The sequence below is a fragment of the Acinetobacter harbinensis genome (assembly GCF_000816495.1).
GTDB lineage: Bacteria > Pseudomonadota > Gammaproteobacteria > Pseudomonadales > Moraxellaceae > Acinetobacter > Acinetobacter harbinensis.
The window spans coordinates 2,073,046-2,115,906 of sequence record NZ_JXBK01000001.1; the positions used below are offsets into that span (position 1 = coordinate 2,073,046).

At 40.7% G+C, this 42,861-nt stretch carries 43 protein-coding genes and 1 tRNA gene; 22 read left to right on the plus strand and 22 right to left on the minus strand.

Annotated features, from left to right (window positions below; all coding sequences use genetic code 11):
- Positions 1 to 215: 215 nt before the first annotated feature.
- Positions 216 to 341, minus strand: coding sequence for a hypothetical protein (locus SE27_RS14200; RefSeq protein ID WP_264673629.1), 126 nt, complete (start codon positions 339 to 341; stop codon positions 216 to 218).
- Between the two features lie 121 nt (positions 342 to 462).
- On the minus strand, positions 463 to 660 hold the full coding sequence (locus SE27_RS09700) for a hypothetical protein (RefSeq protein ID WP_039622920.1): 198 nt from the start codon (positions 658 to 660) through the stop codon (positions 463 to 465).
- 931 nt (positions 661 to 1,591) lie between these two features.
- Here SE27_RS09700 and SE27_RS09710 point away from each other — a divergent pair.
- The 4 genes from SE27_RS09710 (at position 1,592) to SE27_RS09725 (ending at position 3,130) form a co-directional block, all read left to right on the plus strand.
- Entirely contained in the window at positions 1,592 to 1,936 is a 345-nt protein-coding gene (locus tag SE27_RS09710; RefSeq protein WP_039622922.1) for a hypothetical protein, read from the plus strand.
- The gene (locus SE27_RS09715; RefSeq protein WP_039622924.1) at positions 1,936 to 2,181 is read left to right on the plus strand and encodes a hypothetical protein; all 246 of its coding nucleotides are present in this window, start codon (positions 1,936 to 1,938) and stop codon (positions 2,179 to 2,181) included. Before SE27_RS09710 ends, SE27_RS09715 begins: the two co-directional genes overlap by 1 nt.
- Positions 2,182 to 2,763 (plus strand): HNH endonuclease signature motif containing protein, encoded by a 582-nt coding sequence (locus SE27_RS09720; RefSeq protein WP_039622926.1) that lies wholly within the window; start codon positions 2,182 to 2,184, stop codon positions 2,761 to 2,763.
- A 76-nt stretch (positions 2,764 to 2,839) separates the two neighbouring features.
- Complete coding sequence (locus SE27_RS09725) at positions 2,840 to 3,130, plus strand: hypothetical protein (RefSeq protein WP_039622928.1); 291 nt, start codon at positions 2,840 to 2,842, stop codon at positions 3,128 to 3,130.
- 26 nt (positions 3,131 to 3,156) lie between these two features.
- On the opposite strand, the gene SE27_RS09730 is transcribed toward SE27_RS09725, so the two are convergent.
- From SE27_RS09730 to efp, 8 genes are all read right to left on the minus strand, one after another.
- Positions 3,157 to 4,158, minus strand: coding sequence for a tyrosine-type recombinase/integrase (locus tag SE27_RS09730; RefSeq protein ID WP_039622929.1), 1,002 nt, complete (start codon positions 4,156 to 4,158; stop codon positions 3,157 to 3,159).
- Positions 4,159 to 4,322: 164 nt separating this feature from the next.
- Positions 4,323 to 4,399, minus strand: a tRNA-Val gene (locus SE27_RS09735).
- 31 nt (positions 4,400 to 4,430) lie between these two features.
- On the minus strand, positions 4,431 to 6,443 hold the full coding sequence (locus tag SE27_RS09740) for a transglutaminase family protein (protein ID WP_039622930.1): 2,013 nt from the start codon (positions 6,441 to 6,443) through the stop codon (positions 4,431 to 4,433).
- A gap of 3 nt (positions 6,444 to 6,446) precedes the next feature.
- Positions 6,447 to 7,352, minus strand: a complete 906-nt coding sequence (locus tag SE27_RS09745; protein ID WP_039622933.1) for a DUF58 domain-containing protein — start codon at positions 7,350 to 7,352, stop codon at positions 6,447 to 6,449.
- Between the two features lie 12 nt (positions 7,353 to 7,364).
- A complete protein-coding gene (locus tag SE27_RS09750) occupies positions 7,365 to 8,354 on the minus strand; it encodes an AAA family ATPase (RefSeq protein WP_081406915.1) in 990 nt (329 codons plus the stop codon).
- 75 nt (positions 8,355 to 8,429) lie between these two features.
- Complete coding sequence (locus SE27_RS09755) at positions 8,430 to 8,732, minus strand: YbdD/YjiX family protein (RefSeq protein WP_039622935.1); 303 nt, start codon at positions 8,730 to 8,732, stop codon at positions 8,430 to 8,432.
- Positions 8,729 to 10,822: a carbon starvation CstA family protein gene (locus SE27_RS09760; protein WP_039622937.1), complete on the minus strand. Its 2,094-nt coding sequence runs from the start codon at positions 10,820 to 10,822 to the stop codon at positions 8,729 to 8,731. Before SE27_RS09760 ends, SE27_RS09755 begins: the two co-directional genes overlap by 4 nt.
- A gap of 185 nt (positions 10,823 to 11,007) precedes the next feature.
- Positions 11,008 to 11,577, minus strand: coding sequence for an elongation factor P (gene efp, locus SE27_RS09765; RefSeq protein WP_039622939.1), 570 nt, complete (start codon positions 11,575 to 11,577; stop codon positions 11,008 to 11,010).
- A 70-nt stretch (positions 11,578 to 11,647) separates the two neighbouring features.
- Here efp and epmB point away from each other — a divergent pair, with 70 nt between their 5' ends.
- From epmB to SE27_RS09780, 3 genes are read left to right on the plus strand one after another with little or no spacing between them, the layout of a single operon-like run.
- Positions 11,648 to 12,664 (plus strand): EF-P beta-lysylation protein EpmB, encoded by a 1,017-nt coding sequence (gene epmB, locus SE27_RS09770; protein WP_039622941.1) that lies wholly within the window; start codon positions 11,648 to 11,650, stop codon positions 12,662 to 12,664.
- 14 nt (positions 12,665 to 12,678) lie between these two features.
- The gene (locus tag SE27_RS09775) at positions 12,679 to 14,424 is read left to right on the plus strand and encodes a hypothetical protein (RefSeq protein WP_039623964.1); all 1,746 of its coding nucleotides are present in this window, start codon (positions 12,679 to 12,681) and stop codon (positions 14,422 to 14,424) included.
- A complete protein-coding gene (locus SE27_RS09780) occupies positions 14,406 to 16,523 on the plus strand; it encodes an EAL domain-containing protein (protein ID WP_039622943.1) in 2,118 nt (705 codons plus the stop codon). Before SE27_RS09775 ends, SE27_RS09780 begins: the two co-directional genes overlap by 19 nt.
- 82 nt (positions 16,524 to 16,605) lie before the next feature.
- On the opposite strand, the gene rpmE is transcribed toward SE27_RS09780, so the two are convergent.
- The 4 genes from rpmE to SE27_RS09800 form a co-directional block, all read right to left on the minus strand.
- On the minus strand, positions 16,606 to 16,833 hold the full coding sequence (gene rpmE, locus SE27_RS09785; RefSeq protein ID WP_039622945.1) for a 50S ribosomal protein L31: 228 nt from the start codon (positions 16,831 to 16,833) through the stop codon (positions 16,606 to 16,608).
- Between the two features lie 203 nt (positions 16,834 to 17,036).
- Entirely contained in the window at positions 17,037 to 18,044 is a 1,008-nt protein-coding gene (locus SE27_RS09790; RefSeq protein ID WP_148308933.1) for a bile acid:sodium symporter family protein, read from the minus strand.
- A gap of 142 nt (positions 18,045 to 18,186) precedes the next feature.
- Positions 18,187 to 18,588 (minus strand): lactoylglutathione lyase, encoded by a 402-nt coding sequence (gene gloA, locus SE27_RS09795; protein WP_039622947.1) that lies wholly within the window; start codon positions 18,586 to 18,588, stop codon positions 18,187 to 18,189.
- A 1-nt stretch (position 18,589) separates the two neighbouring features.
- Positions 18,590 to 20,749 carry an AmpG family muropeptide MFS transporter gene (locus SE27_RS09800; RefSeq protein ID WP_039623966.1) on the minus strand — a complete coding sequence of 720 codons (2,160 nt, stop codon included), beginning with the start codon at positions 20,747 to 20,749 and terminating at the stop codon, positions 18,590 to 18,592.
- Between the two features lie 181 nt (positions 20,750 to 20,930).
- On the opposite strand from SE27_RS09800, the gene SE27_RS09805 reads away from it, so the two are divergent.
- Positions 20,931 to 23,591 (plus strand): Lon protease family protein, encoded by a 2,661-nt coding sequence (locus tag SE27_RS09805; RefSeq protein ID WP_039622948.1) that lies wholly within the window; start codon positions 20,931 to 20,933, stop codon positions 23,589 to 23,591.
- A 70-nt stretch (positions 23,592 to 23,661) separates the two neighbouring features.
- Here the strand turns inward: SE27_RS09805 and grxD are convergent, their stop codons facing one another.
- Complete coding sequence (gene grxD / locus SE27_RS09810) at positions 23,662 to 24,003, minus strand: Grx4 family monothiol glutaredoxin (protein ID WP_039622949.1); 342 nt, start codon at positions 24,001 to 24,003, stop codon at positions 23,662 to 23,664.
- Between the two features lie 161 nt (positions 24,004 to 24,164).
- Between grxD and SE27_RS09815 the strand changes: the two genes are divergently transcribed.
- Positions 24,165 to 25,376: an aspartate aminotransferase family protein gene (locus SE27_RS09815; RefSeq protein ID WP_039622950.1), complete on the plus strand. Its 1,212-nt coding sequence runs from the start codon at positions 24,165 to 24,167 to the stop codon at positions 25,374 to 25,376.
- 59 nt (positions 25,377 to 25,435) lie between these two features.
- On the opposite strand, the gene SE27_RS09820 is transcribed toward SE27_RS09815, so the two are convergent.
- The 3 genes from SE27_RS09820 to surE all read right to left on the minus strand — a co-directional run bounded on the left by SE27_RS09820 (position 25,436) and on the right by surE (position 28,156).
- Entirely contained in the window at positions 25,436 to 26,365 is a 930-nt protein-coding gene (locus tag SE27_RS09820; protein WP_039622952.1) for a LysR family transcriptional regulator, read from the minus strand.
- Between the two features lie 92 nt (positions 26,366 to 26,457).
- Positions 26,458 to 27,270 carry a peptidoglycan DD-metalloendopeptidase family protein gene (locus SE27_RS09825; protein ID WP_039622954.1) on the minus strand — a complete coding sequence of 271 codons (813 nt, stop codon included), beginning with the start codon at positions 27,268 to 27,270 and terminating at the stop codon, positions 26,458 to 26,460.
- 109 nt (positions 27,271 to 27,379) lie between these two features.
- The gene (gene surE, locus SE27_RS09830) at positions 27,380 to 28,156 is read right to left on the minus strand and encodes a 5'/3'-nucleotidase SurE (protein WP_039622957.1); all 777 of its coding nucleotides are present in this window, start codon (positions 28,154 to 28,156) and stop codon (positions 27,380 to 27,382) included.
- A gap of 354 nt (positions 28,157 to 28,510) precedes the next feature.
- On the opposite strand from surE, the gene SE27_RS09835 reads away from it, so the two are divergent.
- The 13 genes from SE27_RS09835 (at position 28,511) to SE27_RS09895 (ending at position 38,576) form a co-directional block, all read left to right on the plus strand.
- Complete coding sequence (locus tag SE27_RS09835) at positions 28,511 to 28,885, plus strand: MCR_0457 family protein (RefSeq protein WP_039622959.1); 375 nt, start codon at positions 28,511 to 28,513, stop codon at positions 28,883 to 28,885.
- Between the two features lie 230 nt (positions 28,886 to 29,115).
- Positions 29,116 to 29,502, plus strand: coding sequence for an MCR_0457 family protein (locus tag SE27_RS09840; RefSeq protein WP_039622960.1), 387 nt, complete (start codon positions 29,116 to 29,118; stop codon positions 29,500 to 29,502).
- A gap of 117 nt (positions 29,503 to 29,619) precedes the next feature.
- On the plus strand, positions 29,620 to 30,768 hold the full coding sequence (gene dacC / locus SE27_RS09845) for a D-alanyl-D-alanine carboxypeptidase PBP5/6 (RefSeq protein WP_039622961.1): 1,149 nt from the start codon (positions 29,620 to 29,622) through the stop codon (positions 30,766 to 30,768).
- 118 nt (positions 30,769 to 30,886) lie between these two features.
- Positions 30,887 to 31,417 (plus strand): gamma carbonic anhydrase family protein, encoded by a 531-nt coding sequence (locus SE27_RS09850; protein WP_039622962.1) that lies wholly within the window; start codon positions 30,887 to 30,889, stop codon positions 31,415 to 31,417.
- Between the two features lie 432 nt (positions 31,418 to 31,849).
- Positions 31,850 to 32,053 carry a hypothetical protein gene (locus SE27_RS09855; RefSeq protein ID WP_039622964.1) on the plus strand — a complete coding sequence of 68 codons (204 nt, stop codon included), beginning with the start codon at positions 31,850 to 31,852 and terminating at the stop codon, positions 32,051 to 32,053.
- A 111-nt stretch (positions 32,054 to 32,164) separates the two neighbouring features.
- Positions 32,165 to 32,431 (plus strand): hypothetical protein, encoded by a 267-nt coding sequence (locus tag SE27_RS09860; RefSeq protein ID WP_039622966.1) that lies wholly within the window; start codon positions 32,165 to 32,167, stop codon positions 32,429 to 32,431.
- 419 nt (positions 32,432 to 32,850) lie between these two features.
- Positions 32,851 to 33,066: a hypothetical protein gene (locus tag SE27_RS09865; protein WP_039622971.1), complete on the plus strand. Its 216-nt coding sequence runs from the start codon at positions 32,851 to 32,853 to the stop codon at positions 33,064 to 33,066.
- A 188-nt stretch (positions 33,067 to 33,254) separates the two neighbouring features.
- Entirely contained in the window at positions 33,255 to 33,491 is a 237-nt protein-coding gene (locus tag SE27_RS09870) for a hypothetical protein (protein ID WP_039623968.1), read from the plus strand.
- Positions 33,492 to 34,025: 534 nt separating this feature from the next.
- On the plus strand, positions 34,026 to 34,511 hold the full coding sequence (locus SE27_RS09875; RefSeq protein WP_039622972.1) for an NUDIX hydrolase: 486 nt from the start codon (positions 34,026 to 34,028) through the stop codon (positions 34,509 to 34,511).
- Between the two features lie 4 nt (positions 34,512 to 34,515).
- The gene (gene mnmA, locus SE27_RS09880) at positions 34,516 to 35,649 is read left to right on the plus strand and encodes a tRNA 2-thiouridine(34) synthase MnmA (RefSeq protein ID WP_039622973.1); all 1,134 of its coding nucleotides are present in this window, start codon (positions 34,516 to 34,518) and stop codon (positions 35,647 to 35,649) included.
- 15 nt (positions 35,650 to 35,664) lie between these two features.
- Positions 35,665 to 36,396 (plus strand): high frequency lysogenization protein HflD, encoded by a 732-nt coding sequence (gene hflD / locus SE27_RS09885; RefSeq protein ID WP_039622974.1) that lies wholly within the window; start codon positions 35,665 to 35,667, stop codon positions 36,394 to 36,396.
- Positions 36,397 to 36,451: 55 nt separating this feature from the next.
- A complete protein-coding gene (gene purB, locus SE27_RS09890; protein WP_039622975.1) occupies positions 36,452 to 37,840 on the plus strand; it encodes an adenylosuccinate lyase in 1,389 nt (462 codons plus the stop codon).
- A 94-nt stretch (positions 37,841 to 37,934) separates the two neighbouring features.
- Positions 37,935 to 38,576 (plus strand): DUF2238 domain-containing protein, encoded by a 642-nt coding sequence (locus SE27_RS09895; RefSeq protein WP_039622978.1) that lies wholly within the window; start codon positions 37,935 to 37,937, stop codon positions 38,574 to 38,576.
- Between the two features lie 57 nt (positions 38,577 to 38,633).
- Here SE27_RS09895 and sohB read toward each other — a convergent pair whose 3' ends face one another.
- From sohB to pstC, 4 genes are all read right to left on the minus strand, one after another.
- Entirely contained in the window at positions 38,634 to 39,596 is a 963-nt protein-coding gene (gene sohB / locus SE27_RS09900) for a protease SohB (RefSeq protein WP_039622980.1), read from the minus strand.
- 299 nt (positions 39,597 to 39,895) lie between these two features.
- Complete coding sequence (gene pstB, locus SE27_RS09905; protein WP_039622981.1) at positions 39,896 to 40,810, minus strand: phosphate ABC transporter ATP-binding protein PstB; 915 nt, start codon at positions 40,808 to 40,810, stop codon at positions 39,896 to 39,898.
- 13 nt (positions 40,811 to 40,823) lie between these two features.
- Positions 40,824 to 42,212, minus strand: a complete 1,389-nt coding sequence (gene pstA / locus SE27_RS09910; RefSeq protein ID WP_039622982.1) for a phosphate ABC transporter permease PstA — start codon at positions 42,210 to 42,212, stop codon at positions 40,824 to 40,826.
- On the minus strand, positions 42,209 to 42,861 hold a 653-nt coding region (pstC, locus tag SE27_RS14500; protein WP_455549985.1), incomplete at its 5' end, for a phosphate ABC transporter permease subunit PstC. The genes pstA and pstC, both read right to left, overlap by 4 nt.

The following is a 42,861-nucleotide window of genomic DNA, read 5'->3' on the forward strand; positions in this document are numbered from 1 at the left end:
TTATTATTGTGTTTAGTGATGTTTAATTTGAGTTACTATTTGTGTGATAGATTAAGAGAAAATGCAATATATATCATTAATTTAAAGTAGAAAATGACCCAGTTCTCTTTTTTAATTGCTTAACTCCACCAGTTTAAAAGTATCGAATTCGATCCAATTAAAGAGCGCTTACCAAAAAGAGTGCCTAAGCACTCTGTATCATTAAAAAATTTAAGTTATTTATCTTTATCCATTGAATGAGGTGATGTTGAGCCATCCTGCTTGTTTGTATCTGTATCTCTTTTCTGACAAGCAGTTAAACCAACCATTACAACCAAACTCAAAATCGCAAATATTTTCATGATGCGTCTACACTGGCTAAAAATTAAACTTATCAAAATATAGTTATTTCAATGTTTGTTTTATGAAACAAAAAAGCCCACCTTTCGATGAGCTTAATTTTATGTGTGCTTATTCGATAGGTTACTTATTCGCATAAAGAACCACAGGGTTAAGAATTGCTAAATTATTTTCCACTTCATTGCCTGCAGCTATGCTGATAACTTTACTCTCATCGATTACACCATTAGTGCATATATCCTCAGCATTGACTAGCATTGTCTTGTCACCGACATCAGTCTTGTAAGCAATTTTTAGCTTAAGTTCATTCTCAATATTCATTTTTGTTATCCCCTATTGTTAATATAAGAAATCACAATAACACATTGTAATAAAAGTGAAAATGATGTGGTGATCAGCCACATCATTGCCTTAGATTACGATATTAATCAGCTCGGCAACTGACCTACCGCTACTCACAATCACACACACCTAACATGCACGGCCTGCTTTACTTGCTTTCAATCCTTTTGGGTCGGGGTGCCAAACCCTATTTTGGTTTCTTTACTCAAGGCATGTTCTGCAAATTGGCTTTTTGCAGGCATTAAAAAAGCCCGATTAATGACCGAGCTTTCGTTGTTATATCTGGGTGGCGGCACTCATCTTAAACAAAGAAGAAAGGGCTTGTAATCAAAAATATCCATCAAATATTAAGCTATTAGCTCAACACATTTACACAGGATTTATTATGTAAAAGTAAACCGACAACACTAACAATAAAGCAATAGCCCCCACTAAATAGCTATCTATGATATTAAAACTCTTAATAAACTTCCACATATAAAAAACCAAATTATAACATTTGGTAAAATATACAATACACAATCTACATATTCAATGCCGATTTAATGATCAGAAGCGCTATTTGAATAATTTTTAGACATTAAAAAAGCTCACCTTTCGATGAGCTTATTTATGGAATCCTACGGTGTAAATCATAACAACTTGCCACCATACACTAAATCTACACAAACATGGCTGCCAAGTCAATCACTAAAAACCTCTATTTTTCCATCAAGATAGGCCAATCCTTTATCCACCTCTGACCGCACTTTTGCCCTACTACATCCATGTGCATTCGCTATAGATTGATCCGACCAATCGTTTTCAAACTTTAAGATGAGAAACCAAGCACGTTCAGCCCGTATCGGGATATCAATCTGTTTGGGATTGAGGATTGTATTAAGGATTTTGTGAATAGCTGGAGACCGCGATGAATCCAAAACCTGAGTTTGTTGGAACGGTGAATCGTTTGCCGAATGCCCTATGCGCTGCTTTCATCCAGTGGCTTTTAAATGGTGGTTATGTGACCAAGTCGAAGAAGGATGGCATGCACCTGAAACGCGGTGACAAGGTGGTCATTATTTACTGCAAAAATGGCGTGGTTGAGCCGAGTTATTTAATGAATGACTGCGGTGTAGACCGGTTCAAATTGTTCTCGAAACAGTGGCTTTTGGCGGATAAAAGATTCGTTGAAGGCTTGAGTAATTCGATGTGTGCCAAGTTTTCTGAAATTAAGGCATTTGCAATTGATAAGCAATATTTGAAGGTGGCGTGATGAGTACATTAAAAGATTTGAACAAGCATCTTTTTGATCAATTGGGTCGTTTAGCTAAGGCTGACAAAGAAGGGCTTGAAACTGAGGTTAAACGCGCTCAGACAATTCAAGGCATTAGTGCTGAGATTATCAAAGCGCACGCTACTCAATTGGATGCGGTTAAGTTGGTCGCTCAATACAAGGGCTTAAACCAAGAACAACAAGCCCCGCGCATTGCGCTTGGCGATATGGATGTCGAGGTTTAAATGAAGTTTAAATACACGCCTGAAATGGATGCTTTTTTGATTAAGCATACAACCATGCCCCGCAAGGAATTAACTGAGCTTTTTAATGCTGAGCTTGGTGTGAGCGTCAATGTGGATCAGATAAAGGCTCACTGTCTCAGAATTGGCGCTAAAACTGGCCGCACTGGTCGCTTGGAAAAAGGTCATGTTACTTGGAATAAAGGCATGAAAGGTTATAAGCCAAGCCCTGAAACCTTGTGGAAAAAAGGCAATGTTCCTCATACAGCGGCACCAGTGGGTCATGAGTACATCACGAAAGATGGCTACATCGAGTGCAAGTTTGAGGGTGAGCGTCAAATGAAGCTCAAGCATAAGTACCTATGGGAGAAAGCTAATGGCCCTATCCCTAGTGGCCATGCACTGATCTTTAAAAACGGCATTAAAACTGATTGTCGCTTAGATAATTTGATGTTGGTAAGCCGTGCTGAATTGCTTGCAATGAACCGCAAATTTAAAGAATTGCAGCGACCTGAAACGAAAGAAACTGTTGCGCTTTTAGCAAAGCTTTATGTGCGAAGTCAGAATATTGGAAAGGTGGCGTGATGGATATTAGTGAGAAGTTTTTAGAATACCTTGAGGCAAACCCAAAGGCCAGTGCAACTGTTATGGAGGGATTGTGATGGGAGTTTTAAGATATTCATACACGGTTGAATCGGATACACCTCCAGCGCTGTATCTTGGTGATAAAATCGGTGATGCCACGATTGTTGAAATGCGGCTTGAGCCGGTTGAATTGGTATCAAACGCATGGCTTGCTGAAAGATACTCAATATCGGTTGATTCAGTTAGAAGAAAGTGTGCGGCTATTAATCAAGGCACTACCGGAAAGGCTTTATACAATCCAAAACTTGCCGATGCTATTTTGAAGAATGAGATCAAAAGTAAGCGCGGTGCCAGAAGAAAGAATTAAACCTCAGCCCCTTAATTGGGGCTTTTTTATAGCATGTCTGCAATATCATCAGCGTGCGGATTGTAATAAGTATTCAGTAGAATCTTGATAGTTCTATGCCCTGTTATTTTTGCCAATATCTCAACCGGCACTTTACGTTGATTGACGAGCCTTGTAATCGCTTCGTGTCGCGTGTCATGGAAGTGTAGATCACTCAGTCCAATCTTTGCTTTAGTGCGCTCAAACAGAAGCCTAAAAGCGTTCTCTGATTGTGGTATGAGCTTATCGCCATCGTGCTGTATCAGTTTGAGCATTTCACGCGCCTGCGGTGTCAGTGGTACATTTCGAGCTTCGCCATTTTTTGTATCAGGCAAATGCACATACTTCTCAAATATATCGCTCATTTTAATATTGAGCAGCTCACCTCTACGCATGGCGGTTTCAAGTGCAAATAAGAAGCCCCATGCAACATAATGATGTGGAGTGACTGGCACCTGTCCACGACTATAATTAAATGCTGCAATAATTTTATCTATTTCATCATCGGTAATTCTGCGGTCACGCGCTTTAGGCTTTTTAGGCTTTGACACAGAAAAGAATGGATTTGTGTCAAGAATGAATAATTCCTTTTGAGCATAAGAAAAAATAGCGCTATAGAGACTCATCTCCTTAAGCACAGTATTGGCATTCACTTCTTTGCTGCGACTATTGCGCCAGTTGGTTAAGTGTTTTGGTGTGATGTCGTAAATAGATGCTTCAGCCAGTATGCCGAATTTATCATTAAAGTTTTTAAGTTGACCGTAGATCCACGGCTTAGACTTCTTGTGTCTACCTTCATCTTTATAATACTTATCGAATAATTCTCTAAATGTATATTGTGGGCGATTATCCACAGGCACATCTTTGTTTTCTTTTTCAAGTATCTTTTGTGCTACCGCCCATTGCGTACATTCTTTTTCTGTATCGCGGGTGCAATATTCACGTTTGCCGTTCAACATGACAGAGATCGACCACGCATTGCCGCGTCGTCTTGGCTGTGGGATTTTCATATAAGTAGACGAGTTTAGATTCCTGACACAATCTTGACACAAACCGCCCCAAAAGTTGCTGCATATTCTTAATTTTTTGCAGCAAATGCAGCAAATGCAGCAATTACAGGCATAAAAAAAGACCTACAAGTTATTGATTCTAACCGTAAGTCTTTGATTTAATTTGGTAGGTATAAGCAGACTCGAACTGCTGACCTCTACGATGTCAACGTAGCGCTCTAACCAACTGAGCTATACACCTAAGTGGTACGAATCATATGCATTTTCATTTTTTAAGACAAGGGCTTTTTGCTATTTTTAAGTGCGTATGCACAAGTTTTAAGCATTTTCTTAAATTGTTGAACATCTTGATCGGTATTCAGCGCTGAAAATTGCTGAATTTGATAATACTCAGCGGTCTGCTGAAAAAGAAGTCTTTGTTCTATTTCGACCTGTTGCGCTAGACGATTCATCCAAGCATAGAAAGTCTCAGCCGCTTGCTGGCGTAAATCCAGCGGTAATTTCTGAGAAAACTGTTGAATGGCACGCACATAAGCTGAAACAGCATATCGACTACGAACATAAAGCCAAATAAAATAAAGCGCCACCAGCAATAAAACACTTATGAGTAAAACAATAACGCTGGCATAAACGGACTTTAGACCTAATTTAGCCAACCAACTGCTTTGCTTTTCAGCATCATAGCCCACGACTTTACTTTGCCACTGATAACCAAGGTAATCACTCCAAATACGAACATTCTTAATCAGAGTAAATTGGCGATATTTCCACTTTTGTTGTTGATTGCCCAATATACTGCGATCACTGTCAATGTAATCTTGCATTCCGACATCAATACGCTGCGGCGCAACCATTGCTGTCGGATCAATACGCTGCCACTGACCATTTAACTGCACCTCGGTCCATGCATGTGCATCGAGTTGACGCACCTCCCAACTTTGTTGATCAGGTGCAAGCTGCCCACCTTGATAGCCCACCACCACACGCGCAGGAATCCCGACATAACGCATCAGCATGGCAAAACTGGAGGCATAGTGTTCACAAAAACCCTGCCGTGATTGAAACAAAAATTCATCTATACGATTCCCACCCAACACACCGGGCGTCAAGCTATAGACAAAATTATTTTGCTGATACCAGTGCAAAACATTACGCACATATTCAGTGGGCTGCTGTGCACTTTGTGCAAATAAATCCGAAGCCAATTGCCGTGATTTTCGATCTAAGCTTATAGGATATGCAGTATTGATTTTTTCCAGCATATTCGCTTGAGATGTGGTTTGCCCAGCTATTTTTTGTACGCCCAACCAACGCAGAGCAATCGGCTGATTACGCACCATTTCCCGCATTGGAATAATACTGCCATCTTGTTTTAATTGATAATTCGGCTCAACAGGAACGGACTGCTCTAATCCCATTATCCACAGCACGCGATTGTCCGCAGCCAAGTATTGATAATCAAAACTTCGTGTAGATGTTTGAGCTAGATTATTTTTCACACTTAACTGTTGATTGATCACGCTGCTGGTCCATGTTTTGCCATCATATTGATCTAACACCATCGCGCGCCAATACAGTTGCTCACGTGCTGGAAATTTATCAAGATTGCCTAGAATTCGAAAAGCCAAACTGGAAGATTGTGAAAGCTGTGCAATGTCGCCCGGTGACATGGTGTCGCTTAAACCGGTCACGCCTTTTTGCTCTGGAATTGGAATATGCCAAAGCGGCGGTAAGCGTGGAAAAAACACAAACAATAAAACAAAAAATGGCAAAGCCAACAGCAGAAATTTAGCAACGTGTTTGGCATCGGTTTTTAAAGCGCTACTTTGATTTTGAGCATCTTTAAATTCACTGCTCTGTAAGCGATACAGTCCAATTAAACAACTGAATAAGCACAGCAGCACCATGATTGCCATCCAGATGGATTGACTGTATAAAAATGAACTGGCACTAACAAATAAAGCAAAATTCAACAAGATAATCGTGTCGCGTTTATTTTTAGTTTCTAATGCTTTGGCAAATAAAAAAGTTGATAAAACCGCAACGCCAGCTTCAACGCCAATAAAACTGTGATAGTGAAAATAAATAACCCCTAAAGCCAAAATAGTGAAGCCAAAGGTCCATATTTTTGACAATGTTGCAGCTGATTTTTTAAAACCAAAGAATAAGCCAAGTAACATTAAAGCCAAAATAATGCTTAAGCCCAGTGGATTAAACAGTGCCTGTGCCATCAGCACCAACAACAGCGTGATTAAAATCGAGGTTCGAACATCAGCATGAATCATTATTTAAGCCTGTGCCAAAAGTTTTTTTGCATCTCGCAATTGCATTTCACCCATGCCAACTGTCAATTGAGCCTGAGGCAACAGCACGGTATATGCACACTGTATCTGTTCAGATTGTTCAACCAAGCCCATCATTAAACTGAGTTTCTGTTCGTGTGAGTCCGCAGGCATTTCCGCATAATCAATGTGCAGCGTGCTGTGATCTTGATGTTGTTCGAATACTTTTACATACAAGCCTTGTCCACGTGCGGCTTGTTTCCACGACACCGCTTGCAAAGTATCTCCAAGAGTGAAATTACGCAATTCGCGAAACTCATCCATATCTAACTCAACACTGGGCTGTTGATGCTTATACTGTGCAGGATAAAAAGCGGCTTTGGGTGCAATCCATGCATACTTGTTTAAATAAAAATAGCTCCATGCTCGCACCAATCCAAACGGATAAACTGAATAAATTTGCAAGGTTGGATAATGAAACTGTCCACGCTGCTGAGGCAAAAAAGACAAGCTGATGTGCTGGGTGAGTTCAGTGATTAGAATTTTTTGGAGCTGATTCTGAGTATTAATCCATAAATAACGTGGCTGTTTTTGTACTTGCTTAAAATACAATTTCAGATCGAGGCTCTGTCCGACTTGTCCTATTTCATCTGCAACAATTTCAATTTCAAGCCCATGTAACTGCTTAAAAGTTAAATAAAAGCTAATACATAAAATGGCACTGACCAAAAAACAAAACCCCAAAACTAAGTTATTGGCATAATTAATTCCGGCAATAAAAGTGATGAGGATAAGCACTAAATACAAATAGCCTTGTTGATAAATAAAAATCAGAATATCTTTTTGTGACAGCTGTTTAACTGTTTCAAACTGAAAGCGTTTTACTAACCATTTTTGCCAAGGCTTATTCAAACTGACCTCCCTTTAATGAATACTGACATGTTGCATAAGCTGTAAAGTTTCAGCTTCACTGAGTCCAATACGATGCGCAGCCACACTCACAAACACCGCTTGCACATCATCGGGCGTGACAAAGCTACGCTGTTCAATAAAGGCATACGCTTGTGCTGATTTTTTTAAAGCCAGAATCCCACGCGTAGACAGGCCATGACGATTTTTACGGGTTTCAGTGGCCAAATCCAACAGATAATCCAGTACACCATCGGCCAAATAAACTTGGCTGACCAACTGTTGTATATCTAAAATGTCTTGCTGATCAAAGATAGGCTGTAGTGTGGCAATTAAGCGATAACGAGATTCTTGCTGTAGCAATAATTTTTCAGCGGCACGTGATGGATAGCCGAGCGATAAACGCATTAAAAATCGGTCAAGCTGCGACTCAGGCAAACTATAGGTGCCGCTTTGAAAAAGTGGATTTTGTGTGGCAATCACCCAAAAAGGTTGCGGTAACACATAACGCACGCCATCGACAGTGACCAAACCCTCTTCCATCGCTTCAAGTAAAGCACTTTGGGTTTTCGGGCTACAGCGATTGATTTCATCTGCCAGTAAAATCTGGGTAAAAATTGGCCCATATTTAAACTCAAACTGATGCTCTTTTTGATTAAACATATTCACCCCAATCACATCACTGGCCAGCATGTCATTGGTAAATTGAATACGCTGAAATTTTAGTCCTGCAAGGTGTGATAAAGCACTAGACAATGTGGTTTTACCCAAGCCGGGTAAATCCTCAAACAGTACGTGTCCGCCTGCAAACAGACAGCTTAGGGCCAATTTGGTTTGCTGCGATTTATCTAAAATAATACTATTGATTTGTGTTAAAAAACTCTCAACCTTTGGCGCATAAGCTTGTACTTTTTCATTGAACTGCTGTTGCTGCGCTGTCAGTTGTTGTTTTTCAACCTTATTTACGGCCCAAATCACACTTTTCCCCAATAAAAAACGGTGCATGATTAACATACACCGTTTTATGATTTTTCCAAACCCAAGCGAGCAGCTCAGATCTTTAGATGTGAGCTTAAGCGACTAGCACGGACATCTTTTCATGCCACTGCCTGCACTGGGATAGCGTGCATCAACGCAATAACGATAAAAAGTCTTATCGTCCATCGGAGTTAAATCTGCATGGTGCTTGGCCATATGCTGTAAATACGTTTGATAATCAGGCACACCCACCATCAAACGAAAGCTTTGCTGTAGACGCTGCCAAATCAGTTGAATGGTCTTCAGACTTTTCAACATTAAAAACTGCTTGGGCTGCGCCAGTACAGTAAATTTAATAATTTTACCCATCGCCAGTTTTTGACGAATTTGATCTTTTAGACTCATTTCACCTCTCCTACCGCAACGTCATCACGATAAATGGCTTCGGACTCATGCACACTTGGATTTGGATCAGCCAAAGCACGGCGGATGGCTGCGATGGCCGCAAACAACATCACCACAGCCACAATCATAAAGAAACCGCAGAGCATGGCATTAATTTGGTTTGAGAATACAATGGTTTGCATTTCCGCCACGTCTTTGGCCGGTTTTAACACCTCATTTCGGGCAATCGCATCGGAAAAACGATTGGCCTGCGCCAAGAAACCAATTTTAGGATTCTCATGGAAGATTTTTTGCCAACCAGCGGTCATAGAGGTAATGAACAAGAAGATGGTCGGTACAATCGTCACCCACGCATATTTCTGCTTTTTCATCTTAAACAGAATCACAGTACCTAAAATGAGCGCCATCGCGGCTAAAATTTGGTTACCAATGCCGAATAACGGCCATAAGCTGTTAATCCCACCAAGTGGATCGACCACCCCTTGATAAACAAAAAAGCCCCAACCAGACACAGCTACGGCTGTACCGAGTAAATTACCAAAGAAATTATGCGAGTTTTTGACCGCAGGAATCACAATACCCACTGTATCTTGCACCATAAAACGACAAGCACGTGTTCCAGCATCCACAGCGGTTAAAATAAATAAGGCTTCAAACAAAATCGCAAAGTGATACCAAAAGGCCATCATGGAGCGGTTGTTGAAAATTTCGGTAATAATATGTGCCATACCAATGGCAAACGTTGGCGCACCACCCGTACGCGATAAAATAGAGGTTTCACCCACTTCTTTGGCCAGCAAAGTTAGGGCTTCTGGGGTAACCACAAAACCCAAGGTACGGACCGCTTCAGCAGCACTTTCAACGGTGGTGCCCAGTATTGCAGCGGGCGCATTAATTGCAAAATAAACCCCCGGTTCTAAAATAGTGGCACAAATCATTGCCATCACTGCAACGAAAGATTCCATCAACATGCCACCATAACCAATCACACGAATATCGACTTCGTTATCAATCAGTTTAGGTGTCGTGCCTGAAGCAACCAAGGCGTGGAAACCGGAAATCGCACCACAAGCAATGGTGATAAACAAGAATGGGAACATTGAACCAGCAAAAACAGGACCTGTACCATCAATAAATTGAGTCACGGCAGGCATTTTCATTTCTGGCAAGGCCACCATAATGCCAATCGCCAGTCCAACAATCACACCAATTTTTAAGAAGGTTGAAAGATAATCGCGCGGTGCAAGCAGCAACCACACCGGTAAAGCAGACGCCACAAAACCATAAACAATTAAACACCACGTTAGCTGCGTACCTGAAAGGGTAAAAATAGGCCCCCAATAGGCATCCGCTGCGACATTACCGCCATAGACAATCGCAAGCATCATCAGCACGAAACCAATAATCGAGACTTCGGCAATTTTCCCTGGACGGATATAGCGCATGTATACGCCCATAAACAGCGCAATTGGAATGGTCGCAGAAATGGTAAACACGCCCCATGGGCTATTGGTTAAGGCTTTGACCACCACCAAGGCCAAAACAGCCAAGATAATAATCATCACGCCCAAAGCACCCAGCATGACAATGATACCGGCAAAGGTACCCAATTCCTGCTTGGCCATTTCACCCAGTGAACGTCCGTCACGACGGGTTGAAATAAACAACACCAAGAAATCTTGTACCGCGCCGGCTAAAACCACACCCACCAACAACCAAATGGTGCCGGGTAAATATCCCATTTGTGCAGCGAGAATCGGACCGACTAAAGGCCCTGCGCCGGCAATGGCGGCAAAATGATGCCCAAACAACACATATTTATTGGTCGGCACATAATCTAAACCATCTGCCAAACGATGTGCAGGCGTTAAACGCCGTGCATTGAGTTCAAAGACTTTATTGGCAATAAACAAACTGTAAAAGCGATAAGCAATGCTATACACACAGATTGCAGCTAACACCAGCCAAACCGCATTTACATGTTCGCCGCGACTAAGTGCCAGTGTCCCAAAAGAGACTGCACCTAAAATGGCAACCAGTATCCAAACTATTTTTGAAGTCGTGGTTAACTTCGATTGAATCACATCCATATTAATTCCTCATATCCTGTGCATAAATCAGCGGGCATTTTTATTGTTGGGCGTACTGCTGTTTTTCCTTTGCAACAATGCTCCTTATACTCTACATTTCACATTTTGATTTTGCTCTAATACTTTGGCATAAAAAAAGGGATGATTTACATCATCCCTTTCGATCATAGTCTATTTTTAAACGATTATGCACGCTCTAAATAATCGCCTGTACGCGTATCAACACGCACACTTTCTTCTTGCTGTACAAACAGTGGCACACGTACAACTGCACCAGTTTCCAGCTTAGCAGGCTTACCGCCACCACCTGAAGTATCACCACGTACACCTGGATCAGTTTCAATGATTTTCAAGGTAACGAAGTTAGGCGCATTCACTGCCAATGGAACACCATTGAACAGCATAATGGTACATTTTTCGTTGGAATCATCTTTTAACCATTTGGCTGCATCGCCCATTGCCACTTTATCTGCAGCAATTTGTTCGAAGCTCACTGGATCCATAAAGTTCCAAAGTTCACCATCGTTATATAAATACTCCATTTCAAGTTCAACAATGTCAGCACTTTCTAGTGTTTCATTGGATTTGAAGGTTTTTTCCAACACTTTGCCACTTCTTAGGTTGCGTAGTTTCACCCGGCTAAATGCTTGGCCCTTCCCTGGTTTTACGTATTCATTTTCCAGGATTGAACATGGATTACCATCATGCATGACCTTAAGGCCTGCTTTAAAATCATTTGTCGAATAATTGGCCATGAAAGGCTCGCTCCAAACTTACTAACTCAAATCTATTAATGCTAGACTAGCATCATTTTTTACATGCCGCATGATAAACTATTTGTATCAAGAGCAAAACTGGCAATCTCAACTTAGCGACCTGATTACTGATCCTTTAGAGCTACTTGAACTGCTCAAGCTATCGCCTGAACAGCTATTATCAGGGGCAATACTGGCATCTGAACAGTTTAAATTGCGTGTCCCTCGCGCGTTTGTCGCAAAAATGAGCAGCAACAATCCGCTCGACCCACTTTTATTGCAAGTTTTACCCCATCATCTTGAACTTGAAGACCATGCTGGATTTGTCACCGACCCTTTGGGCGAAGAACAAGCCAATCAGCAGCCGGGTGTATTACATAAATATAAATCACGTTTTTTGCTGACACTTACAGGCGCTTGTGCCATTCATTGCCGTTATTGTTTTCGCCGGCATTTCCCCTATCAAGAAAACCTACCTAAAAACGATGATTGGCTAAATATTAAAGCCTATATTGAGAGCCAACCTGACATTAATGAGGTCATTTTTAGTGGCGGTGACCCACTAACCCTGTCAAATCGTAAATTAAAATTGTGGATTGAGCGCTTAGAATCGCTGCCACAAATTAAATTTCTGAGAATTCATTCACGGGTTCCGATCGTAATCCCCAACCGTGTCGAAGAAGAGCTAATTTCACTTTTAAAAAATAGTAGGCTGCGCATTATTGTAGTGGTACACTCAAATCACGCCGCTGAGTTGGATGATTTTACTTGCACCAAACTTGCACTTCTGGTTCAAAATCAAATCACCGTACTCAATCAAGCAGTTTTGTTAAATGGGGTTAATAATTCTGCGCAGGTTTTAGTCGATTTAAGCTATCGTTTGTTCGATGCAGGCGTGATGCCATACTATTTACATGTATTAGATAAAGTAAAAGGTGCGCATCATTTCGATTTAGAGACTGATCAGATTAACCTTATATATAAAGAGGTTTTAGAGAACCTTCCGGGATATTTGGTTCCTAAGCTTGTCAGGGAAATAGCGGGTGAAAAAAATAAAACACCGCTTTTTGGGGTTTCAACTTTTTGAGTTAAATAATAACGATGTTTATGAGCACTTCAGATATTTTTCAAACGCCAACAGAATTAAAGTTAGATAAACTCAGCTTTTGCCCCTCTAATGCAAAAGGGCTGCAAGAGTGGGTGTCTAACCTGTCTATTTTACAGCTTGGAAATTCTTCAAAAGAGCTTTTTAATGCGTTACTTGAAATCTCTGAACTGAAGTGCCCAGAAATGCTGCGTTTTGATTTAATTCAAATCTTGCATCCCACTTTAGACAATGTCTTGGGCAGCTTAGAAAAACACTTTTTTAATCAGGGTTTAATTACCAGCGATCGGAATGACCAAATTATTGAATTGGCTATGCTGTTGCGTAGCCATTTTACTAAAATTTATATTGATATCTCTAAACGCTGCAATACCCAACTGAGTTTACAAAAGTTTTCATTGTTTGCTTTTAATCAAAAGAAAAGCTTACAAACGGCTAGAATCGCGTCGACTTATTATGCGCTGCAACAATTGGCTTTATTACTTTATCAACAACACTTACTCTATAGCACCCCTTTATTTGGGCAATGGTTGGTTGCACATCAACTACTAGACTGTGCAATGAGACACAACTCGCATCAGACCAATATTAATCAGCTTTTAAATACCCAGCATCCCCTGCAAACCATTACTCAAGTTTATGCACAACTGATCTTATTGGATATTTTTAACACCCATCAGATCCGTCCTTCTGAGATGCAGGGTTTGTATTTATGTAGTTTTGATTGGGCAAAATTGGTGCATATCCTACCCAAAGAAACCACGCTTTCACGCTATATTGTCGATATTAATAAAGATTGTCCACCTACATTTAACAATGATCAATCGAGTTTATATAAACCCACAATTTATATTTCCACACAAAATTTACTCGATCATTTATGTGACACGCAAAGCAAAAAATCAGGTTATTTATCACGTAATGAAAAACTGTTTTTAACCCCTGCACTGCACTTTCATATTCATACCTTATTGACCACCAATACTGAACGTCGTGATGAGCGTTATGAATATTCAGCGCAATTGAATCTGTGTTTTAGTCTTTCTGTGGCACATTTTTACTTGTCTAAAGGTAAAAACTTTCACGAAACATTGGATTTAGACAATAATTATCAATTCCAAAATGAAAGCAACTTGATTAACTCAATGAACTCTAATATTCCTCTTGAAGTTAGCAGCGCTAAATTACTCGATCGCGAAGCCAAACAAATCTATTCAACCGAAGTTCTCGATATTAGTGTGAATGGTTATAGAATCAAATGGACGGGGGTTACGCCGCCTCATCTTAAAACTGGTGAATTTATTTTAATTCAAGAAAATTCACGTGACTCATGGCGCGGTGGCGTGATTCGTTGGATTAAGCAATCTACAGAAAAAAGTTTGGAGTTGGGACTTGAGGTGTTGGCACAGGATTTATTTCCTTGTGCGGCCATGGTGAAAACAGAGCGCAATAGCAACAATTATCAACCTGCCCTTCTTGTACAAAGTTCTGCGCTAGAGAGCGATTCAGTCACCTTAATTGTTTCAGGTTCACATCTGTTTCGAGAAAAACAAACCATCCACTTACGCTTAGGCAAAGATGAACTGAAAATCTACTTAACCAAAGCGCAACTGATTACACAGAGTTTTATCCATTTTGAATTTGAACTGTTGAATGATCAACAACAAAGTCTGGTGCAAAACTTTATCAACAAACAAACAAATGAAATCAAAAATCAAGATTTATGGGAAGCATTAAAGTGAGAAATCCATTACTGTCTAAAAAATTAAAACGTACTGAGACCCGCTTACTCATTATCGATGACAATCAAATACGTTTTAATCAAATTTGTGATCTGCTCACTACAAATGAGCACGTGGTACAAGCCATCTTATTGGATGATTTGCAAAGCTTTGAAAAGCAATTACAGCAAAACTGGGATTTAATTATTTTTGGTCGTGCCTACGACTTAAAATATGAACAAGCGCTCAGTCTAATTCAATTATCTAAACAACCCAACTTGCCGATTCTCTTGCTTAAACCAGAGGATTATCAAGCGGAACAATACGCACATTATATGCGTAAAGGTGTTTACGATATTTTAAATCTAGATTTTGCAGACCGGTTTTATTTGGGACTGCTGCGCGCACTGTCTTTTAGCCGTTTATCGCTGATGCAACAGCAATTAATCGATGAGCTAGAATCTGCACAAACCCATGCTCAATCATTGGTACAAGACAGTAATAAAGCGGTTGCTCTGATTCAAGAAGGTATTCATATTGAAGCCAATTCTGAATATCTACAGCTCTTTGGCATTAAAAATCAAGACGATATTATTGGACTTCCTTTACTTGATCTTCTACAACCCAAAGATATTCAGGACTTTAAGTTACGCTTTAAGAAAATTAGCCAAGGTCAATTTGATTTAGCTCGTTTTGATATCAACACATTAAACACGCAAGTTGTACAGGCTAATCCGCTTAAAATTGAGTTCTTATCCTCAACTGATGAAGATACCTTACAAATCACCATTGATATGGATAATGCTGAATCTAGCGATGAGACAACCACATCGGCACAAAAAAATATACAAGGGTTCAATACCTATCAATTGATTAATCGAAGCATCCTTCAGCAGCCGTCTAACATTAACGCTTTGGTTATTTTCTCTTTAGCCTCTTGCCCAGAAATTATTTTTAATAGTGATTGGACCACCTCTAAAAACTACTTCCAACACGTTAAAGATTTTGTCAAAGATCAAATTAATATTCCTTTATTTAAAGTGGGTATTGGTATTTTTATTGGCTTATTACAAGGCGACTCCAAAGCAAAATTAGACTCTAAATTGATTGGTTTGGGCGCGTTAACTAAGCCTCAACTGTTACAGATCAATGAAGCGAGCTATCCGCTTAATCTAAGAATCGGTTATACCCAACTAGACACAGAAATTCATGATGAGCAGCACTTTGAACAGCTGATTAATGCAGCCTATACTACCGCATTACCTCAAAACGAACCTGCACCGCAGATTGAATTGACCACTCAGATTGATATTCCGAACATTGAATTTCAGCAACCAGAGATTAAACCGGTACATATAAGCGCTGAATCTTCTTTGATTCGCGCATTACAACAGAGTTTAGATCGTGGTGAGATTCATCTTAAATATCAACAGCTATACGATAAACAAGACACCAACCTCTATACCTATGAAGTGACCAGCGGCTTTATCTTTGACAGTGCTTGGAAAGACTTATCTGATGTTAGAGAATTGGTTGAAGATCCTGAATTATCGATTAAGTTAGACCGCTGGATCTTGGTTGAGTCATGTAAGCAGTTACATAACTTTATTACGCAATATCCTGAAGCAAAATTAATTGTTAACTTAAACAAAGAAATTTTATTCTACGATCAAACTTTCCCTGAATTTATTGCTAAGCTGATTACCATTATCGGCAGCAAACTGTCTCATCCGCTTATTTTACAATTTTCAGAACAAGATATTGCTCATAATATTCCAGAAGCGCAAAAACATATTGCACAATTACGCCAATTTGGTGCTGAAGTGGCATTAAGAGATTTTGGCAATACCATTTACAGTGAAGCTGCTTTACGTCAACTTGATGTCAACAGCCTGACCTTACACCCCGCTTTAACTGAAATGTTAAATAACGAACAGTCGACCGAGGCGTTACAAGAAAAAATTCTGGTCTTGCATGAAATAAAACCTGTTGAAATTATGCTGCGTGGCCTAAATGATATGACTCTTTTTGCCAATGCTTGGAATGTGGATGCACGTTTTATTCAAGGTGAGTACTTCCAGAAAAAACTCGATCATTTGATTGATGTACAAGACCAATAGGTCTTGTACCTATTTTTAACTTGAAAGCTTAAAATTTAGACATAAAAAAACGGGCTTAGCGCCCGTTTTTTTATTCTGTGTATTAATCGCGTTTGATAGAACGTGACATACCAGAAAAACGTTGTTTGAACTTGTCGATACGACCGCCAGTATCCACATTCTTTTGTTTACCAGTATAGAATGGGTGGCAAGCTGAACATACGTCTAGATAAAGAGTTTCTTTACCAGATGCTGAACGAGTTTCGATAACGTTACCACATGAACAGGTAGCAACTAGTTTTTCATATTTTGGATGGATATCGGCACGCATGGTCGACTACTCCTAGGTTAAGAAAGGCTTAAGCTGTCATCGCAATTGATCACTCTCATTATTCATGAGGAAAAAAGTTTTTCCCAAGAAAAACCAGATCAACACCACAACAGACCATTCTTTTGGCCCACCGAAACGGATACCGTCAGGGCTAAGCACAACAAGTGGCAATTATTATACGTTAAAAAAGCCCGTATTGCGAATTATTCTTTAATCTCAGCCGTGGTCATGCATGCTTCATCCGGCATTTTTTTAGACCAATAATTGGCAATTACACCGCAGACCATTAATTGAATTTGATGAAAAATCATAATTGGTAATACAATCATCCCCACCGGCTGACCAATAAATAAGATCTGCGCCATCGGCACACCGCTGGCCAAGGTCTTTTTAGAACTACAAAAGAACATGGCAATTTGGTCGGCTTTATTAAAACCTAGCCATTTAGGGATATAAAAAGCCAGCAGCATAATTACGGTTAAAAAAACCGAACAGGCTAAGGTGAGAATCAACAAGGTCTGCCAACTGACCATTTGCCAAAGTCCAGCCACCACCGCACTACTAAACGCACCATACACCACCATCAAGATGGTGCCCTGATCAAACATTTTCACCAAATTAGGAATTTTAAGCATATAAGGATAAATATATGAACGTAACAACTGTCCTAAAATAAAAGGCACCAACAGTAACAATGCAATCTGAATGACCGATGAGGTCGGATCAAAATCATGTTGCGCTTGACCAAGAATAAAAAAACTGACCAGTATAGGTGTAATAAACATTCCCAATAAATTGGAAAATGAGGCGCTACACACTGCACTGGCGACGTTGCCTTTTGCAACAGAGGTAAAGGCAATAGAGGATTGTACGGTTGAGGGCAAGAAGCACATAAACAAAAAGCCCCAATACAGCTCTTGACCTAAAAGTGGCAATAACAGCGGTTTCGCCAGCAACCCTAACAGTGGAAATAAAGCAAAGGTAAATGCAAAAACCACCACATGAAATTTCCAATGCAGAACGCCATCAACCAGTGCTTCTCTGGAAATTTTCGCCCCATGTAAAAAAAACAAGATGGCAATTGCGATCGACGTGATAATGCTGAAACCATGTTCAGCAATCCCCGATACCGGTATAATAGTTGCCAGTATCACCATCACAATCAGCAAAATTGTAAAGCGATCCAACGCCAATAATTTTAACATTACCATTCCTTGTAATAATGAAAAGATATAAAAAAGCCCAATAAGCAATTTTACCTAAGAGTAAATTTTTATCTTAATGGGCTGACTAGATAAAGCTAGTTTTTTAAATCAATGTTCAATATTTAGTTTATCTATATAACACGTTGCATTAATTATTACGGGCATTGAGGTCTTGCTGAATCAGTTCAATTTTATAACCGTCTGGATCTTCAACAAAAGCAATCACCGTTACTCCGCCCTTCATTGGACCAGCTTCACGCACCACTTTACCGCCACGCGCTTTGATTTCTTCGCAGGCCTGATACGCATCATCAACGGCAATGGCAATATGTCCATACGCTGTACCTAGCTCATAACTGCTGATATCCCAGTTATAGGTCAATTCCAGCACGGTATGATGCTGCTCATCGCCATACCCGACAAAAGCCAAACTAAAACGTCCCTCTTCATAGTCACGCTGACGCAGTAACGTCATTCCCAAGACTTCGGTATAGAACTTTAATGATTGTTCTAAATTACCAACACGTAACATGGTATGTAGCATGCGCATTTTATTCACCCTTTTCAATTTTTATCTGTTGATGTTCAGCCAATAACTTTGCAACCCAGACCACCAAAATTAAAATTGGAATTCCAATTAAAGTGGTCATCAAGAAGAAGTTTGGATAACCAATATTGCTGACTATAGTACCTGAATAGCCACCTAAAATCTTAGGGGTTAAGGTCATCAGTGAGCTAAAAATTGCATACTGCACGGCGGTAAATGAGACACTGGTGAGACTGGATAAAAATGCAATAAAGGCTGCACCTGCAAGTCCGGATGCCAAGTTATCAACAATAATGGCAAAGTATAACCATGAAGAACTATACGGCTTAATGACCTTGCCGCTAATTTCCACTGGATCGCTGGATTGGGTGTTAATCATGGGCAAAGGCTGCACTTCAATATCTAAGTCTTTTGCTGCCGTCGTTTGCATATTGCTGCTGTAACGATGCTCGGCGCTGAATAAAACCTGATTGTTCTGTAGTACCTGAGCGACTATTTTTTTAGCGCGTGAATTCAGCAAAAGCTCTGCTGGAATTGCGGCACTAAAGATGCCTGCTTTATCTAAATTAGCAGTAAAAGTTTGATCATCTAATTTTAAGATAATCTGTTCAGACTCAGACAAAGGCTGTCCAAAATATTGACCGCGCACCACCACGCTATTATTTTGCTCTGCTGGTGTAATGACATTGTCACTGGTTACAGGCAAAAGTTGTAAACCACTTTGGTGCTCAAGCCCTTCTAAATAAGGCAATGTCGTGACTGCTGGACTTTGTCCATTGTGTTGATATTGCACTGCGACTTGTAGTTGATCGGCTTGAGCCAATACTTGACTCGGTACTTTGAGTTTCCAGTATCCCACTTCATCAGACTCAACCGTATATTGCTGCTGCCCGATAGTGATATTGACATCATTGGTTTGCTGTCCTGATTTCACTAAACCAATAAAGATCAGATTGGTTGAACTGGCCAAAATTGCGCCCACAAACATCAACTTCATAATGTTCATGCGCTGTGCCAACAAACCACCAAGGAAACCGCCAACCAAACTAAAAATCACCCCGTAAATCTTAACTGCTTCTGCAATTTGCTGTTTGGTGAAGTTTAAATCTTGATAAAAGACATTAGAGATTACACCGGCAATAATATCGGAGATACGATAGAAACCGATCAACAGCAACAACACCAAGGCTAATTTTACGCCATAGCGTCTAAAGAAATCGGCAATCGGATTGACCCACGTTTCAAAGGCCATTTCTTTATTGACTGCGCCCATTTTGACCAGCAAAGCACCGATCAAGACCGCAACAACCGCAGAGCCAATAAAACGCAATGCTTCAAAACAGAACAGCAAAAAAGAATCGGAGATTGCAAATTGCGCTTTAACGGCTTCAGTTAAGCTGCCGGATAAAATATAACTCACCACAAAGCTGATGACCGCCACAAAAAACACCGCCACCAAACGGTAGTAATCGCTACGTTTATAATCTTTATATCGTCGATTCACTGTTGGTTCACGAATGACCAAAGTGGTGATAATTCCCACCAGCATCACCGCGGCCATGGCCAGATAGGTAATTTTCCACGCACTGTAAATGTAGTTGCCTTTGGCTGTGCCCAGTGAGGCGGCTAAAAACAACGCCCCTGCACCGGCCACAATCATGCCGATACGATAACCGGCATTATAGGTCGATGCCAATACGGTCTGCATTTGTGTTTCTGCCAGCTCAATGCGATAAGCATCAATCACAATATCTTGCGTGGCCGCAGAGAAGCCCAATAAAACCGCCCCGATTGCCATTTGATATAAAGAGCTTTGTCCTAACGCGGGATTGGAAAATGCCATCAAACAAATTGAGCAAATAATTAATAGTTGCGCAATGAACAGCCATGCACGACGTCGCCCTAAAATTTTGGTCAGTACCGGCACGGGTAATTCATCAATCAGTGGCGCCCAGACAAACTTAAAGGAATACCCCAATGCGGCCCAGCTAAAAAATGTTACGGCGCTTTTATCAATGCCTGCTTCACCTAACCATAATGACAGGCTAGAGAAAATCAGCAGTATCGGAATACCGGCAGAGAAGCCCAAAAACAGCATAATCAGCGCGCGGCGATCAAGAAATGCGGTAAAGGCCGATTTCCATCCAGTAGATTGTGTGGTCATTGCTTTATTATATTCTGCAAACTTAATGGCGCTATTCAAACGCTTAATCAAATAGGTTTCAATAACATTTACGAAATCATTGTTTTATTTTCTGCATTTAAGTGAGCTGTCGGCTTGAATTTTTCAAACAAACCTGTATACCTTTAAATCTCTATCGTAATATTTCGTTTTGGATTTCACAGTGACGCAAAAACCTGAGCAACCGAATACTGCTTTATCTACCCAGACTATTAGCACCAATGAACAACCCAACCAAAACATTTTAACGTCCGCCTTTGAACAACCAGAAATACAAATCACTTTAGAAAAAACAAAACTAAAAGCTGAACAGCTAACCCATATTCCTGATTACGATAACATTCCAGCCTCTACGCGCAGGCTTAAACCGCTGAATAATTTTTTAGGACAAGACCGCGCGCGCGCGTCGGTTGAAGCCGGCATTTCTTTACCCTATTCCGGCTACAACATTTTTGCGGTTGGCACGGCAGGCTTGGGTAAACGCACCATGATTAAGCGTCTGTTGCAGCAACACGCCAAAACCATGCCAACGCCAAACGACTGGGTGTATGTCAACAACTTTAAACATCCGCGTCAACCGATTGCGCTAGAACTTCCTTCAGGTCAAGCGGCGAAATTTCAAGCCATGCTGCATCAAACGTGGCAAACCATTTTAAAACAATTAGAACGTCGCTTTAGTGCCGAGATTTATCACAATCGTATTGAAATGATTCGACAACAAATTGGCGATGAACAGCATCAGGCCCTGATTGATTTAACCAAAGAAGGTGCTGAACTGGATTTGAAGCTGGTGACTCGACATGAAGAACACTGTTTTGTTCCGGTCCACTTTATTGATGATGTGCCAGAAGAAATGACTTTGGCGGAAATTAATGCACTGAACAGTAAAGATCGGGCAGAGATTTCAACTCACATGCAATATATGGATAAAAAGTTAGAACGTTTAGGCTTACATTTAGGCGATTTAGAAGATGAAGCCCGCGATAAAGTACAAATTTTAAATCGTGAGATTGCTAAAAAAGTGGTCACGCCACGAATTGAACAACTGCTGAATAAATTTACTGATGTAAAAGGCCTGAAGGATTATCTACATCTATATGCCGAAGACATCATTAACAATGTCGAAACAGTGATTGAACAAGAAGAAGATGATTTTACCCCAGGGCTATTTAGTCGCATCCCTGCGCGCTATCAAGCCAATATTATTGTCTCTTATAAGCCCAATTCTGGCGCGCCAGTTATTTTTGAAGACTTCCCCACCCATTACAAGTTACTTGGTCATGTTGAGCAGCGTACGCAAAATGGCACCATCACCACCGATTTCACTCTGATTCGCTCTGGTACGCTGCACAAAGCCAATGGCGGTTTTTTAATTTTAGAAGCCGAACAACTGCTAGAGCAGCCTTATGCATGGCAAGGCTTAAAACGTGCCTTAAAATCCGGTCAAATCAAACTGTCGTCTTTAGAGCATATGCTGACGTTAACCGGCAGTATTTCCATTGAACCGCAAGCCATTCCACTGGACCTCAAAGTGGTGTTACTGGCAGAACCTGAAGTTTATTATGAAATTTTAGAGGTTGAACCAGAACTGGGCAGTGTCTTTAAAATTCGGGCAGATTTCACCGATACCTTACAACGCAATGACAGCAATGAGCAGGCTTATATGCAGCTGATTGCCGACTATGTACAAGCGGATAAATTGCTGCCGTTTGAACGCTCAGCTTTGGCGGCACTGCTCACCGATTCAAGCCGCCAAGCGGAAGACCAAAGCTCATTGTCATTGCATGCTTTAACCTTGGGTGACTTAATTCGCGAGGCGCATCATCACGCAGCCAAAGCCGGTGATAAAAGCGTATCTGACAAACATATCAATACTGCACTCGATCATCGTAAGTATCGTTTGGGATATTTACGTGAATTGTACTGGGAAGACTTATCACGTGGCACACAGCTGATTGAAACCAAAGGACATCGCTTGGGACAAATCAATGCCCTGTCCGTGATTCAATATGCCGATGTGGAATTTGGTTTACCGTCACGCTTAACCGCATCGGTTTATCAAGGTGGCGGCGATATTTTAGATATTGAACGCAGTGTCGAACTGGGCGGCTCATTACACGCCAAAGGCGTGCTATTGATGTCCAGCTTCTTAAAAGCCCATTTTGGCCGTGAACAAACCTTACACTTTTCAGCCGCGCTGGCCTTTGAACAAAGCTATGGTCAGGTCGATGGTGACAGCGCAACCGTGGCGGAACTCTCTGCACTGTTATCTGCCATCAGCCAACTGCCAATTGATCAGTCTTGGGCCATTACCGGCTCTATGAATCAATTGGGTCAAGTTCAACCGATTGGCGGCGTGAATGCTAAAATTGAAGGCTTCTTCGATGCCTGTAAACTGCAAGGCTTAACCGGCAGACAGGGCGTGATTATTCCGCGGCAAAATATGCAACATTTAATGTTACGTCAGGATGTGATTGAAGCGGTAGAAAAAGGTGAATTTCATATTCATGCCATTCAAACCATCGATCAAGCGCTTGAAATTTTGATGGCACGTCCTGTAGGCACATTGAATAAAAAAGGCCGTTATAGTAAAAATTCAATTTATGCTGCCGTTTTAGAGCAATTGGAATACTGGCAAGCTATTGAAGATGGTGCTGCATTTGAAGAAGACAGCAAAAAGAGTAAGAAAAAGAAAAAAAAGAAAAAAGCTAAAAAGAAACTCAAAAAGGAAGCCAAAAAACAAGCGTTGGCGGTGGAGTTGTTAAAGGCTGAAAATGTGGTCGATGCAGAGAATTTGGCAGACACCCCAAAAGAGGCCAAATAACACTCAGCCCTATAAAAAATCACCATAAAAAAAGCGCCCTACGGCGCTTTTTTTATCTATGAGGTCTGAATTAAGCTTCAGGCGCTGGACTGCATTCTTCTATTAAAGATTTCAATTCGCCTTTTTGGAACATATCCATCATGATATCGCTACCACCAATTAATTCGCCATTAATCCACAATTGTGGAAAAGTTGGCCAATTGGCAATTTGAGGTAGAATCGTGCGAATATCTTGATTTTCCAAAATATTAACATAAGCAAATGGACGACCAATTTGACTGAGTGCTTCAACCGCACGTGCAGAAAAACCACATTGTGGAAATTGCGGCGTTCCCTTCATATAAAGAAGTACAGCATGTTTTGCAATTTGGTCACGAATTAACGCTTCAGTATCGCGTACTTGTTCAGTCATTGATAAATCCTCAACTCATTTGGTGGGCATTATACCGAAAACTTAACAAAACAGTACGACTAAAGCAATATTTCCATTTTTATTTGCATTTGGGCTTTTATTCTGTAGTGGATTTTGCTTATATAAACTTTTAATTTCCTCCTAACAGATAAGAGTTAGTCATGAATAACATTACCCTTGCACCCATACAAGTTGATCAACCTTCTCATTTGATGCCAGTCTTTGGCCGTCAGCCGATCAGCTTCGTCCGCGGTCGAGGTTCTTATCTTTATACTGCAGATGGCACGGAATACTTCGATGCGCTGACCGGTATTGCGGTTTGCGGTTTAGGTCATGCACATCCCGTGATTGCCGACGCCATTGCCGATCAAGCGGCTACGCTGATTCATACCAGTAACTTATTTGAAGTGCCATGGCAAACGGCGGCGGCACAAAAGCTTGCCGAAGTCTCTGGCATGGAAGAAATTTTCTTTTCCAATAGTGGTGCAGAAGCCAACGAAGGCGCTATTAAAATTGCCCGTAAATTTGGTTGTATGCAAGGCATTGCTCGCCCTAAAATTATTGTGGCTGATCGCTCTTTTCATGGCCGTACCATGGCCACGCTAGCTGCCACTGGCAATAAAAAAGTTCAAGAAGGTTTTGGCCCCTTGGTTGAGGGCTTTATTCGTGTGCCGTTTGGTGACTTAGACGCCATTAAAGAAGCTGCTGTTCATCATCCCGATATTGTGGCTGTGTTTGTCGAGCCGATTCAAGGCGAAGGTGGTGTCAATACCGCACCTCAAGGATTCAGCTATTTAGAAGAAATTCGTCAGCTGTGTAATCAACATCAATGGTTAATGATGCTTGATGAAGTGCAAACTGGCAATGGACGTACAGGTCAATATTTTGCCTATCAACATACGCAAATTGTGCCGGATGTTTTAACCACCGCAAAAGGATTGGGCAACGGCTTCCCTATTGGCGCAGTCATGACCCAAGGCCGCGGTGTGGGTGTATTAACCGCGGGCAACCATGGCTCAACCTATAGCGGCAGCGCACTCGGTTCACGTGTGGTTTATACCGTCATTGATTTGATCCAAAAAGAAAATTTAGTTGAAAATGCAGCCCATATGGGGGCTTATATTGTTGAGCAACTCAAACAACAATTGGCCGATCAACACGTGATAGTCCGTGGCTTTGGTTTAATGATTGGGATTGAGTTGCCGAAAGCTTGTGCGCAGTTGGTCGATATTGCACGTGATGAACATCAATTAATTATTAATGTCACCGCCGGTTCAGTCATTCGTTTATTGCCGGTGTTGAATATTACGCAAACACAGGCCGATCATTTGGTTGATACACTGGTGAAAATGATTAAAAGTTTTCTAGCCTAAATATTCCTGTATAAAAACACAAAAAGCCGCAAATCGCGGCTTTTTTATAGACAGCTGTTTTATGAAACGTCTTTATACATTCTACCGCCGGGTAATTGGCAGAAATATTGTTTTAAGGCATCTAAACAGCGCTGAACTTTCATCGGTTGTTGATCTAATTTGCACACAATCGCAGATAAATTAAAATTAGGCAGTTTCCATTCTGGCAATACTTCAACCAATGCACCGCTGATTAGATCTTTTTGTACATCCAAATATAAAATACGAGCGATTCCATGCCCCTGTTGACACAAGGCTTTGGTGACCAAAACATTATTTGAGCTTAAACGTGAATTCATTTCCAAATGCACGATTTCATCGGTGTTATTGTGTTGAAAAGTGAAATATTGACAATCTTTCCTCACATTAATCGGAATTAAGTCATGCTGTTTTAAATCTTCAGGACGTGAGATGGGCGCACTCTGATTTAAATAACTCGGCGAAGCCACCAAAACCTGATCAACGCGCGCCAGTGGCACCACATGAAAGGGGGATTCTTCCAGTTTAGAACTTAAGCGTAGCGCAATATCAATGCGCTGCTCCATCAGATTGACACATTGATTATCGGCTTCTAAATGAACGGCTAAACCCCGATGTGCAGACATCCAATGAGATAATGCAGGCACAATGTGGTTTGCAGCCAATTCGGGGGTGGTGGAAATGCGCAACTCTCCCACTAAGTCATCGCGTAATTCATTAATGCGTATTCTACCGCGCTCTGCAGCGGCCAACATTTCTTGGCAACTGTGGAAAAAAGCTTGTCCGGCTTCAGTTAGACTCAACTTTCTGGTAGAGCGATATAAAAGGGTCACTTCCATCTCTTGCTCTAAAGAACGAATTTGTTGACTGACTGCACTGGTGGTAATGCCCAAACTACGCGCCGCACCACTGAATGAGTTTTTTTCCACAACACAAGCAAATACACCCATTGCTCGAAGTTGATCTAACATAAATTCCCCTTTGAAATTATGGGCCGCTTTATCTTTCGATAAAACCAACCCATTGTATTATACGGTGAAATTCAGCTATTGCATTATTTTATTTAGTTAATTGGTAAAACTTGAACTGGATCAATAGGCTTACCATCTAAACGAACTTGAAACTCAAGCATGGTACGTGTAGTTCCAGTTGAGCCCATTTCTGCAATTTTCTGTCCAGCCACGACATTATCACCACTTTTCACATTCATTTTATTGTTATGTGCATAGGCGGAAATATAGCCATCAATATGTTTAATTAAAATTAAATTACCATATTCTTTTAAGCCATCTGCAGCATAGACCACTTGACCATCTGCGGCGGCATAAATGGCATCGCCCACATTACCGGCATAGCGAATCCCTTTAATATTATTGGCCAAACTGAAGTTTTGAATCACGGCTCCCATACTTGGTTTGACCCAGCGTAAAGCTGATGCTTTAGATGATGCCACCGGAACAGTCGGCAGATTTTTAACCGCAGGCGCTGTTGTGGTCTTGGCTGGATAAGTCGCGACGGTTTGACGTTGAATCGGTGCCGCTTGCGTGACCGCTTGAGTGCTGGTCGTTGGGCGAGAAGCCGAGGTTTTTAAACGCAACGATTGCCCGACGTAAATACGATATGGCGGCGCAATATCATTCATCTCTGCCACGCTGACATATCCTAATCCATAACGCGCAGCGATGGCGCTTAACGTATCGCCAGATCGAACGGTATAATAACCGGGCGCAGTGGCATAACGTGTGGTGTTATTCACTTGCGGTTTAGATGCACAGCCAGTCAAAATTACCGTAGACAGCGCAGCGCTAGACAATAGAATAATTTTTAACAACCCTGAAGGCCGAGCAAATAAGCGATACGCAGACAATAAGTGCATTAATCTTCCTCTGTACATATAAATGTATTTATTGATTTGCGCTAAGGTTAACAAAAAAGTATATGAAAAATTATTTCGGTTGTACATTTTCACAAAGTTATAACACTACTCAATCCGATTTAGAAAACTGCGTATGTAATGTATGCAAAATTTCATAATTGGTGGCATCCATTTGAATTGGAGTAATACTGACAAAGCCATGCGCTACTGCAAAAAAGTCCGATTCAATTTCAGTCATGCCCTTTTTCGGCTCTGTCACAGCTTCACCGGATAAGCCAATCCAATACACTTGACGACCACGTGGGTCAACATGACTGGTGATTGGCTTGGACTGACTGCGCTGTCCTTGATAGGTGATTTTTGCACCTTGTAGCTCAGCGACATCAGGAATATTAATATTTAAAATATGCCGTGGCGGAACTGGGGGTAAACCTGCTTCAATAAAATCATGTACCCATTTTGCCGCTTGTGCGTAATCTTGAGCGGTATCATAAGAACGTACATTATGCCCCGCCAAAGATACTGCGATGGCGGGTTGCTTCATTAAACGCCCTTCAAAAGCCGCGCCGACGGTGCCTGAATACAGCACGTCATCCCCTAAATTAGCACCACTATTAATACCACTGACCACCAGATCAAATTCAAAATCAAATAAGCCATTCATGGATAAATACACGCAATCGGCTGGTGTGCCGTTAACCGCCCAGACATCGGGTGAGATTTGAATGGGCCGTAAAGGACGATCTAAAGTTAATGCACTGGAAAAACCACTGCGTTCACTTTCAGGGGCAACCACCACCACACGTCCCAGCGGCGCTAAAGCGTGTGCCAGTGCCTGAATACCGGGAGCAAAAACACCATCATCATTGGCAATTAATATATTCACTTAAAAACTCTCAAAAGGTGGATTAAATTGTTCAGTTAAGGTCTGGGTTAAATTTGGCTGTAAGCCATCTATATATGAAAGCTTACGCCATTAAAAAATATGCGCGCAAGCAAAAGTGCGGTTTGCTGTTTGAACCGTTAAAATGAATGACCATTGCAGATCAACATCAATCAAGCAAAAAGTCATCCCACGGCTTTAAAACCAAATGCCATCTTTACACAGTTAAAGCCAACTGCATCACCAAATACGCAGTTTTTAAGGTTAAAAAATGATAAGTCAGAATATTTGATTGAATAAACCAAAGAAGTATATATATTTAAGCCCGACATCCATTCAACATATGTGACTCAAAAAATGATTAAAACAATTTCATTTCGTGGCTTAGTGGTTTTAGCTACAGCGGTACTGTTATCTCCTGCGGTGTTGGCCAATTCAGTATTATCTCCAGCTGAAGCCAATACGATTATTAAAGAAGATATTGCTTCCATTCAAGTTATGGCTGAAATGTGCCCAGCAATTATCGGCAAAAATGCTAAATTTGATCAAAATATTCAAAAATTGATCCAAGCTGCCCTACAAGACCATGCGGATAAATCTCTGAACTACGATCAGCTTCAAACAGATACAGAATATAAGTCTGTACTCAATGAAGCACGTGCAGATGCAAAAGACACACCGAAAGATGAACAAAAATTAGTTTGTGCTGATGTCCTTGATTTCGCAGGCTAATCGATAGTCCGTTGATCCTGCAATATTCAGCTGATTGGATATTTCAGTTATCGCTATATGTAGCATAACGCTTCTGATCTGAGGCGTTATTCAAACAAATTTCATCTAAGAAACTTCATTAATCCTTCATTTTTCAACAGCCTCAATACATTTGTGTACTTTTAATTGCTTAAAAAATTGTTAAGCTTACTTTTATTATTCTTTGTTTACATCATTTAGGTTGGCTGAAAATGAAATTATCTGTTGTTAAATCTTTGTCTTTAGGCTTACTCACCACCTGTATGACACTGTCAGTTACACACGCGGCTAAATCGTCAGATGAAAATATTGAAGTGACCCCAACACAAGAAGTCACCCAGCAAGAACTTGCCGCTATTTATGTTTTTTCAGAAATCTGTCCAAAATTAATCAAAGACGATGGGCAATTTCAAACAGGCTATGCCAAATTGGCACACGAGTATTTACCTCAAGAACAAAATGCAGTGACCGCGCTGAAAAAAATCACTCAGCAAAAAAACTTTAAAAGTATTTTAGCCGAAGCTCGAAGCGACGCGAAAAAAGCCGGTGATAGCAAGAACCTGCAAATCTGCCAAGATGTCAGCACATACGGTAATTAATACCAATTGGTTACAATACTTTTGAAATAAGCCGATTTCCCCCATAGAAGTCGGTCTAGCTTTATCCTAAAATGCTAGGCTCTTTGTGCTTATATTAAGATATTGGAATCACCTAGAATGACCCACAAAAGCGCCATTGCTGCCTTATTGCTATTACCGAGTTTTACTTACGCAGCAACTGTCCTATCTGCACCGCCAGAGCTTAATAATAAATCTTATGTTTTGATGGACTATGAGACGGGTCAAATTCTCGCCTCAAAAAATGAAAATGAAAAATTAGCCCCAGCGTCAATGACCAAGATGATGACCAGTTATATCATCGAACAAAAGTTGTTGAGCGGCGATCTCACGGAAGATGAAAAAGTTCGGATGAACGAATCTGCATGGTGTCGTGGCAGTAGCACGGAATCATGTATGTATGTTCCGCTCAATGGAACAGCAACAGCACTTGAGATGCTACGTGGGATTATTATTCAATCCGGTAATGATGCTTCTAAAGCCATGGCAGAGCATATTGCCGGCAATGAAGGTACCTTTGCGCATATGATGAACCAAGAAGCAAAACGTATTGGCATGACCAATACCAGCTTCATTAACTCAACCGGTATGCCGGCTGAGGGTCATTATTCTACCGCTAAAGATATGGCCACTTTGGCCCAACATATCATTCATGACAGTTCAAAATATTATCCTATTTATTCTGAAAAAGAATTTACCTTTAATGGCATTAAACAAGGTAACCGTAATGCCTTGTTGTATACCGACCCAAGTGTGGACGGCCTTAAAACCGGTCACACCAATGAAGCCGGTTATTGCTTAACCACGTCAGCAAAACGTGGCCCGATGCGGTTAATTTCTGTGATTTTTGGCGCCACCAGTATGAATGAACGTGCCTCACAAACACGTGAAATTTTATCGTGGGGTTATGCCAACTTTGAAACGGTGAAAGTGCAACCAGCCAATCAAGTGTTAGCCAAAGCCAAAGTTTGGTATGGTAAAGAAAATGATGTCAAAATTGGTTTGGCTGAAAATTTCAATGTCACTATGCCAAAAGGCCAAGCCGATGCGATTAAAACGCAATTGGTGGTACAACCAAAACTCACCGCTCCGCTTAAAAAAGGTCAAGTGGTCGGTAAATTTGTTGCCAGTTTAAATGGTAAAGTTATTTCAGAAAAACCATTGATTGCGCTTCAAAATATTGAAGAAGCCGGTTTTTTTTCAAAAATGATCGACCATATCAAACAGTTTTTTAGCAACTTATTTTAATTAAAGCTCAACATTTCCACTTCGCTTTAAACTAAGATAAAGCACTCAGCCTTTGGTCTGGGTGCTTTTTTGTTCTATACTTTCATTCATCTTTGCTCACTCTTTATTTCATAAACCCATGAAAAATAATATTCGACCTTATTTAAGCCATACGCCAAAAATTGATTCTAGTTGCTATATTGATGAAAGCGCTGTGCTGATTGGCGAGGTTTGCTTGGCTGAAAATGTCTCTGTTTGGCCTTTTGCGGTGATTCGAGGGGATGTCAATTTCATCCAAATTGGGAAAAATTCTAACGTACAAGATCATGTGATGTTGCATGTCAGTCATAAAAATGCCGCAAAACCCCAAGGCTCGCCACTGGTGATTGGTGAAGATGTGACAATTGCACATCATGTAACATTACACGGCTGCACCATCGGGAATCGTGTTTTGATTGGCATCAATAGCATTGTGCTGGATGATGTGATTATTGAAGATGATGTCATGATTGGCGCAGGCTCATTAGTACCGCCGCGCAAAGTATTAAAAAGTGGTTATTTATATGTCGGCAGTCCGGTACAACAAGTGCGCGCGCTAACTGAGAAAGAAATAGCCTTCTTATCTTATTCTGCGCAAAACTACGTCAAAGTCATGCAAAACTATAAATAAGCTGAACCATTATAAATCTTTACATCAGATGATCTATATAAAGATTAAGTACAGGCAACTGAGTCTGCATCCTTTTATTTTTAATTTGCGGTGTGATGTAGCAATTGCATCAATTGATACATCCTAAAAAATAAACTTCTTGTTAAGCCGTTAAATGCCAATGTATCGTGATGGATTAAACATTAAATATCTCGTTTTAAGCCTATCTTTATAAAGCTAAAAGTAATGCCAGATACTGAACTTGCATACACTGTAGGGCTTATTGCTACTCTGTGTGGGCAAAATCCTCGTGACTTATACAGCAATTTCGAGAAAGACCTAGTAAAAGTAGGGTTTATTTGCAATGAAAATGAGTTAGTTATGACACATCACATAAAGAAAGTATAAGATAGATACTCAAACATATTATTAGAATCTTATGTGAGCAAAAACATGGCTAAAAATTTTGTAATTCGATTCGCTAGTGTTCTTTTCCTAGTGATTCTATTTTCCGCACTTGCTATTCATTTCTTATTTTCAGCGGGAATAACCGTTGTTTTATGGATCTTTGCATTCCCTATTATTCTGGTAATTCCTATTTTTGTCTCTGTGGCATTGGCAAGTGATGAAGAACTGGGCGTTCTTGCGCATAAATAAAGATTTAAAAGAATTATCCTGTTTAATTAAAGCCCAGCTTTAATTAAACACTACAATTAAATTTTTAAATTGTGTGATAATTTGACTAAAATATTCGATAGATCGATAACAATGCGTAGAAAATTTGAACCAGACGTTTTAAATCAAGTTTATTATTTCTTAAAAGAACGAATGATCTATGATAAGCCGAGTCCTCATTTATGTGTGATTGATTTTTTCTCTGAACTACACTTGGGTACAAAAGAGCAGTTTCAATACAGCTCTCCAAGTAAAATTCATGGAAATTTTGGGGAAATTAAAATCATCAATCTGATTAATGTGCCCGATTATAGTAATCAAGAGCAATTTGTGGCTTGGGCGCATAAAATCTTAAACTGATTTCAATGCTCTAAAATACTCGTGCTCTATGTAATTTAAATTCAATAGATAACAAATACTTGTATTAAATTATTATAGAGCGCTATAAAGGTTAGGTTGCGTTACCACAACACAAGCTTTATCAGAGTAAATCATTGACACAAAAAGCCTAATAGTCATGTTAGGCTTTTTTAATACCTATAGATTTGTACCATAAGTGCAGATAAAGGCTGAATGCTTAAGATCTTGTTTGGATGAGCTATCTATTAATATGCATAATCAATTAGCATCCGTTCTTTCAATAAATTTTTTGAATGAATCATTCGGGTGCATATAAAATATTTTTCCAGAAATATTTAGAACTAAGATCAACAATTAAACGCAGTATAAAAATTAGCCATGTTCTTATAAGATAAACGATTGTATAAAGGAGAGTAACGATGATTTATTTGGTTAGAAAAGTGGTTTGTGGAGATCCACAATCTCCTATATATGCCACCACCAACGAAGAAAAAGCGCTGCAAATTTACCGTGAAGTAAAACAAGATTTTCTGGATAATTTTGAGTGGCTTGAAGTGGTCTCAGTACAAGAAGATGAATTTAATATTCAGTCGGATCACATCAATCAAATACTCACCAGCTATACCGAAAAATAATCTTTTCGCCTAGATCTTTAAGGTTTAGATTTTTACATTGACGCCATGACAACATATTTACTTCAGCACAGCTGACACGAGTAAACGGTTAATATCTTCAGTGACTGATGAAAAGATCAGCTTGTTTGACACAAAAGATTCATAAAATTAAAGTATGCTATGGGTTTAAAATTTTGAGTTTAATCGAAATGCCCAACATTAATATCAAAAAGCTAGATCGACTTGTGAGTGATGCACTCGCAAAAAATCAAACGCCTGAAAAAATATTACTGGGTTATAAAACGTATGGCGAACTGATGAAAGATCGTAAGTTCTTTGAAGACGTCGCCGGTTCTGCGATGGATCCGAATAAACGCACCTATAAAAAAATTAAAATCAGAGTCACTCAAGACGATTATCAATTTGAAATAAAGTGCTCAAATTAATAGCGCTATAAAATAATTCGAACCCGATCTATCGATCGGGTTTTTATTGTGATTGTTGCGAATTTCTTAGAAAAAATAAGCAAAATTGTATACAATATTAAGAATATTCGTATACAATACATCCAGATATTAAATACAGTCTCTCGTGAAGCCGATTATTGGTTTATGGCCTGCAACTTTCCCAAGATGCAGGTCTTTTTTTATCTCAAGTTTAATTAAATTCGATGGCTTTAAATGTCAGCTGAAAACAGATAAATCACTCAGGGACTCAATGCAATGTATAAGATTTTTTAGATCAGACAATGATGCAAGATAGCTTTAGGCTGACTTAATCAAATCTGGATTGATCAGCATACTGCACGCCATAGCGCGAACTCACATCAGTTTGATGAACACTGTATAATATTGCTGATTAATGTATCACGCTAAAATATTGAATTTTTTATCTGCTATCAAGCACGCCGTGAGAAGATCGGCATAGCCACCACGCATTAAATTTCGTAGAATAGCTCTTTTACCCTCTGGTGCTTTTCAATGACCGCTTGGACTGCTCACATTACGGTTGCCACCGTGATTGAAAAAAATGGTAAATTCCTGTTTGTTGAAGAACATACTGAGGGCGTCACCCATACGGTGTTTAATCAACCGGCCGGTCATGTGGAATGCGGCGAAACCTTAATTGAAGCTGCAATTCGCGAGACCATGGAAGAAACAGGCTATGAGGTTGAAATTGAAGCCTTGCTGGGTATCTATACCTACACTCCGCCCATGTTTGCTGATCGTACTTATTATCGATTTTGCTTTTTAGCACGTGATATTCAACATCATCTAGATGCTGCACTTGATCCGGATATTCTGCGTGCTGTGTGGATGAGTCTAGATGAGTTACAAACATGCGCACGTGTGCGTAGTCCGCTGGTAATTAAAGCCGTGCAGGATGCTTTGTCTAGTCAGAAATACCCTTTATCGCTCGTTTATGAGCACCAAAATTCTCCCTTTATTTCAAATTTGGATGCCTAGTCCTATGCAACAACGTGTCATCGTCGGTATGTCTGGTGGTGTAGATTCTTCTGTTTCTGCCGCCCTTCTTCTTCAACAAGGCTATCAAGTTGAAGGTCTTTTCATGAAAAACTGGGAAGAAGATGATGGTACGGAATACTGTACGGCCATGGAAGACTTGGCCGATGCACAAGCGGTGTGCGATAAAATTGGTATTAAACTACATACCGCCAACTTTGCCATGGAATACTGGGATCGGGTATTCGAGCACTTTTTAGCTGAATATGCAGCTGGCCGTACGCCTAACCCTGATATTTTATGCAATAAAGAAATTAAATTTCGTGCCTTTTTAGATCATGCGATAAATTTAGGGGCAGATTTTATTGCCACCGGTCACTATTGCCGCCGCGGTGAAACCGCAACCAATTCACGCGGTGAACAGTACGCTCCATTACTGCGTGGACTAGACAACAACAAAGATCAAACCTATTTTTTACATGCCGTGCATGGCCGTGAAATTAATAAAACCTTATTCCCTGTTGGGGCAATTGAAAAACCTGAAGTGCGCAGAATTGCGGAAGACTTGGGTTTAGCGACCGCCAAGAAAAAAGATTCTACCGGTATTTGTTTTATTGGTGAACGTCGTTTTAATGACTTTTTAAAACAATACTTGCCAGCACAAGCGGGAAAAATTTATCTCGATACTGGTAAAGAGGTTGGTGAACATCACGGCTTAATGTACTATACGCTCGGTCAACGTGGTGGCATCGGCTTAGGTGGTCTCAAAGGCGAATCTGAAGGCGCATGGTTTGTTTTGTATAAAGATATTGAAAATAATCGTCTAGTGATTGGTCAAGGTCATGAACATCCACTCATGCAAAGCACGGTGCTTTGGAGTGAAAGCATTGACTGGGTGGCCGGTGAACAAGATATTCCAGCAACGGGTTTCCGTTGTACTGCAAAAACCCGTTATCGCCAACCCGATCAAACGTGTACTATTTATAAAGATAGCTTAACAGATCACGCTGTACGGGTTGAGTTTGACGAACCGCAACGTGCGGTAACCCCTGGACAAAGTGTGGTGTTCTACACAGATGAAGTTTGTTTGGGTGGCGGTGTGATTCATCATACCAATGCGCCAAAACCTGATTTTATTTAAAAGGAAGTGATTGGCATGGCTGAGTTACCCTTTCAACAGCCTCAGACTTTAAATACTCGTCAAAACCGTTCTTTGGCGTTGGCAGCTGTGTTTCAATCGACGCAGCTGACCCACATGACAGCCATGGCCGGACAACACAGTATTGGTGAAAGTGGTAACTTTTATTTAGAACAACTGATTAAAGCCAGCTTAAACATTTGGCCAAGCGCCAATCAATCCTGCCAAACCCTCGATTTTTTCAATCAATTGTCCGATTTATCTTTAGGCTTAAAAACCTTAGAAGACAGCATTAATCAGCCATTTAACCCCTCTCCTAAATCCCGTTTACCGAAACTCTCCAACACCAAACTGCCGATGAGCTATGCCATGGCGTTGCTGCAATTAGAAAAAAAAGTCTATAGCAATCCTAAATTCGTTGAAATTATTGAACAATCACAGCAAAAAATTCTGAAGCAATTGTCTTTTTTTGATCATAACTATTTACATCCCAGTATTATTGCCAATCTTGCGCAAACCTATGTCGATACTGCCGGACAAATTAATCCACGTATTATGGTCAAAGGCAACGCGCAAGCGTTTAAAGATGCCTCGCACACCAATCGTATTCGCGCTTCGTTATTTACCGGTCTACAAATGGCGCATTTATGGCGTCAAATGGGTGGTAGCTCATGGAGTATGATTTTTAGTAAGCGCAAGCTACTTCAAGACATTCAAGATCTTGCTCGTTTACAGTATCAGGTGGTTTAACTGATGCCGTTTCGGGCTTTGTTGTACGTTTAATTCCAAAGTTTAGGGAATCACTATGAACGCTTTAACCGCACTTTCTCCATTAGATGGACGTTACGCCAGCAAATGTGATGCGCTACGTCCCTTTCTCTCAGAGTTTGGTTTAATCCATGCCCGTGTAACCGTGGAGGTGCGTTGGTTACAAGCGCTGGCCAATCGTCCTGAAATCACCGAAGTTCCAGCGTTCTCAAACGAGACCAATGCTGCATTAGATGCCATTGTGACTGATTTTTCTGAAGATGATGCCAACCGTATTAAAGAGATTGAACGTACCACCAACCACGATGTTAAAGCAGTTGAGTATTTCTTAAAAGAAAAAATTGCCCCTATTCATGAGTTAAAAGATGCCGGTGAATTTATTCATTTTGCCTGTACTTCTGAAGATATCAACAACTTGTCACATGCTTTAATGCTGAAAAATGGTCGTGAAGTACTGGTTGCATCTATGCAAAGTATTATTGATGCCATTGCCACTTTGGCTGAAACGCATGCTGAACAAGCCATGTTGTCGCGTACCCATGGCCAAACGGCAAGCCCAACGACGTTGGGTAAAGAAATGGCCAACGTGGCTTATCGTCTTGCACGCCAAATCAAGCAATTTAACCAAGTTGAATTGTTGGGTAAAATTAATGGTGCGGTGGGTAACTACAATGCCCATTACTCTGCTTATCCCGACATTAACTGGCCGGCACATGCCCAAGATTTTGTAGAATCTTTAGGTTTGGCTTTTAACCCGTACACCACACAAATTGAACCACATGATTACATGGCGGAACTTTTTGATGCTTTACGTCGTTTTAACACCATTTTGATCGATTTTAACCGTGATGTTTGGGGTTATATCTCTTTAGGTTTCTTCAAGCAACGTTTAAAAGAAGGTGAAGTGGGTTCATCTACCATGCCGCACAAAGTGAACCCGATTGACTTTGAAAACTCAGAAGGTAACTTAGGTTTAGCCAATGCAGTACTTGCGCATTTAGGTGAAAAACTACCAATTTCTCGCTGGCAGCGTGACTTAACTGACTCAACGGTACTACGTAATATGGGCGTGGGTTTTGCACAAAGCTTAATCGCCTTTGATGCCTGCTTAAAAGGTATTGGTAAATTAGAACTGAATGCTGCGCGTATTGCTGAAGATTTAGATCATGCACAAGAAGTCTTGGCTGAACCGATCCAAACTGTGATGCGTCGTTATAATGTGGAAAAACCCTACGAAAAATTAAAAGCACTGACCCGTGGTCAAGCCATGACGCGTGACATGATGGTCGATTTCGTTAATGGCAATGAGCTTGAAGCCGTTCCAGCGACTGATCGTGCGCGTTTAGCCACAATGACACCGGCCACCTATACTGGGAATGCCGCTGAACAAGCCAAACAAATTAAAGTACTCATCGCTAAAATTTAATTTCTTCATGGATTGAATTTTACTGATAAAAAGCGAAGCTCCGGCTTCGTTTTTTTATTATACTTTGCAATATTTTATAGTTGAAAATTACACAATGATTGAATATCAACTGACGTTGAAACACTGGCTTGTTTTAGCGCTACTAGCCATTGCGGTGATCATTGCAACTATTCAACCACTAGAATTTTCTGCTTATCTATTGCATCAAATTGGCACCGTTTTAATGTTAATAGTGCTGTTTATCTGTTTAAAAAAAATTGGACTCAGCTTTTATAGTTTTTGCTTTTATAATTTATTCTTACTGATTCATATTCTGGGTGCGCATTATCTGTATTCGTATGTGCCTTATAACGAATGGTTTCAACAGTTATTTAATGTTGATTTAAACCAGTCGATGAACTGGACGCGTAATATGTATGATCGTTTGGTACATCTTAGCTATGGTATTTTGCTGTATCCATTTTTCTACCGGCTATTTCAAGTGTGGCTGCCAAGCCTTAAAGCATCAGTTATTTTATTATTGGTCATTCAATTTGTCATGGCCAGCAGTCTCATTTATGAATGGTTAGAATGGTGGATTGCACTGGGTTTATCACCGACAGATGCTGAAAATTATAATGGACAACAAGGTGATATTTGGGATGCGCACACCGATATGTTCTTGGCAACGCTGGGCGCCATCTTAAGCGGTACATTGCTGTTTAGACATAACAATAAAAGCTCAATCCACAACTAAAAAAAAGCCCATCGGTTAAAGATGGGCTTTTTTATTTAAAAAGGTGGCTTTTTAAGCTTATAAGCGTGGATCACGCATTTGTACTAAGTTTGCATTGGCTTTGGTTAAACTCTCCAAAACTTTATTCATCACCGCAGGCACTAAACTATCTGCCATGTGTGCGGCTTGTAAACCTAATTTCTCACCTAAAGTTGGCTTACGACGCGTATCAATCACATAGACATCATGCTGTGCCAACAAGCTAAGTAAGTATTCATCCGATGTTTGCAGGGTATCAACCAAGTTGAGTTCTAGCGCATCTTTACCGTACCAATGCTCCCCCGTAGCCACCTGTTCAACATTTAATTGCGGACGATATTTTTCCACAAAATGTTTGAATAGTTCATGCGTTTGCTGCAACTCTTGTTCAAATTTGGCTTTACCCTCTTCGGTATTTTCACCAAACATGGTCACTGTGCGTTTAAATTCACCGGCAGTATACAATTCAAAATCGACATGATGCTCTTTAAGCAAGCGATTAAAGTTAGGCACTTGCGCGACCACACCAATTGAGCCGACCACCGCAAAAGGTGCAGAAACAATTTCATTGGCAATACAGGCCATCATGTAACCGCCACTGGCTGCAACTTTATCGACACAAATGGTCAGGTTAAAACCAGCATCACGCAAACGCACCAATTGGGCAGCTGCCAAGCCATAGCCATGTACCATACCGCCCGGACTTTCTAAACGCAGCACCATACGATCACGTCCAGCTTTGGCGGTGGCTAAAATAAGTGTAATTTCTTCACGTAGATGCTCTACCGCAGATGCGGCGACATCGCCTTTAAAATCGAGAATATAGACTTTTTGATTATTTTTCTTACGTAAACGTGCTTCTTTAGAGAGCTGCTGTGCCAGTTGTAGTAATTCAAATTTCGATGCTGTGGTATGCGCAATTTTTTTACGTTGTTCATTTAAACGCGCATTTAAATGGGTAATGCGAATTTCAGCGGCCAATTTAGGGGTATGGAATAACATATAAAATGATTTCTCTAATTGTATGTACAGTTGTCTTTAACATGAGGCCAAAAGCATTCAAATTCAATATGAGTTTTATAAATGACCAGTCATTTAATTTTTCTGCTCTATTTTTCAGTGAAAATCGTAGCCATTCCCCGCTTATCGTTTTAACCAAAAACTGTACTCAAATACACGCATCTTAAATACTAAAAATGATCAGCCATAAAAAACACCCTAATATCGAAACAAAAATGCTTCAGCACTAGAGTGGTAATTTCTACAAGCAGATGATTGTAGGCTTTAAATCGTCTTTTTAACTAACCGAAACGGCCTGTAATATAGGCTTCGGTCAACTGATGATCCGGCTGCGTAAAAACTTTTTCTGTGGCATTAACTTCAATTAAATCACCCAAATGAAAGTAAGCAGTACGATCGGAGACACGTGCCGCCTGTTGCATGGAATGCGTCACAATGGCGATGGTATATTGCGTCGACAGCTCAGAAATAAGTTCTTCAATTTTTGCCGTGGCAATCGGATCCAATGCCGAACATGGCTCATCCATTAAAATTACTTCGGGGCTGACTGCAATGGTGCGGGCAATACATAAACGCTGCTGCTGTCCACCCGACAGTCCTGTGCCCGGTTGGTTTAAACGATCTTTCACTTCATTCCAGAGGCCTGCTTTATGTAAACTATTTTCAACAATTTCTTCTAAATCATATTTATCGCGCGCTAAACCATGCAGTTTTGGACCGTAAGCCACGTTGTCAAAAATAGATTTCGGAAAAGGATTGGGTTTTTGAAAGACCATACCCACTTGCGCACGCAGCAGCACTACATCCAGACTCGGATCATAAATATCTTGATTATCCAGCATGACTTTGCCGGTGACACGGCAAGAATCAATGGTATCATTCATACGGTTTAAGGTACGTAAAAAAGTCGATTTACCACAACCGGACGGCCCAATAAATGCAATCACTTCATTTTCATAGATGTTTAAATCAATGCCTTTAATGGCCTCTGCTTGACCATAATAAACATGTACATCTGTGGTGCTCAGCTTAACACTGGCCGTTTTAGGCTGCTTTTGTAGCGCTTCTGGCATACTAAATTGAGAAATAAAGGAGGTGCTTTTTGACTTTTCATCGACCAATGCGGCATTGGATTGGCTGTGTTGTGGATTCATGAATTGATCCTGCTCTAAAGTTTTTTTCATTTCAGTCTTCATTGATTATCCTCGTTTACCAGCGCACTTCAAATTTCTTACGTAACCAAATGGCCAAGCTGTTTAAACCAACCATCAGTGCCAATAACACAATAATGGCCGCGGCAGTACGTCCTTCAAAAAAGTTACGTAATTCATTGCCCTGCCATAAGAAAATTTGTACTGGCAAAGCGGTAGATTGATCCAATGGCGTCGCCGGTACACTGGCAACAAATGCGCTCATTCCAATTAATAGTAAGGGTGCTGTTTCGCCTAAGGCTTGTGCCACACCAATAATGGCACCGGTTAAGATTCCGGGAATGGCCAGTGGCAGGACATGGTGAAATATGGTTTGTACGCGAGATGCGCCTAAACCCAATGCTGCTTGACGAATAGAGGGTGGTACGGCTTTCAGTGAGGCGCGTGTGGTAATAATCACCGTCGGCAGTGTCATTAAACTTAACACCAAACCACCGACCAAAGGTGCAGAGATGGGAAGATGCATCCAACCGATAAAAATAGCCGCACCCAGCAAACCAAATACAATGGAAGGTACCGCGGCCAAGTTATTAATATTCACCTCCACCACATCAGTGAGGAAGTTCTTCGGCGCAAACTCTTCTAGATAAATGGCTGAGGCGACACCGACTGGAATCGAGATAAAAATCACGATACACATCATAAACAAGGAACCGACAATGGCACCCGCCAACCCTGATGTTGCAGGTGAACTGCGTGAATCGGGATTGGTAAAAATATTGGTATTAAAGGTATTTTCAAGCACACCTTGAGCTTTTAAGCGATCGGCCAATTGACGTACTTCTGGACTTAATTGCTGCTGATCATCCGGTAAAGAGCGATCAATATTGCCGGCCAACCACACATCAACATTGGCATCGGCTAAAATATTCAATTGTTTTTTCTGACCAATCAAGGCGGGATCTGCCAAGACCAAATCACGTAATCGATAAGTTTCTGAGCTGGTGTATAAGCTGCTCAGTTCATCCCACTGAGCGGCAACGCTCGGATCTTTGCCAATTAAGCCATTGATAATCAGCGCGTCCCAATCCACTGTGCCCATTTCAGTTTGCCAAGCAATATAACGCTGTTGAAACAGTGCGGGTGATTCACCTTCTTTTTGAACTGGTTTTGCACCAACATGAATAATCGTGGGATCAAAATAGATCGGCACGGTCATACTGGTTTGCCAAAATGCCGGTAAACCTTTGATTAAAATACTACCAAACAGCAGTATCACAAAAAATAAACCAGTGACGACCGCAGAAAAACCGGAAACACGAAATATCTTTTCAGTGCGATGGCGTTTGGCTAAAGAACTGGCAATTTTACGTTTACGTTTTTCGCGCAGTTCAGCTGCAACGCGAGCATCCACAGCAGGATTGGGTACAGAATTAGAAGTGCTCATTCGTATTGCTCGCGATATTTACGCACGATATACAGTGCAACAATGTTTAAAGCCAAGGTAATCACAAACAAGGTTAAACCCAGTGCAAAGGCCACCAAAGCTTGTGGGCTGGCAAAATCAGTATCACCGGTCAGTTGATTAACAATGGTAATGGTGACGGTGGAAATGGCTTCTAAAGGATTGGCATGCAGTACTGGACTGTTGCCTGCAGCCAACACCACAATCATGGTTTCACCAATTGCACGTGATGCTGCCAGCAAAAATGCGCCAATAATTCCAGGTAATGCCGCGGGCAAGACCACCTGACGAATGGTTTCAGACTTGGTCGCGCCTAAGCCTAAAGAACCATCCCGTAGCGAGCGCGGCACTTGAGTAATAATGTCATCAGACAGTGATGAAACAAATGGAATAATCATAATTCCCATCACAAAGCCTGCGGTTAAGGCACTGGTGGCATTAATTTCCAATCCCACAGTTGCACCCAGCATTTTAAAGAATGGGCCAATTACCATCAGCGCAAATACGCCATACACAATGGTTGGAATACCGGCTAAAATCTCAATCGCGGGTTTTGCCCAAGCCCGTAAGCCCGCCGATGCATATTCTGCTAAATAAATGGCAATCATTAGCCCGACCGGAACAGCCACCA

Excerpts from the sequence above, each read along its gene's own strand:
- SE27_RS14200 (WP_264673629.1), bottom strand. The coding sequence starts at position 341 with ATGAAAATATTTGCGATTTTGAGTTTGGTTGTAATGGTTGGTTTAACT.
- SE27_RS09700 (WP_039622920.1), bottom strand. The coding sequence starts at position 660 with ATGAATATTGAGAATGAACTTAAGCTAAAAATTGCTTACAAGACTGAT.
- SE27_RS09710 (WP_039622922.1), top strand. The coding sequence starts at position 1,592 with ATGAATCCAAAACCTGAGTTTGTTGGAACGGTGAATCGTTTGCCGAAT.
- SE27_RS09715 (WP_039622924.1), top strand. The coding sequence starts at position 1,936 with ATGAGTACATTAAAAGATTTGAACAAGCATCTTTTTGATCAATTGGGT.
- SE27_RS09720 (WP_039622926.1), top strand. The coding sequence starts at position 2,182 with ATGAAGTTTAAATACACGCCTGAAATGGATGCTTTTTTGATTAAGCAT.
- SE27_RS09725 (WP_039622928.1), top strand. The coding sequence starts at position 2,840 with ATGGGAGTTTTAAGATATTCATACACGGTTGAATCGGATACACCTCCA.
- SE27_RS09730 (WP_039622929.1), bottom strand. The coding sequence starts at position 4,158 with ATGAAAATCCCACAGCCAAGACGACGCGGCAATGCGTGGTCGATCTCT.
- SE27_RS09740 (WP_039622930.1), bottom strand. The coding sequence starts at position 6,443 with ATGATTCATGCTGATGTTCGAACCTCGATTTTAATCACGCTGTTGTTG.
- SE27_RS09750 (WP_081406915.1), bottom strand. The coding sequence starts at position 8,354 with ATGCACCGTTTTTTATTGGGGAAAAGTGTGATTTGGGCCGTAAATAAG.
- SE27_RS09755 (WP_039622935.1), bottom strand. The coding sequence starts at position 8,732 with ATGAGTCTAAAAGATCAAATTCGTCAAAAACTGGCGATGGGTAAAATT.
- SE27_RS09760 (WP_039622937.1), bottom strand. The coding sequence starts at position 10,822 with ATGGATGTGATTCAATCGAAGTTAACCACGACTTCAAAAATAGTTTGG.
- efp (WP_039622939.1), bottom strand. The coding sequence starts at position 11,577 with ATGGCCAATTATTCGACAAATGATTTTAAAGCAGGCCTTAAGGTCATG.
- epmB (WP_039622941.1), top strand. The coding sequence starts at position 11,648 with ATGATAAACTATTTGTATCAAGAGCAAAACTGGCAATCTCAACTTAGC.
- SE27_RS09775 (WP_039623964.1), top strand. The coding sequence starts at position 12,679 with ATGTTTATGAGCACTTCAGATATTTTTCAAACGCCAACAGAATTAAAG.
- SE27_RS09780 (WP_039622943.1), top strand. The coding sequence starts at position 14,406 with ATGGGAAGCATTAAAGTGAGAAATCCATTACTGTCTAAAAAATTAAAA.
- rpmE (WP_039622945.1), bottom strand. The coding sequence starts at position 16,833 with ATGCGTGCCGATATCCATCCAAAATATGAAAAACTAGTTGCTACCTGT.
- SE27_RS09790 (WP_148308933.1), bottom strand. The coding sequence starts at position 18,044 with ATGGTAATGTTAAAATTATTGGCGTTGGATCGCTTTACAATTTTGCTG.
- gloA (WP_039622947.1), bottom strand. The coding sequence starts at position 18,588 with ATGCGCATGCTACATACCATGTTACGTGTTGGTAATTTAGAACAATCA.
- SE27_RS09800 (WP_039623966.1), bottom strand. The coding sequence starts at position 20,749 with ATGACCACACAATCTACTGGATGGAAATCGGCCTTTACCGCATTTCTT.
- grxD (WP_039622949.1), bottom strand. The coding sequence starts at position 24,003 with ATGACTGAACAAGTACGCGATACTGAAGCGTTAATTCGTGACCAAATT.
- SE27_RS09815 (WP_039622950.1), top strand. The coding sequence starts at position 24,165 with ATGAATAACATTACCCTTGCACCCATACAAGTTGATCAACCTTCTCAT.
- SE27_RS09820 (WP_039622952.1), bottom strand. The coding sequence starts at position 26,365 with ATGTTAGATCAACTTCGAGCAATGGGTGTATTTGCTTGTGTTGTGGAA.
- SE27_RS09825 (WP_039622954.1), bottom strand. The coding sequence starts at position 27,270 with ATGCACTTATTGTCTGCGTATCGCTTATTTGCTCGGCCTTCAGGGTTG.
- SE27_RS09835 (WP_039622959.1), top strand. The coding sequence starts at position 28,511 with ATGATTAAAACAATTTCATTTCGTGGCTTAGTGGTTTTAGCTACAGCG.
- SE27_RS09840 (WP_039622960.1), top strand. The coding sequence starts at position 29,116 with ATGAAATTATCTGTTGTTAAATCTTTGTCTTTAGGCTTACTCACCACC.
- dacC (WP_039622961.1), top strand. The coding sequence starts at position 29,620 with ATGACCCACAAAAGCGCCATTGCTGCCTTATTGCTATTACCGAGTTTT.
- SE27_RS09850 (WP_039622962.1), top strand. The coding sequence starts at position 30,887 with ATGAAAAATAATATTCGACCTTATTTAAGCCATACGCCAAAAATTGAT.
- SE27_RS09855 (WP_039622964.1), top strand. The coding sequence starts at position 31,850 with ATGGCTAAAAATTTTGTAATTCGATTCGCTAGTGTTCTTTTCCTAGTG.
- SE27_RS09860 (WP_039622966.1), top strand. The coding sequence starts at position 32,165 with ATGCGTAGAAAATTTGAACCAGACGTTTTAAATCAAGTTTATTATTTC.
- SE27_RS09865 (WP_039622971.1), top strand. The coding sequence starts at position 32,851 with ATGATTTATTTGGTTAGAAAAGTGGTTTGTGGAGATCCACAATCTCCT.
- SE27_RS09870 (WP_039623968.1), top strand. The coding sequence starts at position 33,255 with ATGCCCAACATTAATATCAAAAAGCTAGATCGACTTGTGAGTGATGCA.
- SE27_RS09875 (WP_039622972.1), top strand. The coding sequence starts at position 34,026 with ATGACCGCTTGGACTGCTCACATTACGGTTGCCACCGTGATTGAAAAA.
- mnmA (WP_039622973.1), top strand. The coding sequence starts at position 34,516 with ATGCAACAACGTGTCATCGTCGGTATGTCTGGTGGTGTAGATTCTTCT.
- hflD (WP_039622974.1), top strand. The coding sequence starts at position 35,665 with ATGGCTGAGTTACCCTTTCAACAGCCTCAGACTTTAAATACTCGTCAA.
- purB (WP_039622975.1), top strand. The coding sequence starts at position 36,452 with ATGAACGCTTTAACCGCACTTTCTCCATTAGATGGACGTTACGCCAGC.
- SE27_RS09895 (WP_039622978.1), top strand. The coding sequence starts at position 37,935 with ATGATTGAATATCAACTGACGTTGAAACACTGGCTTGTTTTAGCGCTA.
- sohB (WP_039622980.1), bottom strand. The coding sequence starts at position 39,596 with ATGTTATTCCATACCCCTAAATTGGCCGCTGAAATTCGCATTACCCAT.
- pstB (WP_039622981.1), bottom strand. The coding sequence starts at position 40,810 with ATGAAGACTGAAATGAAAAAAACTTTAGAGCAGGATCAATTCATGAAT.
- pstA (WP_039622982.1), bottom strand. The coding sequence starts at position 42,212 with ATGAGCACTTCTAATTCTGTACCCAATCCTGCTGTGGATGCTCGCGTT.